At 53.2% G+C, this 57,671-nt stretch carries 51 protein-coding genes (1 of these 51 running past the window's edge); 41 read left to right on the top strand and 10 right to left on the bottom strand.

Features of this window, described 5'->3' with window-relative positions; all coding sequences use genetic code 11:
* The first annotated feature begins 351 nt into the window (after positions 1-351).
* The 5 genes from OGV89_RS00010 to OGV89_RS00030 all read left to right on the top strand — a co-directional run bounded on the left by OGV89_RS00010 (position 352) and on the right by OGV89_RS00030 (position 7,270).
* Entirely contained in the window at positions 352-1,983 is a 1,632-nt protein-coding gene (locus OGV89_RS00010; RefSeq protein ID WP_003844788.1) for a sensor histidine kinase, read from the top strand.
* Positions 1,980-2,699, top strand: a complete 720-nt coding sequence (gene dcuR / locus OGV89_RS00015; protein ID WP_003031875.1) for a two-component system response regulator DcuR — start codon at positions 1,980-1,982, stop codon at positions 2,697-2,699. Before OGV89_RS00010 ends, dcuR begins: the two co-directional genes overlap by 4 nt.
* A 716-nt stretch (positions 2,700-3,415) precedes the next feature.
* Positions 3,416-4,756: an anaerobic C4-dicarboxylate transporter DcuB gene (dcuB, locus tag OGV89_RS00020; protein ID WP_003031873.1), complete on the top strand. Its 1,341-nt coding sequence runs from the start codon at positions 3,416-3,418 to the stop codon at positions 4,754-4,756.
* A gap of 96 nt (positions 4,757-4,852) precedes the next feature.
* Positions 4,853-6,499 carry a class I fumarate hydratase FumA gene (fumA, locus tag OGV89_RS00025; protein ID WP_003031871.1) on the top strand — a complete coding sequence of 549 codons (1,647 nt, stop codon included), beginning with the start codon at positions 4,853-4,855 and terminating at the stop codon, positions 6,497-6,499.
* Between the two features lie 147 nt (positions 6,500-6,646).
* Positions 6,647-7,270, top strand: a complete 624-nt coding sequence (locus tag OGV89_RS00030) for a DUF2238 domain-containing protein (protein ID WP_003031870.1) — start codon at positions 6,647-6,649, stop codon at positions 7,268-7,270.
* Between the two features lie 20 nt (positions 7,271-7,290).
* On the opposite strand, the gene OGV89_RS00035 is transcribed toward OGV89_RS00030, so the two are convergent.
* From OGV89_RS00035 to melA, 3 genes are all read right to left on the bottom strand, one after another.
* Complete coding sequence (locus OGV89_RS00035) at positions 7,291-7,545, bottom strand: SemiSWEET transporter (protein WP_003031867.1); 255 nt, start codon at positions 7,543-7,545, stop codon at positions 7,291-7,293.
* 2 nt (positions 7,546-7,547) lie between these two features.
* On the bottom strand, positions 7,548-8,978 hold the full coding sequence (melB, locus tag OGV89_RS00040; RefSeq protein ID WP_003844787.1) for a melibiose:sodium transporter MelB: 1,431 nt from the start codon (positions 8,976-8,978) through the stop codon (positions 7,548-7,550).
* A gap of 92 nt (positions 8,979-9,070) precedes the next feature.
* Entirely contained in the window at positions 9,071-10,426 is a 1,356-nt protein-coding gene (gene melA / locus OGV89_RS00045; protein WP_003844785.1) for an alpha-galactosidase, read from the bottom strand.
* 269 nt (positions 10,427-10,695) lie between these two features.
* Between melA and melR the strand changes: the two genes are divergently transcribed.
* From melR to pmrB, 7 genes are all read left to right on the top strand, one after another.
* Positions 10,696-11,628 carry a transcriptional regulator MelR gene (gene melR, locus OGV89_RS00050; protein ID WP_003844783.1) on the top strand — a complete coding sequence of 311 codons (933 nt, stop codon included), beginning with the start codon at positions 10,696-10,698 and terminating at the stop codon, positions 11,626-11,628.
* Between the two features lie 237 nt (positions 11,629-11,865).
* Entirely contained in the window at positions 11,866-14,133 is a 2,268-nt protein-coding gene (adiA, locus tag OGV89_RS00055; protein ID WP_100244926.1) for an arginine decarboxylase, read from the top strand.
* A gap of 311 nt (positions 14,134-14,444) precedes the next feature.
* Positions 14,445-15,206, top strand: coding sequence for an AraC family transcriptional regulator (locus tag OGV89_RS00060; protein ID WP_003031855.1), 762 nt, complete (start codon positions 14,445-14,447; stop codon positions 15,204-15,206).
* A 127-nt stretch (positions 15,207-15,333) separates the two neighbouring features.
* Positions 15,334-16,671: an arginine/agmatine antiporter gene (adiC, locus tag OGV89_RS00065; protein ID WP_003031853.1), complete on the top strand. Its 1,338-nt coding sequence runs from the start codon at positions 15,334-15,336 to the stop codon at positions 16,669-16,671.
* Between the two features lie 147 nt (positions 16,672-16,818).
* A complete protein-coding gene (eptA, locus tag OGV89_RS00070; protein WP_286557956.1) occupies positions 16,819-18,456 on the top strand; it encodes a phosphoethanolamine transferase EptA in 1,638 nt (545 codons plus the stop codon).
* 4 nt (positions 18,457-18,460) lie between these two features.
* The gene (gene pmrA / locus OGV89_RS00075; RefSeq protein ID WP_003031849.1) at positions 18,461-19,129 is read left to right on the top strand and encodes a two-component system response regulator PmrA; all 669 of its coding nucleotides are present in this window, start codon (positions 18,461-18,463) and stop codon (positions 19,127-19,129) included.
* A complete protein-coding gene (pmrB, locus tag OGV89_RS00080) occupies positions 19,130-20,212 on the top strand; it encodes a two-component system sensor histidine kinase PmrB (RefSeq protein ID WP_003844779.1) in 1,083 nt (360 codons plus the stop codon). It begins immediately after the preceding gene.
* On the opposite strand, the gene pmrR is transcribed toward pmrB, so the two are convergent.
* Positions 20,206-20,295, bottom strand: coding sequence for an LpxT activity modulator PmrR (gene pmrR, locus OGV89_RS00085; RefSeq protein ID WP_008321468.1), 90 nt, complete (start codon positions 20,293-20,295; stop codon positions 20,206-20,208). The genes pmrB and pmrR overlap by 7 nt on opposite strands.
* Before the next feature lie 157 nt (positions 20,296-20,452).
* Entirely contained in the window at positions 20,453-21,955 is a 1,503-nt protein-coding gene (gene proP, locus OGV89_RS00090; RefSeq protein WP_044702152.1) for a glycine betaine/L-proline transporter ProP, read from the bottom strand.
* Positions 21,956-22,654: 699 nt separating this feature from the next.
* Here proP and kdgT point away from each other — a divergent pair.
* Complete coding sequence (gene kdgT, locus OGV89_RS00095; protein ID WP_003841132.1) at positions 22,655-23,653, top strand: 2-keto-3-deoxygluconate transporter; 999 nt, start codon at positions 22,655-22,657, stop codon at positions 23,651-23,653.
* A gap of 30 nt (positions 23,654-23,683) precedes the next feature.
* Here the strand turns inward: kdgT and OGV89_RS00100 are convergent, their stop codons facing one another.
* Both OGV89_RS00100 and crfC read right to left on the bottom strand, forming a co-directional pair.
* On the bottom strand, positions 23,684-24,577 hold the full coding sequence (locus OGV89_RS00100) for a diguanylate cyclase regulator RdcB family protein (protein WP_199999149.1): 894 nt from the start codon (positions 24,575-24,577) through the stop codon (positions 23,684-23,686).
* Positions 24,574-26,931, bottom strand: coding sequence for a clamp-binding protein CrfC (gene crfC / locus OGV89_RS00105; RefSeq protein WP_286557957.1), 2,358 nt, complete (start codon positions 26,929-26,931; stop codon positions 24,574-24,576). The genes OGV89_RS00100 and crfC overlap by 4 nt, the downstream gene beginning before the upstream one ends.
* A gap of 539 nt (positions 26,932-27,470) precedes the next feature.
* Here crfC and OGV89_RS00110 point away from each other — a divergent pair.
* From OGV89_RS00110 to phnP, 16 genes are all read left to right on the top strand, one after another.
* Positions 27,471-27,806: a zinc ribbon domain-containing protein YjdM gene (locus OGV89_RS00110; RefSeq protein ID WP_003031835.1), complete on the top strand. Its 336-nt coding sequence runs from the start codon at positions 27,471-27,473 to the stop codon at positions 27,804-27,806.
* A 139-nt stretch (positions 27,807-27,945) separates the two neighbouring features.
* Positions 27,946-28,395 (top strand): VOC family metalloprotein YjdN, encoded by a 450-nt coding sequence (yjdN, locus tag OGV89_RS00115; RefSeq protein ID WP_003031832.1) that lies wholly within the window; start codon positions 27,946-27,948, stop codon positions 28,393-28,395.
* Between the two features lie 132 nt (positions 28,396-28,527).
* On the top strand, positions 28,528-29,316 hold the full coding sequence (gene phnC / locus OGV89_RS00120; RefSeq protein ID WP_003841124.1) for a phosphonate ABC transporter ATP-binding protein: 789 nt from the start codon (positions 28,528-28,530) through the stop codon (positions 29,314-29,316).
* Positions 29,317-29,471: 155 nt separating this feature from the next.
* Positions 29,472-30,488 carry a phosphonate ABC transporter substrate-binding protein gene (gene phnD / locus OGV89_RS00125; protein WP_003841122.1) on the top strand — a complete coding sequence of 339 codons (1,017 nt, stop codon included), beginning with the start codon at positions 29,472-29,474 and terminating at the stop codon, positions 30,486-30,488.
* A gap of 104 nt (positions 30,489-30,592) precedes the next feature.
* The gene (phnE, locus tag OGV89_RS00130) at positions 30,593-31,372 is read left to right on the top strand and encodes a phosphonate ABC transporter, permease protein PhnE (RefSeq protein ID WP_003841119.1); all 780 of its coding nucleotides are present in this window, start codon (positions 30,593-30,595) and stop codon (positions 31,370-31,372) included.
* Positions 31,373-31,392: 20 nt separating this feature from the next.
* A complete protein-coding gene (gene phnF / locus OGV89_RS00135; RefSeq protein ID WP_044702161.1) occupies positions 31,393-32,118 on the top strand; it encodes a phosphonate metabolism transcriptional regulator PhnF in 726 nt (241 codons plus the stop codon).
* Positions 32,119-32,571 (top strand): phosphonate C-P lyase system protein PhnG, encoded by a 453-nt coding sequence (phnG, locus tag OGV89_RS00140; RefSeq protein ID WP_048241771.1) that lies wholly within the window; start codon positions 32,119-32,121, stop codon positions 32,569-32,571. It begins immediately after the preceding gene.
* Entirely contained in the window at positions 32,568-33,152 is a 585-nt protein-coding gene (gene phnH, locus OGV89_RS00145) for a phosphonate C-P lyase system protein PhnH (protein WP_003031824.1), read from the top strand. Before phnG ends, phnH begins: the two co-directional genes overlap by 4 nt.
* On the top strand, positions 33,152-34,219 hold the full coding sequence (locus tag OGV89_RS00150) for a carbon-phosphorus lyase complex subunit (protein WP_061549240.1): 1,068 nt from the start codon (positions 33,152-33,154) through the stop codon (positions 34,217-34,219). Before phnH ends, OGV89_RS00150 begins: the two co-directional genes overlap by 1 nt.
* Before the next feature lie 46 nt (positions 34,220-34,265).
* Positions 34,266-35,057, top strand: coding sequence for an alpha-D-ribose 1-methylphosphonate 5-phosphate C-P-lyase PhnJ (gene phnJ / locus OGV89_RS00155; RefSeq protein WP_231040655.1), 792 nt, complete (start codon positions 34,266-34,268; stop codon positions 35,055-35,057).
* On the top strand, positions 35,054-35,812 hold the full coding sequence (gene phnK / locus OGV89_RS00160) for a phosphonate C-P lyase system protein PhnK (RefSeq protein ID WP_286557959.1): 759 nt from the start codon (positions 35,054-35,056) through the stop codon (positions 35,810-35,812). The genes phnJ and phnK overlap by 4 nt, the downstream gene beginning before the upstream one ends.
* An 89-nt stretch (positions 35,813-35,901) precedes the next feature.
* The gene (phnL, locus tag OGV89_RS00165) at positions 35,902-36,582 is read left to right on the top strand and encodes a phosphonate C-P lyase system protein PhnL (RefSeq protein WP_003841104.1); all 681 of its coding nucleotides are present in this window, start codon (positions 35,902-35,904) and stop codon (positions 36,580-36,582) included.
* A complete protein-coding gene (phnM, locus tag OGV89_RS00170; protein WP_003031811.1) occupies positions 36,579-37,715 on the top strand; it encodes an alpha-D-ribose 1-methylphosphonate 5-triphosphate diphosphatase in 1,137 nt (378 codons plus the stop codon). The genes phnL and phnM overlap by 4 nt, the downstream gene beginning before the upstream one ends.
* Before the next feature lie 2 nt (positions 37,716-37,717).
* A complete protein-coding gene (gene phnN, locus OGV89_RS00175) occupies positions 37,718-38,272 on the top strand; it encodes a ribose 1,5-bisphosphokinase (RefSeq protein WP_003841102.1) in 555 nt (184 codons plus the stop codon).
* Positions 38,259-38,693: an aminoalkylphosphonate N-acetyltransferase gene (gene phnO, locus OGV89_RS00180; RefSeq protein ID WP_003031809.1), complete on the top strand. Its 435-nt coding sequence runs from the start codon at positions 38,259-38,261 to the stop codon at positions 38,691-38,693. The genes phnN and phnO overlap by 14 nt, the downstream gene beginning before the upstream one ends.
* A gap of 8 nt (positions 38,694-38,701) precedes the next feature.
* Positions 38,702-39,460 carry a phosphonate metabolism protein PhnP gene (gene phnP / locus OGV89_RS00185; protein WP_003841100.1) on the top strand — a complete coding sequence of 253 codons (759 nt, stop codon included), beginning with the start codon at positions 38,702-38,704 and terminating at the stop codon, positions 39,458-39,460.
* A gap of 201 nt (positions 39,461-39,661) precedes the next feature.
* Here phnP and yjdP read toward each other — a convergent pair whose 3' ends face one another.
* Both yjdP and OGV89_RS00195 read right to left on the bottom strand, forming a co-directional pair.
* A complete protein-coding gene (gene yjdP, locus OGV89_RS00190; RefSeq protein ID WP_003031807.1) occupies positions 39,662-39,991 on the bottom strand; it encodes a DDRRRQL repeat protein YjdP in 330 nt (109 codons plus the stop codon).
* 69 nt (positions 39,992-40,060) lie between these two features.
* Positions 40,061-42,325 carry a hybrid sensor histidine kinase/response regulator gene (locus tag OGV89_RS00195; RefSeq protein WP_200022713.1) on the bottom strand — a complete coding sequence of 755 codons (2,265 nt, stop codon included), beginning with the start codon at positions 42,323-42,325 and terminating at the stop codon, positions 40,061-40,063.
* A 114-nt stretch (positions 42,326-42,439) separates the two neighbouring features.
* Between OGV89_RS00195 and OGV89_RS00200 the strand changes: the two genes are divergently transcribed.
* The 6 genes from OGV89_RS00200 to OGV89_RS00225 all read left to right on the top strand — a co-directional run bounded on the left by OGV89_RS00200 (position 42,440) and on the right by OGV89_RS00225 (position 48,661).
* The gene (locus OGV89_RS00200; protein ID WP_003844755.1) at positions 42,440-43,963 is read left to right on the top strand and encodes a sugar ABC transporter ATP-binding protein; all 1,524 of its coding nucleotides are present in this window, start codon (positions 42,440-42,442) and stop codon (positions 43,961-43,963) included.
* Positions 43,956-44,951: an ABC transporter permease subunit gene (locus OGV89_RS00205; RefSeq protein WP_003031803.1), complete on the top strand. Its 996-nt coding sequence runs from the start codon at positions 43,956-43,958 to the stop codon at positions 44,949-44,951. Before OGV89_RS00200 ends, OGV89_RS00205 begins: the two co-directional genes overlap by 8 nt.
* Positions 44,952-45,039: 88 nt before the next feature.
* Complete coding sequence (locus OGV89_RS00210) at positions 45,040-45,981, top strand: ABC transporter substrate-binding protein (RefSeq protein ID WP_096878838.1); 942 nt, start codon at positions 45,040-45,042, stop codon at positions 45,979-45,981.
* Between the two features lie 120 nt (positions 45,982-46,101).
* Complete coding sequence (locus OGV89_RS00215) at positions 46,102-46,785, top strand: D-lyxose/D-mannose isomerase (protein WP_048216941.1); 684 nt, start codon at positions 46,102-46,104, stop codon at positions 46,783-46,785.
* Between the two features lie 14 nt (positions 46,786-46,799).
* Entirely contained in the window at positions 46,800-47,660 is an 861-nt protein-coding gene (locus OGV89_RS00220; protein WP_286557963.1) for a ketose 1,6-bisphosphate aldolase, read from the top strand.
* Positions 47,657-48,661, top strand: coding sequence for a carbohydrate kinase family protein (locus OGV89_RS00225; protein WP_086529675.1), 1,005 nt, complete (start codon positions 47,657-47,659; stop codon positions 48,659-48,661). Before OGV89_RS00220 ends, OGV89_RS00225 begins: the two co-directional genes overlap by 4 nt.
* Before the next feature lie 87 nt (positions 48,662-48,748).
* Here the strand turns inward: OGV89_RS00225 and OGV89_RS00230 are convergent, their stop codons facing one another.
* Positions 48,749-49,480: a response regulator gene (locus OGV89_RS00230; RefSeq protein ID WP_071687593.1), complete on the bottom strand. Its 732-nt coding sequence runs from the start codon at positions 49,478-49,480 to the stop codon at positions 48,749-48,751.
* A gap of 292 nt (positions 49,481-49,772) precedes the next feature.
* On the opposite strand from OGV89_RS00230, the gene OGV89_RS00235 reads away from it, so the two are divergent.
* From OGV89_RS00235 to fdhF, 6 genes are all read left to right on the top strand, one after another.
* Complete coding sequence (locus OGV89_RS00235; protein WP_286557965.1) at positions 49,773-51,758, top strand: alkyl/aryl-sulfatase; 1,986 nt, start codon at positions 49,773-49,775, stop codon at positions 51,756-51,758.
* 216 nt (positions 51,759-51,974) lie between these two features.
* Entirely contained in the window at positions 51,975-52,250 is a 276-nt protein-coding gene (locus OGV89_RS00240) for a YtcA family lipoprotein (protein ID WP_003844749.1), read from the top strand.
* Between the two features lie 19 nt (positions 52,251-52,269).
* Positions 52,270-53,304 carry a multidrug transporter subunit MdtN gene (mdtN, locus tag OGV89_RS00245; RefSeq protein WP_286557967.1) on the top strand — a complete coding sequence of 345 codons (1,035 nt, stop codon included), beginning with the start codon at positions 52,270-52,272 and terminating at the stop codon, positions 53,302-53,304.
* Positions 53,301-55,340 carry a multidrug efflux transporter permease subunit MdtO gene (mdtO, locus tag OGV89_RS00250; RefSeq protein ID WP_286557970.1) on the top strand — a complete coding sequence of 680 codons (2,040 nt, stop codon included), beginning with the start codon at positions 53,301-53,303 and terminating at the stop codon, positions 55,338-55,340. Before mdtN ends, mdtO begins: the two co-directional genes overlap by 4 nt.
* Positions 55,337-56,797 (top strand): MdtP family multidrug efflux transporter outer membrane subunit, encoded by a 1,461-nt coding sequence (locus tag OGV89_RS00255; protein WP_032939200.1) that lies wholly within the window; start codon positions 55,337-55,339, stop codon positions 56,795-56,797. Before mdtO ends, OGV89_RS00255 begins: the two co-directional genes overlap by 4 nt.
* A gap of 204 nt (positions 56,798-57,001) precedes the next feature.
* Positions 57,002-57,671, top strand: the start of a protein-coding gene (fdhF, locus tag OGV89_RS00260; protein ID WP_080602221.1) for a formate dehydrogenase subunit alpha. The gene runs 1,478 nt beyond the window's last position; the window shows 670 of its 2,148 coding nt (coding positions 1-670); it begins with the start codon at positions 57,002-57,004; its stop codon lies beyond the right edge, outside the window.

Consider the following 57,671-nt stretch of genomic DNA (forward strand, 5'->3'; position numbering starts at 1 on the left):
GTTTGTGTGAAGTGATTCACATCCGCCGTGTCGATGGAGGCGCATTATAGGGAGTTTCCTGTGGCCCGCAACCCTTAAATGACAGAAAAATGACTGACTGCTGCATTCCACAGCAAAACCCCGCCTTATACCCATTTACGCACAGAGTTATCCACAATCGTAAGCAAATTATCTGTCAGCGTCCCTGAAAAGGGAGAGAATCGGTATGAAAACCTCTATATAGAAAGAAATTCACTCTACGCTATATAAAGAAGAAAAGCTGACAACTTAAGCTCCATAATCCCTACCACCTTTGAATTACGCCCCCCATCAGGCGATAATACCCGCACAAACCGTGATTCCAGGACCGTGATGAGACACTCACTGCAACGTACTGCTATACGCAAACGCCCGATGAAGCTTGGCACCACCGTGATCCTCATGGTTAGTGCAGTTCTCTTCTCCGTGCTGCTTGTCGTTCATCTGATTTATTTCTCGCAAATTAGCAACATGACGCGCGATGCGTTAGCGAGTAAAGCGCTTGCCGTCGCGCGAACGCTAGCCAACTCTCCGGAGATCCGCCAGGGACTAATGAAAAAGCCCGAGGAAAGCGGTATTCAGGCGATTGCCCAGGCGGTGAATAAGAGCAACGACTTTTTGTTCATCGTCGTCACCGATATGCACAGCATTCGTTACTCCCATCCCGAAGCACAGCGAATCGGCCAGCCATTTAAAGGCGATGACATTTTGCTGGCCCTGCAAGGTAAAGAGAATGTCGCCATTAATCGCGGGTTTCTGGCTAAAGCCCTGCGGGTATTCACCCCTATATACGACGAACATCACCAGCAAATTGGCGTGGTGGCGATCGGTCTTGAGCTAAGCAGAGTTGCTGAACAGATCAATAACAGCCGCGGCAGCATCATCTGGTCAATCTTATTTGGCGTGCTGGTTGGGCTGCTCGGTACATGGATATTCGTTAAGGTCCTCAAGCGCATTCTGTTTGGTCTGGAACCTTATGAAATCTCCAATCTGTTCGAACAACGCCAGGCGATGCTGCACTCTATAAAGGAAGGAGTCATTGCCGTTGACGAGTGCGGTGAAGTGACGTTGATTAACCAAGCTGCGCAGGAGCTGCTGGATTATCACAAATCACAAGATGATGCCCAGCTCTCCACGCTCAGCCATGCGTGGTCACAAGTGGTCGATTTTTCACAGGTACTACATGACGGAACGCCGCGCCGCGATGAAGAGATCATGGTGAAGGATCGGCTACTCTTAATTAACACGGTCCCGGTACTCAGCAACGGTAAAATCATCGGCGCCATTTCAACCTTCAGAGATAAGACTGAAGTCCGAAAGTTAATGCAACGCCTGGACGGTATGGTCAACTATGCCGATGCACTTCGTGAACGATCCCACGAATTCATGAATAAATTGCACGTGATTCTGGGATTATTGCATCTGAAAAGTTATAAGCAGCTTGAAAATTACATCCTAAAGACCGCGAACAATTATCAGGAAGAAATTGGCTCACTGTTAGGAAAAATAAAATCTCCGGTGATCGCAGGATTTTTACTCAGTAAGATTAATCGCACATCTGATTTAGGCCATAGCCTGGTCATCAGCAATGAAAGCCAGCTACCGGAAAATAACAACGAAGATCAGGTGGCGGTGCTGATTACCGTTCTGGGGAATCTGATTGAAAACGCCCTGGAGGCGCTAGGTCAAGAACCTGGTGGTGAAATCAGCATATCCTTGCATTATCGACACGGCTGGTTGCATTGCGAAGTGAATGACGATGGTCCGGGGATCGCCCCCGAAAACATTGAGCACATCTTTGAGAAGGGCGTTTCGTCAAAAGGAACCGAACGGGGCGTAGGTTTAGCGCTTGTTAAACAACAGGTTGAAAACGTTGGCGGCAATATATCCGTCGAGTCTGAACCTGGGATCTTCACCCAATTTTTTGTACAGTTACCGTGGAATGGTGAGAGGGCCAGCAGATGATCAATGTCTTAATTGTCGATGACGATGCAATGGTAGCGGAATTAAACCGTCGTTATGTCGCGCAACTCTCCGGTTTTCACTGCTGCGGCACAGCCTCCACGCTGGAGAAAGCAAAAGAGATAATCTTCCATAGCGGTCATCATATCGATCTGATTTTGCTAGATATTTATATGCAAAAAGAAAACGGTCTGGACCTGCTACCGGTTCTGCACAGTGAAGGTTGCAAGTGCGATGTCATCGTCATCTCTTCTGCAGCCGATGCCACCACCATTAAAGATTCACTTCACTACGGCGTCGTTGACTACTTGATCAAACCTTTCCAGGCGTCCCGGTTTGAAGAGGCGCTCACCGGCTGGCTACAGAAAAAAACTGAGATGGAAAAGCATCAGTACTATGAACAGTCTGAGCTTGACCAGTTGATTCACGGCAGCTCCTCCAATGAACAAGAAACGCGGCGCTTACCCAAAGGATTAACGCCACAAACGTTGCGCACGTTGTGCCAGTGGATTGATGAGCACCAGGATCAGGAGTTCTCCACGGATGAGCTGGCTAACGAGGTCAATATCTCGCGCGTCTCTTGCCGTAAATACCTTATCTGGCTCGTCAATTGTCACATCTTATTTACCAGCATCCATTATGGCGTGACCGGCAGACCTGTTTATCGTTATCGCGTGCAGGCTGAACACTATTCATTGCTTAAACAATATTGCCAATAAATACACTTGGGATTATTTGTTATTTGAAAGTAACAATTATTAAAATAATGAAAAATCCCTATTTCACCAACTGACACTGCAAAATTATAAATTTGCGTTAGATCAAATATATTTGTATCCGGCATGTTAAATGTATTATTTTAATATTGACAAATATCACACTGTTTTTAATTTCAAAATCGCTAACAAAAGTTAATTAAGTATTATCTAACTCGCAGAGTGTGTATTTTTACCCATAAAGGATTAGTCTGAAATTAACCAGACATACAAAATCTAGACTGGTAGCAATGGAGACCATGCTACGTACCATGGACACCGTACATTTTTGTGAGCAAATAAAAGTATCCGCACGCCGACTTCATCACATCATGAAATGGCGTGACCGTGATCACATAAATAACCCACTCACTCATTCTGTCGGTGGTTCATGTAATAGCGGAAAACGCAAAATAGATAAATTACAGCGTCAACCGCGGCTCTCCATGTTCAGCTCTGCTTCCCATCGCCTGAGGATTCTCTCCTCTGATCAAAGCCACAGAAAAAACCAAATATCGCCATAACTTTAAAAAAAAATTCTAGCAAGACATTTGAACATTAATCGCAAATACGGACATATCGAATACTGACCATTTTTTGATGCTTATTCTGGCAAAAAAGAATGTGGCACAGATCCATTTTTCAAAAAATTGACTGGGTTTTTCGCGAGGGTAAATAAAATGTTATTTAGTATACAACTTCTCATAATATTAATATGTTTGTTTTATGGTGCCAGAAAGGGCGGTATCGCGCTGGGTTTATTAGGCGGTATCGGACTGGTCATTCTGGTTTTCGTTTTCCATCTCCAGCCGGGTAAACCACCTGTAGATGTCATGCTGGTTATTATTGCCGTGGTGGCCGCATCGGCAACCTTACAAGCCTCCGGCGGTCTTGACGTTATGCTGCAAATCGCTGAAAAGCTGCTGCGCCGTAACCCAAAATATGTTTCCATCGTCGCACCTTTCGTTACCTGCACCCTGACGATTCTCTGCGGTACAGGGCACGTGGTATACACCATCCTGCCAATCATTTATGACGTTGCCATTAAGAACAATATTCGCCCGGAACGTCCGATGGCGGCGAGTTCCATCGGTGCGCAGATGGGTATTATCGCCAGCCCGGTTTCTGTAGCCGTTGTGTCACTGGTGGCAATGCTGGGTAACGTAACGTTTGAAGGCAAGCATCTCGAATTCCTCGACCTGCTCAGCATCACCATCCCGTCTACCCTGTTGGGTATCCTGGCGATCGGTATCTTCAGCTGGTTCCGTGGTAAAGATCTGGATAAAGATGAAGAGTTCCAGAAGTTCATTTCTGTACCTGAAAACCACAACTATGTGTATGGCGATACCGCCACGCTGTTAGACAAAAAGCTGCCGAAAAGCAACTGGCTGGCCATGTGGATCTTCCTTGCCGCTATCGCCGTTGTTGCCGTACTCGGCGCGTTCTCTGAGCTGCGCCCTACCTTTAGCGGCAAACCACTGTCAATGGTGCTGGTTATCCAGATGTTCATGCTGCTGACCGGTGCGCTGATTATTATCCTGACGAAGACCAATCCCGCTTCAATATCTAAAAACGAAGTCTTCCGTTCCGGTATGATCGCGATTGTGGCGGTGTACGGTATTGCCTGGATGGCCGAAACAATGTTCGGCGCGCACATGACAGAAATCGAAGGTGTGCTGGGCAATATGGTGAAAGAGTATCCGTGGGCCTATGCAATTGTTCTGCTGCTGGTATCCAAATTTGTAAACTCCCAGGCAGCAGCGCTGGCAGCGATTGTTCCGGTCGCACTGGCAATTGGGGTTGATCCAGCGTACATCGTGGCTTCCGCTCCGGCATGTTACGGTTACTACATTCTGCCGACCTACCCGAGTGACCTGGCGGCTATTCAGTTTGACCGCTCTGGCACCACCCACATCGGCCGCTTCGTTATCAACCACAGCTTCATTCTGCCTGGTTTGATCGGCGTAAGCGTATCCTGTGTCTTTGGTTGGATCTTCGCCGCAATGTACGGTTTCCTGTAATCACAGTTCGCGTGCCGTCCGCGTTGGTACGGCACGCCACCATTAAGACACAGAGAATTTTAAAATTCCTGAGAAAAATGAAAAGGCTGGAAGCAAATGTCAAAAGTTGAATTCACTTACCAGGCGGCTTTCCCACTGGGGGAAGACAAAACTGAGTACTACCTGCTGACATCCGATCACGTCAGTGTCGGCGAGTTTGAAGGCGAAACAATCCTGAAAGTAGCTCCTGAAGCACTTACGCTACTGGCCCAACAAGCCTTCCACGATGCCTCCTTCATGCTCCGCCCAGAACACCAGCAGCAAGTCGCCTCAATTCTCCATGATCCCGAAGCCAGCGAAAACGATAAGTACGTAGCGCTGCAGTTCCTGAGAAACTCCGAAATCGCCGCCAAAGGCGTGTTGCCAACCTGCCAGGACACCGGTACGGCAATTATCATGGGTAAAAAAGGTCAGCGCGTTTGGACCGGCGGCGGCGATGAAGCGGCCCTCTCCAAAGGCGTATTTAATACCTATATTGAAGATAACCTGCGCTACTCGCAAAACGCGGCGCTGGATATGTACAAAGAAGTGAATACTGGCACCAACCTGCCCGCACAAATCGATCTGTACAGCGTGGACGGTGACGAATACAAATTCCTGTGCGTGGCCAAAGGCGGCGGCTCAGCCAACAAAACCTATCTGTATCAGGAAACCAAAGCGCTGCTGACTCCCGGCAAACTGAAAAACTTCCTGGTTGAGAAAATGCGCACGCTGGGTACTGCAGCTTGCCCGCCGTACCACATCGCATTCGTCATTGGCGGGACGTCAGCGGAAAGTACCCTTAAAACGGTGAAATTGGCCAGCACACACTACTATGACGCGCTGCCGACTGAAGGTAATGCTCACGGCCAGGCGTTCCGCGATCTCCAACTGGAACAGGAACTGCTGATCGAGGCACAGAAACTCGGCCTTGGCGCTCAGTTTGGCGGGAAATACTTCGCACATGATATCCGCGTGATCCGCCTGCCTCGCCACGGCGCATCCTGCCCGGTTGGTATGGGCGTTTCTTGCTCCGCAGACCGTAATATTAAAGCCAAGATTAACCGCGAAGGGATCTGGATTGAAAAACTGGAACATAACCCAGGTCAGTACATTCCGGAATCTCTGCGCCAGGCGGGTGAAGGTGAAGTAGTTAAAGTTGACCTTAACCGCCCGATGAAAGAGATCCTCGCTCAGCTCTCTCAGTACCCGGTTTCTACTCGTCTGTCACTGAGCGGTACTATCATTGTCGGTCGTGACATTGCCCACGCGAAGTTAAAAGAACGTATTGAGTCCGGCGAAGGTTTACCGCAGTACGTGAAAGATCATCCGATCTACTACGCGGGTCCGGCCAAAACGCCTGCAGGCTATCCGTCCGGTTCTTTAGGCCCAACCACCGCGGGTCGTATGGACTCCTACGTTGACCTGTTGCAGTCTCACGGCGGCAGCATGATCATGTTGGCGAAAGGTAACCGCAGTCAGCAAGTGACTGACGCCTGCCACAAACACGGCGGCTTCTACTTAGGCAGCATCGGTGGTCCGGCAGCGGTACTGGCGCAGCAGAGCATTAAGCATCTGGAATGCGTGGAATACCCGGAGCTGGGAATGGAAGCTATCTGGAAAATCGAAGTAGAAGATTTCCCTGCTTTCATCCTGGTCGATGACAAAGGCAACGATTTCTTCCAGCAAATCGTCAGCAAACAATGCGCTAACTGCGCGAAGTAACCCATTCGGCCCGGCACTGGACTGGCACTAAATTTTTGGCGTCAGTCCAGCGATCCCCCCGGGCCAACTTTATCCCCCCATTTACTGGTATTGAATTTTTGCCGTTCACAGGGAATAGTGACCTTTTCCATTACGTGTGAATTCGCAATGCTCCGCACTCTGAACCCCACAATCTTGCACACTGGCGCAGTATTCCTGGCGCTGATCCTTATCTACACCGGTATCTCTGCCTCGGAGAAAATCACCTGGCTGATGGAAGTCACGCCGGTCATTATTGTCGTCCCGCTGTTGCTGGCTACCATGAAGCAGTACCCATTGACGCCGCTGCTTTATACGTTGATTTTCTTGCACGCCATCATTCTGATGGTAGGCGGGATGTATACCTACGCCAAAGTTCCCGTCGGTTTTCAGGTTCAGGAATGGCTGGATCTCAGTCGTAACCCCTATGACAAGTTGGGTCACTTCTTCCAGGGGCTGGTACCAGCCCTGACGGCAAGAGAGATTTTAGTGCGCGGCAATATTGTCCGTGGTCGTAAGATGCTGGCATTTTTAGTCTGCTGCGTAGCACTGGCGATTAGCGCAATGTATGAACTGATCGAGTGGTGGGCAGCGCTGGCAATGGGACAAGGTGCGGAAGACTTCCTTGGCACGCAGGGTGACCCGTGGGATACCCAGTCGGACATGTTCTGCGCCCTGCTCGGCGCGTTAACAACGATCCTCGCGTTGGCGGGCTGGCACAATCGGCAGTTGAAAACGGCCGGAGAGCGCTAACGCTTCTCCGGCAATCTGCGCTACCTACTGCGATACTTGATAACCAGAATCGGCAAGGCGAACAACAGTGTCAGAAAGTTCGCCATGCTGACAGCGGTATCTTCAATCAATAACCCATAAGCCAGCCACAACACCAGCCCGCACACAAACATCACATACATTAAACCGGAGATACCCTGGGTGTTGCGGGTGGTAATAACCTTAATCGCCTGCGGCAAAAAAGAGAGCGTCGTCAGCGTTGCCGCCAGATAGCCAATCCAGGAATGCCACTCCATAGCTAGGCCTTCACATCGCTGGCCACTACCACCGGAATCTCCGGAGTATTCGACTGTTTGACGGGCGACGGCACTTTTCGGTACTTATCCAGCAGGTGGATCTGAATCTTACGCAGCATATCGCCATTCAACCGGTAGTAACGGAAATAGAGCACCAGTGTCACAACGAAAAAAAGCGTGGGCAGCGCGATCATGATGAACTGCATGCCGAGGATGGTCTCAGCAGATTGCGTCGCATTCGGAACATAACCAATCAATCCCAGCACCACCGCAATAAAGAAAGCGGAAAACGCCGAGCCACCTTTGACCACCATTGTCTGCACGGCATAGGCAATACTCTCGCAGCGGACGTTAAACTTGTATTCACCGTAATCTACGGTGTCCGCCACCATAATCACCTGCAGTACCCAGAACAGCGCCGTACCAATGTTCAGAAGGATCCCTGCGGTAACAATCAGGAAAGTATTGTGGAATGCCCCCAGAGCCATAATCAGCAATACGCCTGCGCTGAGAACTGGCATAACCGAAGCGCCAGCCCACAGTACCCGGCGAGAAAGCGCCTTTGACAGACGGGGAAAGAGAATCAATGTCAGCAAGTTAGCTGCTCCGGCATAGGAGAGGTAGTATGGGAAAAGGTCAGCATCACCCACCACGTAGGTGAAGTAGTAAATCGCAAAACCTGTAATGATATTGGACGCCACGTTGTAAGCCAGCGCCATCCCCAGCAGGCAGGAAAGCTGATCGTTTTTGTAGATAAGCGCAAGGATTGATTTCAGCGTCAGCCGGGTGCTGTCTGCGGTAGCTTCGCTGTCAGAGGAATACACTTCATGCACATTGCGCAAGGTTACGAGGGTAGAAACAATAAAAAATGCGATCAGCACCAGCGTAAACATCTGAAAACCGAACCCGCGATCCGCGCCGCCAACATAGTTTACAAAGGGTAGCGTCACGCCCGCGGTGACAAACCCTGCAAGGCTGGCAAAAAAACGAGGGAACGGCACCAGTTGTTCACGTTCGCGTTTATCCAGCGTAATCGTGGGGACCAGCGACCAGAATGGAATATCCATAATGGTGTAGGTCATCCCCCACAATATGTACGTCACACAAACAAAAACGATTTGCGCCGTCCCCTCAAACAGATGTGCGCTAAAGAGCAAAAACAGCACCAACGAGTTCGCCAGCGTACCGAGTAAGATCCAGGGTTTAAATTTTCCCCAACGCGACCGGGTGGCATTCACTATCCACCCCATCACCGGATCGTTAAACGCGTTCCATATTTTTGCCACCAGGAACAAGGTTCCGACGACGCCCACCGATAATCCCACCACGTCGGTGTAGTAATACATCAGGTACATGTACACGATACCGATAGCGAAATCCTTACCGAACGCTCCAAATCCGTAACTGAGTTTTGTTGTCAGAGAGATGCTCATAGGGTATCGGGTCGCTGTTACCAGCGCCCGCCTTCTGTAAGAGGAAACGTCAGAGGTTAAACGCCGGATGCTCTGCCCGGCGTGATTGTGTATTAACGGTGCAGCCAGGCCGGCAGCCAGTCGCCGTGAGACGCGATCAGGTCGTCCACCAGCGCATAAATCTCTTCAATCCCCAGTACCGCGGCGGTATGCGGATCCATCATCGTCGCGTGATAAACACGATCGCGGTTCTCCGTCAGGATGGCTTCCGTTAGCAGAGTCTGAACATTGATATTGGTTTGCATCATCGCCGCCAAATGTGACGGGAGAGCACCGACTTTCGTTGGCTGAATACCATTCGCATCAACCAAACAAGCGACTTCAACACAGCAACCTTGCGGCAGGTTATCGATCAGACTGTCATTGCGAACATTGCCATACACGACGCTCGGTTCACCGGTCCAGATAGCGTTCATGATAGTGCTGGCATATTCGCGCGACGGTTTAATGTCGATCCGCTCAGCCGTTTTGTACTCTTCCAGCTCTTTTTTCCAGTTCGCCAACTGTTCCACACAACGTTTCGGATATTCATCCAATGGCACCTTATAGCGCTCAATCAGATCTTCACGCCCCGGTTTGATAAACCACGGCGTATATTCGGCGAAGTGCTCCGACGATTCGGTGACGAAGTACCCCAGTTTTTTGAACATTTCATAGCGCACAATGTTCTGGCAACGGGTATTTCCGTGAATATTCGGTTTCGGTGCCTGACCGGATTCATAGGCCGCCAGCAGCTCCGGGTAGAGATTCACATAGGCGCCGTCCGCCGTTTTGCGCTCCAGCTCCAGATAAAATGCCATATGGTTGATCCCGGCACTGCGATAGCGCAAAGAGGCAGGGTCAATGTTCAGATCGCGGGCCAACTCCTCCGCCGTCCCCTGCACCGAATGACACAGCCCAACCTGCTTAATATGCGGATAGCGCGCATACATTGCCCAGGTGTTCATCGCCATCGGGTTAACGTAGTTAAGCATTGTGGCCTGCGGACAGACTTCGGTCATATCCTCACAAATCTGCCATAAATGCGGAATGGTGCGCAGCGCGCGCATAATGCCGCCCGGCCCCAGCGTGTCGGCAATCGTCTGCTCCAGACCATGGCGTTTACACACCGTAAAATCGGTGACGGTACAGGGTTCATAGCCGCCGATCTGGAAAGCGACCACCACAAAATCAGCATCCTGTAATGCTGCTTTTTGATCGGTATAGCAGGTGATTCGTCCAGACGCGCCCGCAGAATCCATCAACTTGCGCACAACAACGTGTGACTCTTCCAGACGCGTAGGATCGAGATCCATCAAGGCGATATGCGCAGATTTAAGCGCATCGCGGTGAAAGACGTCCCCAAGAATATTTTTGACGAAAATCGTGGAACCGGCGCCGATAAAGGTAATTTTGGGTGCAGACATCATGACTCTCCAGAACATTAGTGAACACAGTCATGGTGGCACAGCGTATAGCTGAAAACTTCCGACTTCTCTGCTGAGCATTCCCATAAACTCAGATCATCACTCTGCACCCTATTGGATCTGAGTTTATGGGACAAAATTACCCAAAAAGCAGAGTATGTGGCCGCAAAATGTCGCTATGCTCAATGGTAACGGTCCAATTTGTGTCCTGATTCTCAGCCTTAATACGTGTTAAATGACATGATTCTGATAATTCAGGAAATGGAGCAACCATGAGTACATTACCGACATCGCCTCTTCCTCCCGATCCGCACATGTGCAGTAGCGATGAAGAACAAACCCGCAGCCCGCTATCGCTGTACTCAGAATATCAACGGATGGATATCGAGTTGCGCTCACCGCATGCTATGCCAGCCAGCCATTGGCATGGGCAGGTGGAGATCAATGTGCCGTTTGATGGTGACGTCGAGTATCTGATCAACAACGAAGTCGTACAGATAAAACAGGGACACATCACGCTATTCTGGGCCTGCACACCGCATCAACTCACGCGTCCGGGCAGTTGCCAAAGTATGGCTATCTTCAATTTACCGATGCACCTTTTCCTCTCCTGGCCGCTGGATCGCGAGTTGATCAACCATGTTACCCATGGAATGGTCATCAAATCGCTGGCGTCGCAGCAGTTGAGCACCTTTGAAGTTCAGCGCTGGCAACAGGAACTGAACAACCCGAACGAACAAATTCGCCAGCTCGCCATTGATGAAATTGGTCTGATGCTCAAGCGGTTTAGCCTTTCCGGCTGGCAGCCTATGCTCGTCAATAAAACCTCGCGGACCCACAAAAACAGCGTGTCTCGGCACGCCCAGTTTTACGTCAGCCAAATGCTGAGCTTTATTGCCGATAACTACGATCAGGCGCTCACCATCAACGACGTCGCGGAACACGTGAAGCTCAACGCCAACTACGCGATGGGGATTTTCCAACGCGTAATGCAACTCACCCTGAAGCAGTACATCACGGCAATGCGGATCAATCACGTCCGCGCATTGCTAAGCGATACCGATAAAACCATTCTCGACGTTGCGTTGACCGCCGGATTCCGTTCCAGCAGCCGTTTTTATGACACCTTCAGCAAGTTTGTCGGCATGTCGCCACAGCAGTACCGCAAACTAAGCCAGCAGCATCGGCAAACAATGGCTGGTTGATATCATTCGGCCATATCAGTATCAGCCAAAAAAATATTCCCCCTGTCGATAAACGGTGGTGAAAAACCGCCAACAAGCAAACGTAACCATATGTTTAAAAACAAATTAAACATAAATCAGACTATTTTTCACCCGCTTTACAGCCCGTTTTGACAGGATAATACTTGCCTGCGTCACATTCATACGGTGTGTCTGCAATTCATAGATTGCAACCTTTCCACAACCGGGTAAAAGATGATGAAAGTATTAATTGTTGAAAGTGAGTTTCTGCATCAGGACACCTGGGTCGGTAGCGCTGTCGAACGTCTGGCTGACGCATTAAGCCGCCAAAATGTTACCGTCATTAAGTCCACCTCATTCGACGATGGCTACGCAATCCTCGCCGCCAATGAAGCCATTGATTGCCTTATGTTCAGCTATCAAATGGAACAACAAGACGAACACCTGAACGTCAGGCAATTGATCGGCAAGCTCCACGAGCGCCAGCAAAACGTTCCCGTATTCCTGCTGGGCGATCGCGAAAAAGCCACCGCATCGCTGGATCGCGACCTGCTGGAGCTTGTCGATGAATTCGCCTGGATTCTGGAGGACAGCGCTGACTTTATCGCTGGCCGTGCCATCGCAGCGATGACTCGCTATCGTCAGCAGTTGTTACCACCGCTGTTCAACGCCCTAATGAAATACAGCAATGTCCATGAGTATTCCTGGGCTGCACCGGGTCACCAGGGCGGTGTCGGTTTCACCAAAACACCTGCCGGTCGACTGTACCATGACTACTACGGTGAGAATCTCTTTCGTACCGACATGGGGATTGAACGTACCAATCTCGGTTCTTTACTCGACCATACAGGCGCATTTGGGGAAAGTGAAAAAAATGCTGCCCGCGTGTTCGGTGCCGACCGTTCCTGGTCCGTAGTGGTCGGGACCTCCGGCTCTAACCGCACCATCATGCAGGCTTGTATGACCGACAACGACATCGTGGTGCTGGATCGTAACTGCCATAAATCCATCGAACAGGGGCTGATCCTCACCGGGGCAAAACCGGTGTACATGGTGCCAAGCCGCAACCGGTACGGCATTATCGGGCCTATCTACCCGCAAGAAATGCAGCCTGAAACTTTACAGAAAAAAATCAGCGAAAGCCCGCTGACCAAAGGCAAAGCTGGGCAAAAACCGTCTTACAGCGTTGTGACCAACTGTACCTACGACGGTGTTTGCTACAACGCCAAAGAGGCGCAGGATCTGCTCGCACAAACCAGCGATCGCATCCACTTCGATGAAGCCTGGTACGGCTATGCTCGCTTCAACCCAATTTATGCCGATCACTACGCCATGCGTGGCGCGCCGGGCGATCATAACGGTCCTACCGTTTTTGCCACCCACTCGACCCACAAACTGCTGAATGCGCTCTCTCAGGCATCTTACATTCACGTTCGTGAAGGGCGTGGGGCCGTGAACTTCTCCCGCTTTAACCAGGCGTACATGATGCACGCCACCACCTCTCCGCTGTATGCTATCTGCGCCTCAAACGACGTGGCGGTCTCCATGATGGACGGTAACAGCGGCCTGTCGCTCACTCAGGAAGTGATCGACGAAGCAGTCGATTTCCGTCAGGCCATGGCACGGTTGTACAAAGAGTTCACCGCCGAAGGCGACTGGTTCTTCAAACCGTGGAACAAAGAAGTGGTAACCGATCCGCAGACCGGTAAAACCTATGACTTTGCCGACGCGCCAGCCACATTGCTGGCTACCGATCAGAACTGCTGGGTGATGCGTCCGGGTGAATCCTGGCACGGCTTTAAAGACCTGCCGGATAACTGGAGCATGCTGGACCCGATCAAAGTCAGCATTCTGGCACCGGGGATGGGCGACGATGGCGAACTGGAAGAGAACGGCGTACCGGCCGCACTGGTTACCGCCTGGCTTGGCCGCCACGGCATCGTGCCGACCCGAACCACCGATTTCCAGATTATGTTCCTGTTCTCCATGGGGATTACCCGCGGGAAATGGGGCACACTGATCAACACGCTGTGCTCTTTCAAACACCATTACGATGCCAATACCCCGCTGGCACAGGTGATGCCAGAACTGGTTGAGGAACATCCTGACACTTATGCCAACATGGGTATTCACGATCTGGGCGACACCATGTTCGCCTGGCTGAAAGAAAACAACCCAGGCAGCCGTCTCAATGCAGCCTACTCCGGTCTGCCGGATGCGGATATTACTCCGCGTGACGCTTACAACGCGATAGTCAGTGACAACGTTGAGATGGTGGCGATTGAAAATCTGGCGGGACGTATTGCGGCAAACTCCGTGATCCCTTACCCACCGGGAATTCCGATGCTGCTGTCCGGTGAAAACTTTGGCGATGCCAACAGCCCGCAAATTGGGTACCTGCGTTCGTTGCAGTCCTGGGACCACCACTTCCCTGGATTTGAACATGAAACCGAAGGAACGGAAATTATTGACGGTGTTTATCACGTTATGTGCGTGAAAGCATAAGGTCTCTTTTTAGATAGTCCGATGTTTAAGGTAGACATGTCATTCTTGAGTAATTCCTGAGTATTGCTGCAAAACAATAACACTGTCATACCTTTTTGCGCGGGACCACCCCGCGCTTTTTTTATACGCAAATAGCATCTTTCCACTTGCGTAAAAAAATGTGTACATAAGAAAAATCCCACCAAACATTGTAATTAATTTCAGACACGTTATTTTATTGCGGTCCTGGTTTCATCATACAATTTCAATTTAGCCGATTTGGCTCATCTGATGTTGAGCTACGGTGTTTTTTCATATTCCTGGAGTTGGGTATGAAGCTTTGCAGCAAAGAAGCTTGTGTTGTTGTATTAACGGAGAAGGATGTTTGGTTAAGGATTAACGGTAAAGAAGCCATCAGTTTAAAAGCTAATCATATGGCACTGGTGGCATGCGATAATAATATTATCGATTTTTCATCACTTAATAACGCATTGGTCGTACATATTAGCCGCGATATCATTAAAGACTATCTGCGCTTTTTAAATAAAGACCTTTCACAGATCCCACTCTGGCAACGCAGTGCCAGCCCAGTAATGACCTCAGCGTGTCTGACGCCGGATGTCTTCAGGGTGGCTGCCCAACATAGCGTAATGGACACAGTGAACGAAGCTGAAAGAGAGCGTACGCGCTCGCTACTGTTCACGGTGTTATCACGCTTTCTCGACAGCAAAAAGTTTATCTCTTTGCTCATGTATATGCTGCGCAACTGTATCAGCGACAGCGTTTATCACATTATTGAGAGCGATATACATAAAGACTGGAATTTAAGCATGGTTGCCAGTTGCTTATGCCTGAGTCCCAGTTTGTTAAAGAAAAAGCTCAAAAGTGAAAATACAAGTTACAGCCAAATAATTACCACCTGTCGCATGCGATATGCCGTCAATCAATTACTGATGGACGGCAAAAACATTTCCCAGGTCTCTCAACTATGTGGATATAACAGTACCTCATACTTTATCTCCGTATTCAAAGAGTTCTATGGGATGACGCCTCTGCATTATGTTAGTCAACATAGGGAGCCATCCGCCGCCTGATTTTTAATCAGTTAGCGATAAGCCATAATAATATCAGCATTAGCGATACCCCAGCTCCGTCATCATTAAACAGACTTTTGACGAGGTATGATAAGGCGTCATTTATCCTTATCAGGAGTTAGAAAATATGTCGACGGATGCTGATGCTCACAAAGTGGGCTTAATCCCCGTCACCCTTATGGTGTCGGGGAATATTATGGGTTCCGGTGTATTCCTGCTACCCGCAAACCTTGCGTCAACTGGCGGGATTGCAATCTACGGATGGTTGGTCACGATTATCGGTGCTCTGGCACTGTCGATGGTGTACGCCAAAATGTCGTCCTTAGACTCCAGTCCCGGTGGTTCTTATGCTTATGCCCGCCGCTGCTTCGGTCCTTTTTTGGGCTACCAGACCAACGTGCTGTACTGGCTGGCCTGCTGGATTGGTAACATCGCCATGGTGGTCATTGGCGTCGGTTACCTGAGCTACTTCTTCCCCATCTTAAAAGATCCGCTGGTCCTGACGCTGACCTGTGTCGTAGTACTGTGGATCTTCGTATTACTGAACATTGTCGGACCGAAAATGATCACCCGCGTGCAGGCCGTCGCAACGGTACTGGCACTGGTACCAATTGTCGGGATTGCCGTCTTCGGCTGGTTCTGGTTCCGCGGTGAAACCTATATGGCGGCCTGGAACGTCAGCGGCATGAACACCTTCGGCGCGATTCAAAGCACTCTGAATGTTACCTTGTGGTCATTTATCGGGGTAGAAAGCGCCTCCGTCGCGGCTGGCGTGGTTAAAAACCCCAAACGTAACGTACCTATCGCCACCATGGGCGGCGTGCTGATTGCCGCTGTTTGCTACGTGCTCTCCACCACCGCGATCATGGGTATGATCCCTAACGCGGCGCTACGTGTTTCAGCCTCTCCGTTCGGTGATGCCGCACGCATGGCGCTGGGTGACACCGCAGGGGCAATTGTCTCCTTCTGTGCTGCGGCCGGGTGTCTTGGTTCTCTGGGCGGCTGGACGCTGCTTGCCGGGCAAACCGCCAAAGCCGCAGCCGATGACGGCCTGTTCCCACCGATTTTTGCCCGCGTGAACAAAGCCGGTACGCCAGTGGCCGGGTTAATTATCGTCGGCATTCTGATGACCATCTTCCAGTTCAGCAGCATGTCGCCGAACGCAGCGAAAGAGTTTGGTCTGGTCTCTTCGGTCTCCGTTATCTTCACCCTGGTGCCGTATCTGTACACCTGCGCCGCGCTGCTGCTGCTCGGCCATGGTCACTTTGGTAAAGCACGCCCGATGTACTTACTGGTGACCTTTATCGCCTTTGTCTACTGCATCTGGGCGGTTGTCGGTTCCGGAGCCAAAGAAGTGATGTGGTCGTTCGTCACGTTGATGATCATCACCGCTCTGTACGCACTGAACTACAACCGGATCCATAAAAACCCGTATCCACTGGATGCCCCGGTAAACAATAACTAACACCAACAATCGTCGTGGCCCGATGGCGTAAGTTCATCGGGCCAACGTTCTCCCACCGCTCTTCGAAAAATCAACATTAAGAACTTAAGGTTGGCTTAATTTTACTTTGAGAGGATTTGCGCCACATAGTCGATGGAACCCCCCTTAATGTTAAAGCTCTTGTTTAAAAGGCCCACTCTCGGGCTAATCAGCTGGCTTCTGCTGATCTCATTTTATCTTGCGACCTTCCTGAACATTGCGTTCTATAAACAAGTGCTGCAAGACCTGCCTCTGGACTCTGTGCGTAACGTGCTGGTGTTTTTATCAATGCCGGTGGTCGCGTTCAGCGTCATGAACATTGTGCTGACACTGGCCTCATTCCTGTGGCTTAATCGCCTGGTGGCGTGCATTTTCATTCTGGTTGGCGCATCGGCCCAATATTTCATCATGACCTACGGCATCATCATCGACCGCTCAATGATCGCCAATATGATGGACACCACCCCCGCCGAAACCTTTGCTTTGCTGACGCCACAACTGCTCATCACGCTCGGGGTGAGCGGCATTCTGGCCGCACTTATTGCCTGCTGGGTAAAAATCAAACCGATCACGTCTGTCATGCGCAGCATACTGTTCCGTGGCGCGAACATTCTGATCTCCGCACTGCTGATCGTGCTGGTCGCTGCGTTCTTCTATAAAGATTACGCTTCACTGTTTCGCAACAACAAAGAACTGGTGAAATCCCTCAGTCCATCCAACAGCATTGTGGCGACGTCATCCTGGTATTCACACCAGAGGCTGGCCCACCTGCCGCTGGTACGCATTGGCGAAGATGCACACCGCAATCCGTTGATGGTGAAAGAAAAGCGTAAGAACCTGACGATTGTGGTTCTCGGCGAGACTTCACGTGGCGATAACTTCTCGCTGTCAGGCTATTCGCGCCAGACCAATCCGCTGCTGGAAAAAGATAATGTGGTCTATTTCCCCCGCACAACGTCCTGCGGAACGGCAACGGCAGTATCAGTACCCTGCATGTTCTCGGATATGCCACGCGCGCACTACGACGAAGAACTGGCGCAGCATCAGGAAGGCGTGCTCGACATTATTCAACGGGCGGGAATTAACGTTCTGTGGAACGATAACGACGGCGGCTGCAAAGGGGCTTGTGACCGGGTTCCACACCAGAATATGACTAAGCTGAACCTGCCGGGGCAGTGTATTGACGGTGAATGCTACGATGAAGTCCTGTTCCACGGGCTGGAAGAGTACATTAATAACCTGAAAGGCGACGGCGTGATTGTGTTGCATACCATCGGCAGCCACGGTCCGACCTATTACAACCGCTATCCTGCGCAGTTTAAGAAATTTACGCCAACCTGCGATACCAACGAAATCCATACCTGTTCACAGCAACAGTTGGTCAATACTTACGACAACACTATTCTTTACGTTGACTATATTGTTGATAAAGCAATCAATATACTGAAAGAGCACCAGGATAATTTCACCACCAGCCTGGTCTATCTTTCCGATCACGGCGAATCCTTAGGGGAAAATGGCGTCTATTTGCACGGCCTGCCGTATTCGATTGCACCTGATACGCAAAAACATGTGCCGATGCTGCTGTGGCTCTCCGAGGATTATCAGCAACGCTATCAGGTCTCTCAGACATGTTTGCAAAAACGGGCAAGCTCAGAAGATTTCTCACAGGATAATCTCTTCTCGACCTTGCTGGGATTAACGGGTGTACAAACACAGAAATATCAGGCGGCGGATGATATTCTGCAACCCTGCCGGGGAGGCTAAACGAATGAAAATCCTGATTGTTGAAGATGATACGTTGTTATTACAGGGACTGATACTCGCCGCGCAAACAGAAGGCTACGCCTGCGACGGCGTATCCACGGCCCGCGCAGCGGAGCAGTGTCTGGAGAGCGGACATTACAGTCTGGTGGTCCTCGACCTAGGCTTACCGGATGAAGACGGCCTGCACTTTCTGAACAGAATCAGACAGAAAAAATACACCGTGCCGGTACTTATCCTCACCGCCCGCGATACGGTGAAGGACCGGGTCAGTGGGCTGGACGTGGGGGCAGATGACTACCTGGTCAAACCGTTCGCACTGGAAGAACTGCACGCCCGCATCCGGGCACTGCTGCGTCGTCACAACAATCAGGGTGAAAGTGAACTCATTGTCAGCAATCTGACGCTGAATATCGGTCGTCGCCAGGTGTGGATGGACGGGCAAGAGGTTATCTTAACGCCGAAAGAATACGCACTCCTGTCGCGCCTGATGCTCAAAGCGGGCAGCCCGGTACACCGGGAAATTTTGTATAACGACATCTACAGCTGGGATAACGAACCGTCGACCAATACGCTGGAAGTGCACATTCACAACCTGCGCGACAAAGTCGGAAAATCTCGCATCCGCACGGTCAGGGGATTTGGCTATATGCTGGTTGCCACTGAGGAAAGCTAAGTGAAGCTGCTGCAATATCTAAAACAACCGCTCCCGCTTCGTCATCGTCTGATGCTAACGATTGGTCTTATTCTGCTGGTCTTTCAGCTGATTAGCACTTTCTGGTTGTGGCATGAAAGTACCGAGCAAATACAGTTATTCGAACAGGCATTGCGCGAAAATCGCAACAACGATCGCCACATCATGCATGAGATCCGCGAGGCCATCGCCAGTCTGATCGTCCCCGGCATCTTTATGGTCAGCCTGGCGCTGCTGATTTGCTACCAGGCAGTGCGACGTATTACTCGTCCGCTGGCAGATCTGCAAAAAGAGCTGGAGGCGCGGGCAGCCGATAACCTGACCCCGATTGAAATTCACAGCTCAACCATTGAGATCCAGGCGGTTGTCTCCGCGCTCAACGACCTGGTAACGCGGCTAACCAGCACGATTGAAAACGAACGCTTATTTACCGCCGATGTCGCTCACGAACTGCGCACACCGCTGTCAGGCGTGCGCCTGCATCTGGAATTATTATCCAAAACCCATAAGGTCGACGTTTCGCCGCTAATTGCCCGGCTAGATCAAATGATGGACAGCGTATCGCAACTGCTGCAACTCGCCCGCGTCGGACAGTCGTTTTCGGCCGGGAGCTACCAGCATGTCAAGCTGCTGGAGGATGTTATTCTGCCCTCCTACGATGAACTCAGCACCATGCTGGACCAACGTAAACAGACGCTGCTCCTGCCACAAAGCGCGGCGGACGTTGTCGTGCCTGGTGATGTTACGCTGTTGCGGATGCTACTACGAAATCTGGTGGAAAACGCGCATCGTTACAGCCCGGAAGGCACCCATATTACGATTAGCCTGAACACAGAGCAGGATGCCGTCCTTGCCGTTGAAGATGAAGGGCCGGGCATTGATGAAAGTAAATGCGGGGAGTTGAGTAAAGCGTTTGTGCGTATGGACAGCCGCTTTGGCGGAATTGGACTGGGGCTGAGCATTGTCAGTCGCATCACCCAGTTACATCAAGGGCATTTCTATTTGCAAAATCGCCAGGGAGCCAACGGCACTCGCGCATGGGTGGAATTGGCGAAAATTCAGTAAGAGCTCACCCATACATACAAAAAGCTGCTGACGATCAGCAAACTGCACACGGTGGTCAAACTTTCATAAATACGGGTTTTCATGACACTCTCCTCCGAAACTATGGAGGAGAGTTTGCCTGAAGGATATTAAGCCAACCTTAAGGCCACGCGCCGGATGGCGGCTGACGCCTTATCCGGCCTACAAAGTACAATGCTACCCGTAGGCCTAAAAGCTGCGTGCCATCAGGCAATGACACGATTACTCATCAATACGCGGATGCTGCTGCACCAGACGCGTGCGCTTAACCTGTAGTTCAGCAATTTCCTGATCGATATCTTCGATTTTCTGTTCAATGTTATCGTAGTGTTCGCCGAGGATCTCTTTCGCTTCCTGAATATCCGAAGCGGCAGGCGTGGCCCCTTTCAGCGGCTGATTGGCGGTCTCTTTCATGGTCACGCCGGTAATTAAACCAACCACCGCAATCACCATCAGATAATAAGCAGGCATCATCAGATTCTGCGAGCTTTCCACCAGCCATGCGGCCAATGTCGGAGTCAAACCAGCAATCAATACCGAGATATTAAACGCGGCGGCCAGTGCACTGTAGCGAATATGCGTCGGGAACATTGCCGGTAACGTGGACGCCATCACCCCGGTAAAGCAGTTGAGGATCACCGCCAACATCAGCAACCCGGCGAAAATCAGACCGATAACATTACTGTTAATCAGGATAAATGCCGGAATCGCCAGCACAAACAGCGCAATACTGCCCATGATCACAAACGGACGACGCCCGAAGCGGTCGCTGAGCAACCCCATAATCGGCTGCACAAACAGCATACCAATCATGATGGCGATAATAATCAACACACCGTGGTCTTCGGAGTAATGCAGGTTATGCGACAGGTAGCTCGGCATATAGGTGAGCAGCATGTAGTAGGTGACGTTGGTAGCAATCACCAGACCAACACATGCCAACAAGCTGCGCCAGTGCTTAGTCGCAATCTCTTTAAACGAAACCTTCGGACCTTCCTGTAGACCCTGACGATCGCCCTGCTCCAGTTTATCCACGTGCTGCTGGAACGCCGGCGTCTCTTCCAGCGCATGACGCAGGTACAGACCAATCAGCCCTAACGGTAGCGCCAGGAAGAACGGAATACGCCAGCCCCAGTCAAGGAAATTTTCCTCGCCGACGACGGTTGAAATCAGAACCACCACGCCCGCACCCAGCACAAACCCGGCAATCGAGCCGAAGTCCAGCCAACTGCCCATAAATCCACGCTTACGGTCCGGCGAATATTCCGCGACAAAAATCGACGCCCCGGTGTACTCTCCGCCGACCGAGAATCCCTGTGCCATCTTACACAGCAGCAGCAGAATCGGCGCCCAGATACCAATTGAGGCATACGAGGGAATAAGACCGATACAGAAGGTACTTATCGACATAATCACAATGGTGATAGCCAGTATCTTCTGACGACCGTATTTATCGCCGAGCATACCGAAGAACAATCCGCCAAGCGGTCGAATCAGAAAGGGAACAGAGAAGGTAGCGAGTGCAGCAACCATCTGCACGCTGGGGTCAGCCCCCGGGAAGAACACTTTACCTAATGCGTAAGCAACAAATCCATAAACACCAAAATCGAACCATTCCATCGCATTACCTAACGACGCTGCGGTAATGGCTTTTCGCAATTTACCGTCATCAATGATGGTAACGTCGCGCAGCGTTATCGGTTTTATTTTTTTCCTTTTTAGCATACTCGTCCTCATAGACTTAGCCCTGTCACGCTCCAGTTCGAGTCCCCCAACGCCCATGCGTCAAGGTCATCACCGAGCGGGGAACGCACAGGCGCATTCCCTGTAACAAGCGTAGCAGGTTTACTTACACTGACGAGAAACGCACAGTACAACCGAACCTGTTGACGCCTGATTGGGCGGTTAATGACCTCTTTACCCTAACAGCGTTTAAATTTGTGATCAACTTCACATATAGTTTTTCATTTCGTCAACATGCGTAAATTAGGTCATTCTTAGTCATCTTTTTTACATGTAACGCTTGTGATTTACTGACAATTAAATACAAGAATAAATCGCTTTATTGCACCAACAATCACAGCGGTCATTATTATTCTGCTAGCAAAAAAAACACCTAATCCCTTCACAAAAAGATCACAGCTTTTTTAATAATCAGAGCGACCGGGAACTTTTGCTCGGAATATGTGATGAAGATAACTAAAACATCGTTTTATTTTGATTGAATCAACGTTCCCATGAATGCAAAATAATTCCAGACGCAATATCCCTGGGAGCAGCAACACGCTCAACGTATGCCGCGTTAGATTTTATAAAACAAAGAGATAGCGAGTTTCTTTGTTAAGAAAAACCAGTAACCAGTTGAATTTATTAATTTTTACTCTCTTGCGCTAGTATTAGCGGCGACAAGACATGAGGACGTTTATGAAAATTAAAGCCACGATTGAACGCATCCCCGGTGGAATGATGTTGATTCCTCTGTTATTAGGCGCAGTGTTAAATACGTTAGCTCCGGATACCGGTGCGTATTTCGGTTCGTTTACCAAAGGAATGATCAGCGGAACGGTACCGATTCTGGCAGTGTGGTTTTTTTGTATCGGCGCATCTATTGATTTACGGGCAACCGGCACGGTATTACGCAAGTCCGGTACGCTGGTAATAACCAAAATAGCCGTGGCGTGGGTAGTGGCAATGATTGCGGCTTCATTTATTCCTGATACCGGTATTCAAACCGGGTTCTTTGCAGGCCTCTCAGTTTTGGCAATTGTCTCCGCAATGGACATGACCAACGGTGGTTTGTACGCCAGCCTGATGAACCAGTACGGCACCAAAGAAGAGTCCGGCGCATTTGTGTTGATGTCTCTGGAATCCGGCCCGTTGATGACCATGGTGATCCTCGGCTCCGCGGGTCTGGCCTCCTTCGAGCCACACCATTTTATCGGCGCGGTATTACCGTTCCTGATTGGCTTTACATTAGGCAACCTGGATCATGACCTGCGTTCTTTCTTCAGCAAAGCCACACCGGTGCTGATCCCGTTCTTCGGCTTCGCATTGGGTAACACCATTAACCTGAGCGTAATCGTTGATACCGGTCTGCTGGGTATCTTGCTGGGTGTCGCGGTTATCGTCATCACCGGTATCCCGCTGATTATTGCAGACCGTGTTATTGGTGGCGGGAACGGTACGGCAGGCGTGGCAGCCTCTTCAGCAGCAGGCGCTGCGGTGGCAAACCCGGTGATTATCGCCCAGATTAACCCGGCGTTCGAACCGGTTGCCGCATCCGCTACGGCGCTGGTTGCCGCCAGCGTAATTGTCACCGCCATTCTGGTGCCGATTATCACCGCGCTGTACGCCAAACGTTTTAATAAAAACCTGGTCGCCAACGAGACGGTGGCCACCCCGGCAGACTCTCTGCACCACTAACTCTGTCTTAGCCCCACTGACCGTCCCTGCTCAATTGATGAGTAGGGACGGTGCAAAAATCTCCTCAACCATCGCATCAGCCAGTCGTTTCGCCGAACACAATCGCGGCATTCCTAACGCCACATTTTGCCAACGCTGCGTCACCGACCAGCTCACCGGATGACGCTGCGCATCGCACCAGCCGCCTAACCAGCTCAGCATATCGTTATACTCGCCCGATCCGCCGACAACTGGCGTGCTGAGCCAATGATGATAGTAATGACGCGTAGCAGGCGCCGCATTCACGCTGTCCGCCAACGCCTGAGCGGCCATGGTTCGCAGGTTGTCTTTTAGCATTAACACCACATCGGCATTCGCTAACCGGCAGGCGTCACCGAAGGCTCCCCAGCGCAACTCCTCCAGCGCAACAAAACAGCGTCCAGGTAACGACCAACCGTCATATGTGCCAGCCCGCCAGCGGGTAAAAATTTGTTCGCTGTGTTCGCCCGCCTGAACCGTCAGGCCACGCTGGGTCAGCGCCTTCTCTTTATACGCAGCGCGTTGGGTAAACCAGTCAGTCAGTGAATTTATTTGTTGTAAAAGACCGGGGGTTGAAAGCCCACGCGGGTGTTCGGTTTGTTGTAAAAACCTCAGCCCTTCGGCAATACGCACCAGCGCCAGATGGCCTGGGTCGATCATGCCCGCCAACTTCTCTACCAGCTTAAGACGCATCACCAGATGCTCGCTGGATACTCCCGCCATCACCCACGCCCGTAGTTGTGTCTGGGATAACACCTCCTGCGTCAGACGCGCGCGAAGCCGCTGCTGCTGTTGCAGAAAACCGCCGGAACGTTTGGTTTCATCTCCCTGAACCAGATCGACCATAAACTTCGGGTAGACACACTCCAGCGTCCTCCCGGGGCCTTCCAGTAAAACGTTAGTCATGTGTGCTCGGTTGCAAAAAGGGTATTGATATCGTCACGCAGCAAACGGGAATCTTCATAAAGCCATGCCGCAATCGTAATGCGCTGCTGCAATTGCTCATTCATTGCATTCACCGCGGATTCATTTTGTTGGCGTAGCGTCAGACTCTCACTCAGGCTCGCCTGCAATTGCGCCAGACACAGTGAAAAATCTGCAAAAAACGTGGCCATGCCTGCCGTAACGGAAATATCGACCTGAGCAACTAAAGCTTTACGAATTTGTTGGCAAAACTGGGAGACATACTGCACAAGGTTCTTATGCAAAGCGCCCATATCAATGAGATAACGCGTTTTTGTTTCGACGTAATCATTCCATCCCCAGTTGGGTTGATTTAGCCAACGAGAGAAAGTGTCACGTACCGCACCACCAGTAGACGGCGCATTTTCTGCCGGAATATCCTGCTCAATGGCCTCGTTAAACAATTGGCGGGTATTGAAATTAAACATCGCTGTATGGAACGCTGGAAAACGGATCCGCGCACGAAAACCGGCGTGGTTTAGCTCCTCTTTCACCCTTTGCTCAATTGGCCGCATCGCGTCATTTAGCGCCCGGGAGAGTGTCGACTCAAGCTGTTCAAAACGCAGGGCTAAGTCACGGCTGATGCTTTCCTGCGCCGCCAGCAATACCCCCTCACAGGACGAGCGAATTTTATCTAACACAATTTTCGCCTGGCCTTCATCGTGCAGCACCAGCATTTCTCCGGCCATTTCTGCCGAGGAGACGCCAGTTCCCAGACTATGTTGTGACATCATCAGGACGTTTTCTTTGACAAAGAACGTGTTGATACCGCAAAGAATCTCGGTTTGTTGCTCTATGAGATAGGCTGCAGCAGCTTCCAGCGCCAGTTCTACTTCATGGCTGACTTCATCGCTCACCCGCCCCTGGCTCACTTCTAACTGCTGCATATCCTCTTCAATATGCGTGATGTTCAGCCGTAGTTCGTCATAGGCGACCGTTAACCCGTGGGCACGAAACTCCAGATATTCGTGCACGCTTTGCGCATAGTTCAATAACTTATGTGACGCTGAGCGTAGCGCATACAGCGATGCATTGGCGTAAGCGGCGTGAATCACTTTCTGGATAGGCTGTTCAAACAGCGAGTCTTCCCACAACAGGTCGGCGGCATGACGGATATGCTCCGTATCTTCAAGATCGGTGGTGCGCCAGCGTCTGCCAAGCGCCGCTTCGGCAAAATCCTGCACCCAACGTTGCACCTGATGATCCGGCAGTCGCCCACGGGCCGTCAGCTCATGACGCGCCCTGTTTGCCAGATAGCCCCACATAGAGGAAACCGGATAGATTCTCTCAGGGGCAATACCACCTTGCATCAACGTGCCAGAAATCAACGCCCGCACCTGCTCTTCATCGTCACTGTTGCGGTCTTTCTGATCGAACTTGTTCACCAGCGCATACAGCGGTACTGACTTGCCAACCGCCATAATCGCCTGACGCACTTCCTCATCAGAAATCGATTTCAATTGGGTGTAATCCAACACTGCCAGCACCGCAGAGGCCCGTACCAGCTGTTCATTAAGCATTTTTTGTAAGTGCGGTTGTCCCGCCTCGTTCGGCCCCGGCGTATCCAGCAACGTTAATTGCCCTGGGTAGCTTGCTTGTCCGGCCAAATGGACAAACTCAACCTCAATAACCGGAATATGCTCAATCGCGGCATAGGCAGCAAAAGGAAAATCAACATCCAATGCTTTTGACAGGCGCACCAGGTCGTTCAGGCTTTTAAGGCAATGGAAAATAGGCTGTGCGCCAAGATAATACCGTTCAAATGCCACGCCGGTTTCAATATGCTGCAGCAGGACATTCATATCCTTGTCAATTTCCAGGGTCTGCGTAAGACGCTGGCGATCGCACTCGCGCACACGCTGCTGTAAAACCTTCATTAAGGCATCAATCGGCGCGACATGTGAAAAATGCAGGACTGGCTCTTTCTGCCCCGGCGTATGACGAATTAGCGTTGGTAACGCCGTCATGGGGCGATTACGATTAGGTAAAACTTCTGTCCCTACAATCGCGTTAATCGTCGTCGATTTTCCCGCTTTCATCGTGCCAACAATCGCCAGCACCATTTCCAGACGCGTAATCTTGCGCAACTCATTATTGAGCGTTGCTTGCTGGACATCCATGCCACGCGCGCTGAAGTGCAGGGGCTGAACAACCTGACTGCTATGCTCTCCTTGTTTTAGCGCGACATCATCCAACGACGTCATGGGCAATTTTTGCAATTGCCTGAGATGTTCAAGCGAGAGCATCAGCAAGCGTTCCGCTTCCTGACTTAATTCATATATTGTCTGTGTGTGCATGGAAAATCTTTCCTTAACGCAAATAGCATTGCTTTTATTTAGCCCAATCGTTTTATTTATAGATTTTTTGGCTTTTATAATTACGTGTGGAAATAATTAAAATCAAAACAACCAATTGATATTATTAAAATAAGTTTGGCGTACAACCGCTGGCCTGAAACCTCTCACTTATCTAATAAGTAAGAAAGATAAACAGCGTAGTTCAGTTTTAAAAAATGCCAGCTTAATCCCCCTACTAAAATTAAGGGGGATTGAGATATTCAATCACAATGACTTAGACATCCGCAGGCGATGTTACCTATGAATATCAGATATTTCGCCTCACCTTATCTTAAATAACCTGACGTAGCAATTTCCCTTAAAAAATATTACCCCATACTTTCATTGAGGTAAAAGCAAAGGGTCTTTACAGCAGATCATTTGCGTAATCACGCAGTAGTCCCGACAAAAGCAGGGATTTTATGTATAATTGCGGCCTTTTTCGGCAATCTGCCATTTTTTGGGCGCATTTGCCCCTGCTGACTTTTGAGGAAATCCACATGTCATTACCACACTGCCCACAATGCAACTCCGAATACACTTACGAAGATAACGGCATGTTCATCTGCCCGGAATGCGCGCACGAATGGAACGATGCTGAACCGGCACAGGACAGCGACGAACTGATCGTTAAAGATGCCAACGGCAACCTGCTGGCCGACGGCGACAGCGTTACCGTCGTGAAAGACCTGAAGGTAAAAGGTAGCTCTTCCATGCTGAAGATCGGTACCAAAGTGAAAAACATTCGGCTGGTTGAAGGTGACCACAACATCGATTGCAAAATCGATGGCTTTGGCCCAATGAAGCTGAAATCTGAGTTTGTGAAAAAGAACTGATGCAAATTGCCTGATGGCACTACGCTCATCAGGTCTACACCAGCTCATCTGCCAGGCGGGAAGCTCATACTTCCCGCCTGGTTTATTTATGCAGACGATAACTACACTTAACTGGTTTCTTTTACCTGAGGTAAAGATTATGCCGTTAAGTCCCTATATCTCCTTTGCAGGCAACTGCGCTGACGCTATCGCCTACTATCAAAAAACGTTAGGCGCTGAACTGCTCTACAAAATCAACTTCGGTGAAATGCCCAAATCGGCGCAGGATAGTGAAGATGGTTGCCCTTCAGGCATGAAATTCCCCGACACCGCCATCGCCCACGCCAACCTGCGCGTTGCGGGCAGCGACATCATGATGAGCGATAGCGCCCCGGACGGAAATGCTCACTACTCTGGCTTTACGCTGGTGCTCGACACGCAAAACGTCGATGAAGGCAAACGCTGGTTTGATAACCTGGCAGCAAACGGAAAAATCGAAATGGACTGGCAGGAAACCTTCTGGGCCCACGGTTTCGGTAAAGTGAGCGACCAGTATGGCGTGCCGTGGATGATCAACGTCGTCAAACAACAGCAACCCCCTACAGAGTAATCCAACGGGAGGCCAGCCCTCCCGTACTGTCATCAAATAGCGCTCAACTCTTCATCATCGAGTAACTATCCCTTAACGAAAACGTCACATTGATCCGCCACGATGGGGCCACTTTTTTAGGGAGGCCGCAGCATGCAAACGATTATTCGCGTCGAAAAACTCTCCAAGTCCTTCAATCAACATCAGGCGCTCAATGCGGTTGATCTGAACATCTGTTCCGGTGAGATGGTGGCTCTGCTTGGGCCGTCCGGCTCCGGCAAATCCACCCTTTTACGTCATTTAAGCGGTTTGATCGTCGGTGATAAATCACCCGGTAGCCGCGTCGAGCTGCTGGGCCGCACCGTTCAACATGAAGGCCGCCTGGCGCGCGATATCCGCAAAAGCCGCGCCCACACCGGCTACATCTTCCAGCAGTTCAATCTGGTGAACCGCCTGACAGTGCTGGAGAACGTCCTGATTGGCGCGCTCGGCAGCACGCCGTTCTGGCGTACCTGTTTTAGCTGGTTTACCGCCGAGCAGAAACAGCGTGCATTACAGGCGCTGACCCGCGTGGGCATGGCGCATTTTGCATACCAGCGTGTTTCCACGCTTTCGGGCGGACAACAGCAGCGCGTCGCAATCGCCCGCGCGCTGATGCAGCAGGCCAAAGTGATCCTTGCCGATGAGCCGATTGCCTCACTGGACCCGGAATCCGCCCGCATCGTGATGGACACCCTACGCGACATCAACCAGACCGACGGCATCACCGTGGTCGTCACGCTGCATCAGGTAGATTACGCCCTGCGCTACTGCGAACGCATCGTCGCGCTGCGCCAGGGCAACGTCTTCTTTGATGGCAGCAGCCAGCATTTTGATAACGATCGTTTTGACCATCTTTACCGCAGCATGAACCGCGTCGAACAGAACGCGCAGGCTGCATAGTTCTAAAAAACCAGGCGTTATTGGCGCAGCCAGGCTGGAGACGGCCAGCGCGGAAAAACCGGAGCGTACACGCAGTACGTGAGGATTTTGAGCACTGCCCGGATTCAGGCTGGCAAGTGAAATAGCCTGGAACAATGACTAATTAAGGAAACGACATGAGCTATAAGACAGTTGCCGCGCTGGCTTTCACCAGCATGTTTAGCGTCAGTACCTTGTTAAGCCCGGCGCATGCCGAAGAGCAAGAAAAAGCGCTGAACTTTGGCATTATTTCGACCGAGTCACAGCAAAACCTGAAGCCGCAGTGGGAACCGTTCCTGAAGGACATGGAAAAATCACTGGGCGTGAAAGTGAACGCCTTCTTCGCCCCGGACTACGCCGGGATCATCCAGGGCATGCGCTTTAACAAAGTGGATATCGCCTGGTACGGCAACCTCTCGGCAATGGAAGCGGTGGATCGCGCTAACGGGCAAGTGTTTGCCCAGACCGTCGCCGCCGACGGATCCCCGGGTTACTGGAGTGTGTTGATCGTTAACAAAGACAGTCCGATCAATAACCTGAACGATCTGATCGCCAAACGTAAGGATCTGACCTTCGGCAACGGCGATCCCAACTCAACGTCAGGCTTCCTTGTTCCCGGCTACTACGTCTTTGCCAAAAACAACATCTCCGCGAGCGATTTCAAACGCACCGTTAACGCCGGACACGAAACCAACGCCCTGGCAGTCGCCAACAAGCAGGTCGATGTCGCCACCAACAACACCGAAAACCTCGACAAGCTGAAAACTTCCGCGCCGGAAAAGCTGAAAGAGCTGAAGGTGATCTGGAAGTCACCGCTGATCCCGGGCGATCCGATCGTCTGGCGTAAAAACCTCTCCGAAACCACCAAGGACAAGGTGTACGACTTCTTTATGAATTACGGCAAAACGCCGGAGCAGAAAATCGTACTGGAACGCCTTGGATGGGCACCGTTCCGCGCCTCCAGCGATCTGCAACTGGTACCGATTCGCCAGCTGGCACTGTTTAAAGAGATGCAGGGTGTGAAGGACAACAAAGGGCTGAACGAGGAAGAGAAAACCAGCAAAACCTCGGCGTTGAAAGCGCAGCTCGATGACCTTGACCGTCTGACAGCCGCACTGGGCGCCATGACCAGCGTCACCAAAGCGGTGCAGTAACCCTGGTGCCCGGTGGCGCTTCGCTTACCGGGCCTACGGTGTTTTGTAGGCCGGATAAGACGCCTGCGCCGCCATCCGGCGATAACCTATGCACGGAGCTAAACATGCAAACCATCACCGTCGCCCCGCCCAAACGTAGCTGGTTCTCGCTGCTGAGCTGGGCCATTCTGCTCGCCGTACTGGTGGTCTCGTGGAAAGGTGCCGAAATGGCTCCGCTCACGCTGATCGAAGATTCCGGCAATATGGCAACCTTCGCCGCCGACTTCTTCCCACCGGACTTCAGCCAGTGGCAAGACTATCTCGGTGAAATGGCCGTCACCCTGCAAATTGCCGTCTGGGGGACTGCCCTCGCCGTGGTGCTATCGATTCCCTTCGGCCTGATGTGCGCCGATAACCTGGTGCCGTGGTGGATTTACCAGCCGATGCGCCGCCTGATGGACGCCTGCCGCGCCATCAATGAAATGGTCTTCGCGATGCTGTTCGTGGTCGCCGTCGGGTTAGGGCCATTCGCCGGGGTGATGGCGCTGTTTATCCACACTACCGGGGTACTCTCCAAGCTGCTTTCCGAGGCGGTAGAAGCCATTGAGCCGGGTCCGGTAGAAGGTATTCGCGCCACCGGAGCCAACAAAATTGAAGAGATTCTGTACGGCGTTCTGCCACAGGTCATGCCGCTACTTATCTCCTACTCGCTGTATCGCTTTGAATCCAATGTTCGCTCGGCCACGGTAGTCGGCATGGTGGGCGCAGGTGGTATTGGCGTGACCTTATGGGAAGCGATTCGCGGCTTTCAGTTCCAGCAAACCTGCGCCCTGATGGTGTTAATCATCGTCACCGTCAGCCTGTTGGATTTCCTTTCCCAGCGTTTGCGTAAGCACTTTATCTGATTAGCGAGGCATTGATTGCTATGCACTTGTCTACACATCCGACCAGCTATCCAACGCGTTATCAGGAAATTGCCGCGAGACTTGAGCAGGAGCTACGTCAACATTATCGCTGCGGTGACTATCTGCCCGCCGAGCATCAGCTTGCCGCGCGCTTTGACGTAAACCGCCACACCCTGCGCCGCGCCATTGACCAGTTGGTTGAACGCGGTTGGGTTCAGCGTCGCCAGGGAGTCGGCGTGCTGGTGCTGATGCGCCCGTTCGATTACCCGCTTAATGCCCAGGCACGCTTTAGTCAGAACCTGCTGGACCAGGGCAGCCACCCCACCAGCGAAAAACTGCTGGCGGTGCTGCGTCCGGCCTCCAGCCACATTGCCGATGCGCTCAGCATAAACGAGGGCGATAACGTGATTCACCTGCGCACCCTGCGTCGGGTTAACGGGATCGCACTGTGCCAGATCGACCACTATTTTTCCGACCTCACGCTGTGGCCGCTGCTGCAAGGCTTTAACAGCGGCTCACTGCACGACTATCTGCGCCAACAATCAGGTCTGACGCTGCTGCGCACGCAAACGCGCATCAGCGCCCGCCGCGCGCAGGCCAAAGAGAGCAAGGTGCTGGAAATCCCCAATATGGCGCCGCTGCTGTGCGTGCGCACCCTGAACCACCGTGAAGGCGAAGAACACGCGGCGGAATACTCCGTCAGCCTGACCCGCGCCGACATGATCGAATTCACTATGGAGCACTGAATGCATTTCGATACCGCCACCCGCCAGCGCTGGATGCGCGCCCTGGCTTACAGCAATGCCGATGCCCTGAACGCCCGCATCAACGAGCTCAAACTGACGCCGGACTATGAACTTATCCGCGCACCGGAAAGCGGACTGATGCAGATCCAGGCCCGTATGGGCGGTACCGGTAACCGCTTCTTTGCCGGTGACACCACGCTTACCCGCGCAGTGGTACGCCTGAAGAGCGGCACGCTGGGTTACAGCTACCTGCTGGGACGCAACAAACAACATGCCGAGCAGTGCGCGGTGATTGACGCGCTACTGCAGGAACAAACGCATTTCCAGAACCTAATGGAAACCTTAATTGCCCCGCTGGAAGCGGAACGCGATGCGCTGATTAACGCACGCTGTGCCGAAGTTAACGCCAGCCGGGTCGACTTCTTCACGCTGGTACGCGGAGATAACGCATGACCTTACAGACCGCATTTAATTTACCCGTTCAGGATGCTCAGCAGAGCTTTCGTCGCCTGCTGAAAGCCATGAGCGAACCGGGCGTAATCGTCGCCCTGCATCAGCTGAAACACGGCTGGCAGCCGCTGGGTCTGGCGACCACCAGCGTGCTGCTGACCCTGGTCGATGGCGACACGCCGGTCTGGCTGGCGCCGTCGATGGATAACGATATCGCCCGGCAGAACCTGCGTTTTCACACCAACGCGCCGCTGGTGGATCAACCACAGTTGGCGGCCTTTGCCGTCGCCGACGAACGTATCAGCAGCGAACAGCTTAACGCCCTCTCCGCCGGTTCAGCCGTCGCACCAGAAACCAGCGCCACGCTGATTGTGCAGGTCTCTGGCTTAAGCGGCGGACGCATGCTGCGTCTGACCGGCGCGGGCATCGCCGAAGAGCGCATGATCGCGCCACAGCTGCCGGAATGCCTGATTCACGAACTCACCGAACGCCCGCACCCGTTCCCACTGGGGGTCGATCTGATCCTCACCTGTGGCGAACGCCTGCTGGCTATTCCGCGAACCACCCATGTGGAGGTGTGCTGATGTACGTCGCCGTCAAAGGGGGCGAAAAGGCGATAGCCAACGCCCACGCCCTGCAGGAAAACCGACGCCGGGGCGATGAGACCATTGCTGAACTGAGCGTGGCGCAAATCGAACAGCAGATGAACCTGGCCGTTGATCGGGTGATGACCGAAGGCGGCATCGCCGACCGCGAACTGGCTGCGCTGGCGCTCAAACAGGCCAGCGGCGATAACGTCGAGGCCATCTTTTTGCTCCGCGCCTACCGCACTACGCTGGCAAAGGTCGCTGTCAGCGAACCGGTTAACAGCGCAGAAATGCGCCTTGAGCGCAGAATCTCCGCGGTCTACAAGGATATTCCCGGCGGGCAGCTGTTGGGTCCAACCTATGACTATACCCATCGTCTGCTGGATTTTACCCTGCTGGCGAACGGTGAAGCGCCGCCGCTGCGCACCGCTGAGAGCGAACAAGATGCCTCCCCGCACGTCTTTTCCCTGCTGGCGAACCAGGGCCTGGCTAAACGTGAAGAGGATGATGGCGCAACACCCGACGACATCACCCGCACGCCGCCGGTTTACCCCTGCTCACGCGCTTCACGTCTGCAACAGCTGATGCGTGGTGACGAGGGATATTTGCTGGCGCTGGCCTACTCCACCCAGCGCGGCTACGGGCGCAACCACCCGTTTGCCGCCGAAATCCGTAGCGGCTATGTGGCACTGGAAACCGTACCGGAAGAGCTGGGATTTGCGGTGAACGTCGGCGAACTGCTGATGACGGAATGTGAAATGGTCAACGGATTTGTCGCGCCAGAAAATGAATCCCCCCATTTTACCCGCGGCTACGGGCTGGTGTTCGGTATGAGCGAACGTAAAGCGATGGCGATGGCGCTGGTGGACCGCGCCCTACAGGCAGCCGAATACGATGAAACGGTCACAGGACCGGCGCAGGACGAAGAGTTCGTGCTGGCGCATGCGGATAACGTCGAGGCGGCGGGTTTTGTTTCGCACCTCAAACTTCCCCATTACGTCGATTTCCAGGCCGAACTGGAACTGCTCAAACGCCTGCAACAGGAGGCCACCCGTGACCACTAACCTCTCCGGCTACAACTTTGCCTATCTTGATGAGCAGACCAAACGCATGATCCGCCGCGCAATTCTGAAAGCGGTAGCGATCCCTGGTTACCAGGTACCGTTTGGCGGACGTGAAATGCCGATGCCATACGGATGGGGAACCGGCGGCATTCAACTTACCGCCAGCGTGATTGGCGAGCCGGACGTGCTGAAAGTGATTGACCAGGGCGCGGACGACACCACTAACGCCGTATCGATTCGAAATTTCTTCAAGCGTGTGACCGGAGTGAATACCACTGAGCGTACGGAAGATGCGACGCTGATCCAGACCCGCCACCGCATCCCGGAGACGCCGCTGGTGGAAGGTCAAATAATCATCTTCCAGGTACCGATCCCCGAGCCGCTACGCTTTATCGAACCGCGTGAAACGGAAACTCGCACCATGCACGCGCTGGAAGAGTACGGCATCATGCAGGTGAAACTGTATGAAGATATCGCCCGCTTTGGTCATATCGCCACCACTTACGCCTATCCGGTGAAGGTCAACGACCGCTACGTCATGGACCCGTCGCCCATCCCGAAATTCGACAATCCGAAGATGGACATGATGCCGGCCCTGCAACTGTTTGGCGCAGGCCGCGAAAAACGTATCTATGCCGTTCCACCTTACACTCGCGTGGAAAGCCTCGATTTCGACGATCACCCGTTTACCGTGCAGAGCTGGGATGAACCTTGTGCCATCTGCGGCTCAACCCACAGCTATCTCGATGAAGTGGTGCTCGATGACAGCGGCAAACGCATGTTTGTCTGCTCCGACACCGATTACTGCCGCCAACAGAGCGAGGCCCTCAGCAAATGACGCAACCGCTGCTTTCAGTCAACAACCTGACCCATCTCTACGCGCCGGGCAAGGGCTTCAGCGATGTCTCTTTTGACCTGTGGCCAGGCGAAGTGCTGGGTATCGTCGGCGAGTCCGGTTCTGGCAAAACCACGCTGCTGAAATCGATCTCTTCACGGCTGACGCCGCAGAGCGGTGAGATTTTGTATCAGAACCGTTCGCTGTACGGCATGAACGAAGCCGACCGTCGCCGTCTGCTGCGCACCGAATGGGGCGTGGTGCATCAGCATCCGCTGGATGGCCTGCGCCGTCAGGTCTCCGCCGGCGGCAATATCGGCGAACGCCTGATGGCCACTGGCGCGCGTCACTACGGCGACATCCGCGCCACCGCGCAGCGCTGGCTGGAGGAGGTGGAGATCCCCGCCTCGCGTATCGACGACCTGCCAACCACTTTTTCCGGCGGTATGCAGCAGCGCCTGCAGATCGCCCGCAACCTCGTCACTCATCCCAAACTGATGTTTATGGACGAACCCACCGGCGGGCTGGACGTTTCGGTACAGGCCAAACTGCTGGACCTGCTGCGCGGCCTGGTGGTGGAACTGGATCTTGCAGTGGTCATTGTCACCCACGATTTGGGTGTGGCGCGTCTGCTGGCAGACCGTTTGCTGGTGATGAAGCAGGGTCAGGTGGTGGAAAGTGGGTTAACCGACCGCGTGCTCGACGACCCGCACCATCCGTACACCCAGTTGTTGGTGTCGTCCGTTTTGCAAAATTAAACATCGGATGCCGGATGGCAGCTTACGGGGCGCTTTTTGTAGGCCGGATAAGCACAGCACCATCCGGCAATAAGAACCATGAGGCTCAAATGATCCGCGTTGAAAATGTCAGTAAAACCTTTGTCCTGCATCAGCAAAACGGCGTGCGTCTGCCGGTGCTGCAAAACGCCACGCTGGAAGTGAAAAATGGCGAATGCGTGGTGCTGCACGGTCACTCGGGTAGCGGCAAGTCCACGCTGCTGCGATCGCTGTACGCCAACTATCTGCCGGATGAAGGACACATCCACATTCGCCACAGCGATGAGTGGGTCGATCTGGTGCAGGCCCCGGCGCGCAAAGTGTTGGAAGTTCGCCGTTCAACCATCGGCTGGGTAAGCCAGTTCCTGCGCGTAATCCCGAGGATTTCCGCGCTGGATGTGGTGATGCAACCGCTGCTGGATCTGGGTGTCTCCCGTGAGGAGTGTGCAGCCAAAGCGGCTAACCTGCTTACCCGCCTGAACGTGCCGGAGCGGCTGTGGCATTTGGCACCGTCGACCTTCTCCGGCGGCGAACAGCAGCGCGTCAACATCGCCCGCGGGTTTATCGTCGATTACCCGATTCTGCTGCTCGATGAACCCACCGCCTCGCTGGACGCCAAAAATAGCGCCGCCGTCGTCGCATTGATTGAAGAAGCAAAAGCCCGCGGCGCAGCAATTGTCGGTATTTTTCACGATCAAACCGTGCGCGACCGCGTAGCGGATCGTCTGCATCTGATGGGAACAACAGCATGATTATCAATAATGTAAAGCTGGTACTGGAAGATGACGTGGTGCAAGGATCGCTGGAAATCGAGGGCGGGGTCATTCGCGCCTTTGCTGAAAGTCCGAGCAGCCTACCTGAGGCGCTGGACGGCGAAGGCGGCTGGCTGCTGCCAGGGCTTATCGAGCTGCATACCGATAATCTCGACAAATTTTTTACCCCGCGCCCGAAGGTAGACTGGCCTGCCCACTCGGCAATGAGCAGCCACGACGCGCTAATGGTCGCCAGCGGCATTACCACCGTGCTGGACGCAGTGGCGATTGGCGATGTGCGCGACGGTGGTGACCGTCTGGAAAATCTGGAGAAGATGATCAACGCGGTGGAAGAGACGCAAAAGCGTGGGGTCAATCGCGCCGAGCACCGCCTGCACCTGCGCTGCGAGCTGCCGCATCACACTACCCTGCCGCTGTTTGAAAAACTGGTTGGTCGTGAGCCGGTGACGCTGGTGTCGCTGATGGATCATTCCCCCGGCCAGCGTCAGTTCGCCAATCGTGAGAAGTACCGCGAGTATTATCAGGGCAAGTATTCGCTCACCGACGAGCAGATGGCCCGTTATGAAGAAGAACAGTTAGCGCTGGCTGCGCGTTGGTCACAGCCCAACCGCACGGCGATTGCCCAGATGTGCCGTGAGCGCCAGATTGCGCTGGCGAGCCATGACGATGCCACCTGCGATCATGTGCTCGAATCGCATCAACTTGGCAGCGTGATCGCCGAATTTCCCACAACTTTCGAAGCCGCCGATGCCTCACGCCAGCATGGCATGAACGTGCTGATGGGCGCACCTAACATCGTGCGCGGCGGTTCTCACTCCGGCAACGTGGCGGCACATAGGCTGGCTGAGCTGGGGCTGCTGGATATTCTCTCCTCCGACTACTACCCCGCCAGCCTGCTCGATGCGGCATTTCGCGTAGCGGATGACGACGCTAACCGCTTTACGCTGTCGCAGGCTATTCGTCTGGTGACCCGCAATCCGGCGCGGGCCTTAAATCTCGACGATCGCGGCGTTATTGCCGAAGGTAAACGCGCGGATCTGGTGCTGGCGCATCGCAAAGGCGGCAACATCCATATCGACCACGTCTGGCGTCAGGGCAAAAGGGTATTCTGACTATGGGTAAACTGATCTGGCTGATGGGGCCGTCCGGCTCCGGTAAGGACAGTCTGCTGGCAGAATTGCGCCAGCAGGAACCGGCGCAACTGCTGGTGGCGCATCGCTACATCACCCGTGCCGCCAACGCCGGGAATGAAAATCATATTGCGCTAAGTGAACCAGAGTTTTTTACCCGCGCCGGGCAGAATCTGCTGGCGCTGAGCTGGCACGCCAACGGCTTCTACTACGGCGTCGGCGTGGAGATAGACCTCTGGCTGCACGCTGGTTTTGATGTGGTGGTCAACGGCTCGCGTGCGCATCTGCCCCAGGCGCAGGCCCGTTATGGCGCTTCTTTGCTTCCCATTTGCTTACAGGTTTCTCCGGCAATTCTCCGCCAGCGCCTGCAGGCTCGTGGGCGGGAGAGCGAAACGGAAATCGCCGCCCGTCTTGAACGCGCAGCCCGCTACGCCCCGTATGACTGCCACGTCCTGAATAACGATGGTAGTTTGCTACAGTCTGTCGATACACTGCTCGCACTGATGGGACGCAAGGAGAAGAAACATGTCTGTCTGTGAATTACGCCGCGCCACGCTCTACGATACCGATGCGGTTTACGCGCTCATCTGCGAGTTGAAACAGGGTCAATTTGACCTGCAGGCTTTTAGCGCGGGTTACGCCGCTAATCTGCAAGATGCCAATATGCACTACCAGTTGGCACTGATCGACGGACAGGTCGTCGGCTTGATCGGTCTACACCTGCAGTTTCATCTGCACCACGCCAACTGGATTGGCGAAATCCAGGAACTGGTGGTGATGCCGCAGGCGCGAGGGTTAAGGGTTGGCAGCCAGCTACTGGCCTGGGCCGAAGCCGCCGCACGCGAAGCGGGCGCAGAAGTCACCGAGCTTTCCACCAGCACCCAACGCCTTGACGCACACCGTTTTTACCAGCGCGAAGGCTATACCATGAGCCATTTTCGCTTCACCAAACCGCTGTAGGGGGAGCCATGAGTCTGACCATTACGCTAACGGGAACGGGCGGCGCACAGCTGGTGCCGACATTTGGCTGCGACTGTGCGGCCTGCCAACGAGCACGCTTACAGGCGCAATATCGTCGACGCCCTTGTAGCGGGGTGGTCAAATTCAACAATGCGGTGACGCTGCTGGACGCGGGGATCCCGCATCTGATGGACGACTGGCCAGCGGGCAGCTTCCAGCAGTTTCTGCTGACCCACTATCATATGGATCACGTGCAGGGGCTGTTTCCGCTGCGCTGGGGCGTGGGGGCGACTATCCCGGTGTACGGACCGCCGGATGAACAGGGTTGCGACGATCTGTTTAAGCATCCCGGCATCCTCGATTTTAGCCATACCGTCGCGCCATTCGTAGTGTTTGACCTGCAAGGATTGCAGGTCACGCCGCTACCGCTCAACCATTCAAAGCTGACGTTTGGTTATCTGCTGGAGACCGCACATAGCCGCGTGGCGTGGCTCTCCGATACCGCCGGACTTCCCGACAAGACGCTGAAGTTTCTCCACAATAACCAACCCCAGGTGATTATCATCGACTGCAGCCATGCCCCGCGCGCCGAGCCACCGCGCAATCACTGTGATTTAAATACCGTTATCGCGTTGAACGACATTATCCGCTGTCCACGGGTGATCCTGACGCATATCAGCCATCAGTTCGACCTGTGGATGATGGAAAACCAGCTTCCCGCAGGGTTTGAGGCAGGATATGACGGTATGGAGATTATGCTGGAGTAAGGAAATTTGCCGGATGCGATGAAAACATCTTATCCGGCCGACAAGACGACAGTCAGGCGACTTTTCCATAAGCATAGAGAGATTGCAATGCATACATGCACTGTGCTCAAGTGCATGCATTAACATAAAATGGCGAGATGTTGAGCTGACAGCGAAATCCCTTACAGGGGATAAAATATTCTTACATTTAGATAGTTACAGTTAACGATCGTAATCTTCTTCCATTCTGCGTTCTTCGTCTTCTAACTGACGCCGTTCTTGATCAAGCTGGCGCTGACGGTCATCCAGTTGGCGACGTCGATCTTCAAACTGGCGGCGGCGATTATCATATTGCCTGCGCCGGTCGTCACTCATCTGGCGCTGCCAGCTTTCATCACGGGAATCATCATAATCCCGCCCGTTGTCCGGTTTGTATGCGTCGTTTATCGCCTGCTGAATATTACCAATGGCGTCATCGATAATATCCGCCTGCGCCGATACGGTGGTCAGCATCAGCAAACTAAAAAGAAGGAATGTCGCGGAGCGTTGCATAAAACCAGCCTCATCAAGAAACTCGCCCCACGGTAACCAAAGCGTATTTGCGCGGGTAGCGGAGGAATCTCAATTACGCGAATGCCGCAGCGCCTGCGCCAGTTCTCCCCGGGTAAAAGGCTTACGCAATAGTGCCACATCCGGCAGCGCCGGGTTATGCGCCGGGCGTAAATCCTGACCGCTCATCAGCAGGATGGACAACTGCGGATAATGTGCCTGGGCATGGTTAACCACATCCACGCCGCTTAAACCACCTGGCAGCATTAAGTCGCTGATAAAAATATCAATCTCGGATGAAGCCGCCAGCATATGCATCGCCTGTTCGCCGTTGGCGGCCTCTAACGTCAGGTAGCCCAGCAGGTGTAATTGCTCGCACAACGTCTGGCGTACATCGTCCTCATCCTCGAGCACCAACACCAGTTTTTCATCGTTAGTCGTTGTGTGTTGCGCTACCGCTTCCACTTGAGCCTGCACCGGAACAACGGCGCGAGGCAGTTGCAGCCGGACAGTCGTTCCCTGCCCGGGGGCGCTTTCAATCTCCACCCGGCCACCGGACTGGCGCACAAAACCGTAAACCATCGACAGCCCCAGCCCACTGCCGCTGCCGGTCTGTTTGGTGGTGAAAAAGGGCTCGAAGACCTGCGCTTTCACTGCCTGCGACATCCCACTTCCCTGGTCGGCTACCTCCAGCATCACCATGTCCTGCTTACGCCCATCGCTGCGCGTAACCCGTTGATTCCAGGTACGGATTTTTATCGTGCCCGCCTGCCCGTCCATGGCGTCACGGGCGTTCATCACCAGATTGATAATGGCGTTTTCCAGTTGGCTGACGTCAATCCACGCGGGCCAGGCAGGCGACTGGGCTTCAATCTCCAGCGTCAACGTGGCCGGAAGAGAGTGGCGCATCAGTTCGCCCAGGTTTTCCAGCAAGGTTTTCAGCTCCACCGCATGAGGGTGCAATGACTGTTTGCGCGAAAAGGCCAGCAGCCGTTGGGTAAGCAGCGCCCCGCGCTCGGCGGCTTTTAGCGCCCGATTGACCCGTGGCGCATCGGGCGACTCCGGATTCACCAAATCCAGACTGCCAATAATCACTGCCAGCAGGTTATTGAAATCATGCGCTAATCCACCCGTCAGTTGCCCCACCGCCTTCAGCTTTTGGCTGTGCAACAGCGCTTCTTCCAGCCCCTGACGCTCGGTACGATCGATTTCCATCTGGCTGGTTTTTTCTTTTAGCAGTCGGGTGGTGTGCTCCAGCGATGCCGTATTGCGGGCAAAGACGCTAAAGGCGCGGGCCAGCTCGCCCAGCTCATCGCGCCGCTGCAGGGCCGGGACACTGACGTCTGATTCACCGTGCGCCAGCCGGGTCATCGCCCGCGAAATGGCCGTTAGGTTGGAGCCGAGATTACGGTAGATATACCACCCGGCAAAACCGGTGATCACCACCGCCAGCAGCGCAAACACTAAAATAAACAACGCGCCGGATTGCAGTTCCTGATGGCTTTGCGCCACCCGCTGCTCTGAGATCAGCGCCACCTGCGAGGCATACTGGTTGATATCGCTGTTGAGGATCGCCACCAACGCTTTGATGTGGAACATATACCAATTGATGGCCAAATCGCTTTGCTCCAGCGCGGAGGAGAGCGGCTCCAGCTTATGCAGCTCCTGGTTGAAGTCGTTGAGGATACCACTAATCAGCGGATTGGCATGCTGCAAGGGAAGAGCGGGCATCACCGCATCCAGTTGTTTCACCACCGAACGCGGCGTGGGCGTGTCGATGGCGGCAACAATTAAGCGGTCCATCTGCCCCAGCAGCACATCGTCCTGCGCGCCGGTGAGCTTTTGCAGATGACGTAAATAGCTTTGATTCTGATACAGCGAACTGAGCAGCGCGTTACGTTCCAGGTGCCGCCGCTGACCGCGCTGCAACATCCCTTCCACGCTGCTTTGTAGTTCATTACTGCGCTGGATAATTCGCTCGACCAGCACCGGCTCCTGCTGCGCCAGCGGTGCGGTAGCCAGTTGTTCCAGCGACTGCTTCAGCGCCCTTTGCGTCTCCTGCAGCCGCTCCGCTTCCCCTTTGTATTCCAGCGCCCCGACTACCTGCGACAGCCGCACCGCCGCTGTCGCGACGTTCGCCGTATCCCGTGCCAGGTTCATGCTGCCGGTCATGTCGTCAACGGTTTGCTGCTGCACCTGCTCCTGGATCTGGCTTGCGTGCTGAAACCCCAGCACCGCCACGCCGCTCACCATCAGCGTGACCGCCACCACCAGCAGATTGAAGAACAGCAATCGTCCACGCGCACTGGCGAAAAAGTGACGTCCCGGTTGCGGCATATCACGCTCCGTGAAGAAAAATCGCAATATGACAAATATGAACGGCTTCTGACATTTTGCATTTACATTCCTGTGATGGACTGCTGATATCGGCCACCCCACAGGAGATCCGCCATGAGCAGGACACCGGTTCTGGAGATGCGCAACATTGCTAAAGCGTTTGGCAAATTTTACGCGCTGAAAGGGGTCGATTTAACGGTCTGGCCGGGCGAGATTCATGCCCTGATGGGCGAGAACGGTGCGGGGAAAAGCACCCTGATGAAGATCCTCGCGGGCGCCTATACCGCCACCAGCGGTGAAATCCTGATTGACGGTCAGCCGTTTCACATTCGCGGTCCCAAAGATGCACTCAGCGCAGGCATCACGCTGATTTATCAGGAGATGCAGCTCGCGCCGAACCTGACGGTGGCAGAAAATATCTTTCTTGGCAGCGAGCTGTCGCGCGGCGGTCTGGTCCAGCGTAAAGAGATGGTCATGCAGTCACAGAAAGTCATCGATCGACTCGGCGCCCAGTTTAAGGCCAGCGACCGTGTGATGACGTTGACCATCGCCGAACAGCAGCAGGTTGAAATTGCCCGTGCCCTGCACCGTAACAGCCGCATTCTGGTGATGGATGAACCCACCGCCGCCCTCTCCTCACGTGAAACCCACCGCCTGTTTGAACTGATCATGCGCCTGCGCGATGAGGGGATGGCGATTATCTACATCAGCCACCGCATGGCGGAAGTGTACGAACTCTCCGATCGCGTCAGCGTCCTGCGCGACGGGCAATATGTTGGCAGCCTGACCCGCGACAAGCTCAACGCCTCGGAGCTGGTGCGCATGATGGTGGGCCGTCCGTTGAGCGATCTGTTCAACAAAGAGCGCGATATTCCCTTAGGTAAAGCACGCCTCAACGTCCATCACCTTACCGACGGCCATAAAGTCCAGCCGTGCAGCTTGCTGGTGCGCTCCGGGGAGATCGTCGGCCTGGCCGGGTTAGTCGGCGCAGGGCGTTCTGAACTGGCGCAGCTGATTTTTGGCGTGCGCAAAGCCATCGGCGGCATGATTGAAGTGGACGGTGAACCGGTGGTGATCCACTCCCCGCGCGAAGCAATTGACCACGGCATTGGCTTTCTGACGGAAAACCGCAAAGAGCAGGGATTATTTTTAGAGCTGGCAGCGGCAGAAAACATCACCATGGCAACGCTGGAACGTGACGCGAACTGGGGCATGCTCGATCGCAAAAAGGCGCAGGCGATTTCTGATGACGCCATCAAATTGCTCAATATTCGCGTCCCGCATGCCCAGGTCCGCGCAGGCGGCTTGTCCGGCGGCAACCAGCAAAAGCTGCTGATTTCGCGCTGGGTGGCGATCGGGCCACGCATTTTGATCCTCGATGAACCCACGCGCGGTGTGGACGTCGGCGCCAAAAGCGAGATCTACCGGATCATGAACGATATGGCGCGCAAAGGCGTGGCGATCCTAATGATCTCCAGCGAACTGCCGGAAGTGGTCGGGATGAGCGACCGCGTGTACGTCATGCGCGAAGGCAGTATTGCCGGCGAGCTGAACGGACAAAGTATTACCCAGGAAAATATTATGACGCTGGCAACCGGCGTGAACGACTCCCATCATCAGGCGGTACCCCATGAATAATCCAACCACTCCCCAGCAGGTGGCGAAATCCGCCTCCGCAAAAAAAATGCTGATGAGCGATCTGATGCAAACGGTCGGTATCTTACCGATTCTCATCCTGATAGTGGCGGTGTTTGGCTTTATCGCGCCTAACTTTTTTACCGAGAGTAACCTGCTGAATATTACCCGTCAGGCGTCGATCAACATCGTGCTGGCCGCTGGCATGACCTTCATTATTTTAACCGGCGGCATCGATCTTTCGGTTGGTTCGATTCTCGGCACCACCGCCGTCGCAGCCATGGTGGTTTCTCTCATTCCTGAGTTTGCCATGCTGTCAGTCCCTGCTGCACTGTTGCTCGGCATGGTGCTGGGGTTGTTTAACGGCGCGCTGGTCGCTTTTGCCGGCCTGCCGCCGTTTATCGTCACGCTTGGAACCTATACGGCGCTGCGCGGCGCAGCTTACCTGCTGGCCGACGGCACGACGGTGATTAACTCCAACATCAGCTTTGAGTGGATCGGTAACAACTATCTCGGTCCGGTTCCGTGGCTGGTGGTCATTGCGCTGGCGGTGGTGGTGGTGTGCTGGTTCATTCTTAGGCGCACCACACTCGGCGTTCATATCTATGCGGTTGGCGGCAATATGCAGGCCGCGCGCTTAACCGGGATCAAAGTGTGGCTGGTGCTGCTGTTCGTCTACGGCATGAGCGGTTTGCTCTCAGGTCTTGGCGGGGTGATGAGCGCCTCGCGGCTGTACAGCGCCAACGGCAACTTAGGCATGGGTTACGAGCTGGACGCCATCGCGGCGGTGATCCTCGGCGGCACCAGCTTTGTTGGCGGGATCGGCACCATCACCGGCACGCTGGTGGGGGCGTTGATCATCGCCACGCTCAATAACGGCATGACGCTGATGGGCGTCTCCTATTTCTGGCAATTGGTGATCAAAGGGGCGGTGATCATCATAGCGGTGCTGATCGACAAATACCGTACCCGACACCATCAAAGTGCATAGACAAGCTTACTGGCCTACTCATTCGTAGGCCTGATAAGCGCAGCGCCATCAGGCGTATAACAACAATACCCTACGTGAGGAAACGAGTATGCGTTTGAAGCCATTAGTGACCGCGCTCTGTGCTGGCGCCCTGCTTGCTGCAGCTCCATTTGTGCAGGCAAAAGAACTGAAATCCATCGGCGTTACGGTGGGCGATCTGGCCAACCCGTTCTTCGTGCAGATCACCAAAGGCGCGGAGCTGGAAGCACGCAAACTGGCAGGTGATAGCGTTAAAGTCACGCTGGTTTCCAGCGGCTACGATCTGGGGCAACAGGTGTCGCAAATCGACAACTTTATTGCCGCCAAAGTCGACATGATTATCCTTAACGCCGCCGACTCCAAAGGCATTGGCCCGGCGGTTAAACGCGCGAAAGACGCCGGGATCGTGGTGGTTGCCGTTGACGTAGCGGCGGAAGGCGCAGACGCGACCATTACTTCCGATAACACTCAGGCAGGTGAAATGGCCTGTAAATACATTACCGACCGTCTGAAAGGGAAAGGCAACGTCGTCATCATCAACGGGCCGCCGGTTTCCGCCGTCCAGAACCGTGTGGAAGGCTGCCAGACTGAGTTTAAACGCCACCCGGACATTAAGGTGCTGTCGCATAACCAAAACGCCAAAGGCAGTCGCGAAGGCGGGTTGGAGATCATGACCGCGTTGCTGGCGGCGAATCCGAAGATCGACGGCGTATTCGCCATTAACGATCCCACGGCGATCGGCGCCGATCTGGCGGCAAAACAGGCGCAGCGTAGCGAATTCTTTATTGTCGGCGTAGATGGATCCCCAGACGGTGAAGAAGCGCTGAAGCGCGAAAACTCACTATTTGTGGCGACTCCGGCACAAGATCCGCAGGTGATGGCTGCCAAAGCGGTTGAAATCGGCTATGACATATTGCAGGGGAAATCCGCCCCGAAAGAACCCGTGCTGATCCCAGTGACGATGATCGATAAAAACAACGTCGGCAGTTATAAGGGTTGGACGGTTAAATAGCCCGCCACAACAACGCCGGTTGGCGGCAAAGATGCCTTATCCGGTCTACAAGATCGCTATGAATTTGTAGGCCGGATAAGCGCGGCACCATCCGGCATTATATTAAGGAGGATTCAGCCGATGAAACGCTCCGCAATAAACGAGATCCTTGGCCACACGCGCCAGTTTTTCTCTCAGCACGACGTGCATCTCCCCCCTTTTGCCAGCTTCCCCCCGACCCAATGGCGCAAGCTTGATGCCAGTGCCTGGAGCGAAGTGTTCGACCTTAAGCTCGGTTGGGATGTCACCGCGTTTGGCGGCAACAATTTCGCCGCGCAAGGATTAACGCTGTTCACCCTGCGTAATGGTTCGCCGAAAGGCATGCCTTACGAGAAATGCTACGCCGAGAAAATCATGCATGTTCGTGATGCACAGGTCACGCCGATGCATTTTCACTGGCGCAAACGCGAAGACATTATCAATCGCGGCGGCGGCAATCTCATTGTAGAACTGTGGAATGCAGGGATCCGCGAGCAAACGGAAGACAGCGACGTTAGCGTGGTAATTGACGGCTGTCGGCAAACCCATGCCGCAGGCAGTCAACTGCGCCTGACGCCGGGTGAAAGCATCTGCCTGCCGCCGGGCCTGTATCACAGCTTCTGGGCGGAAGAAGGTTTTGGCGACGTGCTGGTTGGCGAGGTCTCTTCTGTTAATGACGACGACCACGACAACCATTTTCTGCAACCGATTTCCCGCTACAACGACATTGAAGAAGACGAACCGGCGCTGCTGGTGCTGTGTAACGAATATCGCCTGTTCCGCTAACCAAGGAGCACATTATGCCGTTGATCTCACTCGCTGATGGCCTTGCCCATGCCCGCGAGCACCGCTATGCCTTAGGGGCGTTTAACGTTCTGGATTCACATTTCCTGCGCGCGTTGTTTGCCGCAGCAAAGCAAGAACGTTCGCCGTTTATTATCAACATTGCCGAGGTGCATTTTAAATATATCTCGCTAGATTCTCTGGTCGAAGCGGTCAAGTTCGAAGCCGCCAGACATGACATTCCCGTAGTGCTGAATCTTGACCACGGCCTGCACTTTGAGTCGGTGGTGCGAGCGTTAAGCTTAGGTTTCAGCTCAGTGATGTTCGATGGCTCCACGCTGGAGTACGAAGAAAATATCCGTCAGACCCGCGAAGTGGTGAAGATGTGCCACGCCGTCGGCGTGTCGGTGGAAGCTGAGTTGGGCGCAGTCGGTGGCGATGAAGGCGGTGCGCTGTACGGTCATGCCGACGAATCACTGTTTACCGACCCAATGCTGGCGCGTGATTTCGTTGACAGAACCGGGATTGACGCGCTGGCGGTCGCCATTGGCAATGCCCACGGCAAATATAAAGGCGAACCGCTGCTCGACTTCCCGCGTCTGGACACCATTCGCCAGCAGGCGGCAATCCCGCTGGTACTGCACGGTGGCTCCGGCATCAGCGACGACGATTTCAAGCGCGCTATTGAACTCGGCATTCACAAAATCAACTTCTATACCGGCATGTCGCAGGCGGCGCTGTCGGCAGTGGAGACGCGGATGGCGAATCGTCAGCCCTTATATGACGAATTCGCCGAACTGCTGCTCGGCATTGAGGAAGCCATTACCGATACCGTTTCAGAACAGATGCGCATTTTTGGCAGCGCGGGGCGGGTCTGATGGAACGCAAAGGCGTTATCGCCGCAGGCAACATGCTGGTCGATCATGTGCATCAAATTGTGCAGTGGCCGGAACGCGGCTGGTTGGCGGAAATCACCCGTAGCGAACGCGCCACGGGTGGTGCGCCGCTTAATGTGCTGCTGACGCTGGCAAAAATGCACACTGGGCTGCCGTTGCAGGCGGTGGGGTTAATCGGTCAGGATAGCGATGGCGACTACATCATGGCGATGCTGGAGCAGTATCACGTTAATCGCCAACACGTGCAGCGCACGACATTCGCGCCCACGTCAATGTCGCAGGTGATGACCGATCCCAGCGGTCAGCGCACCTTTTTCCACTCGCCGGGTGCCAACAGACTGCTGGATTTGCCCGCTTTTGAGCAACTGGATACCTCGATGAAAATCTTCCATCTGGGATATCTGTTACTGCTCGACAGTCTGGACATGCCGGATAAGGAGTACGGGACGCGTAGCGCAAGGCTGCTGGCGCAAATGCGCGACAACGGCTTTGAAACATCGCTGGATCTGGTCTCACGCAAGGGCGACCCGCGCTACCAGCCACTGGTGATGCCAGCCTTGCGCCATCTCGATTATCTGGTGATTAACGAGCTGGAAGCCGGAGAATTTAGCGGGCTGGAGATCCGCCAGCCCAACGGCGAGCTGCATATCCCGCATATCGCTACCGCCGCGCGCGAATTATTGGATGCAGGGGTACGCCAGCGGGTGGTTATTCACTGTCCGGAAGGTGCCTGGGGTGAAGCGCCGGATCTGCCGGGCGTCTGGATCCCGTCGCAGTACCTGGCGCAGGAAGAGATCGTTGGCAGCGTCGGGGCGGGTGATGCGTTTTGCGCCGGATTCTTGTATGGCTGTCATGAGCGCTGGTCGCTGACGGACAGCGTCAGGTTGGCACACGCCTGTGCGCGGGCAAGCTTGCTGTGCGCCAATGCGATAGACGGCGCGAAGACGCTGGCAGAGTTAAAAGCAGAAATGGTTGACGCCTGATGCGCTGCGCTTATCAGGCCTACGGGATCGTTGTCGCTTTTGTCGGCCGGATAAGACGTTTACGCCGCATCCGGCAAGTGCACACGATCACGCCGCCTTATCGTGATGCTGCACGTCGGCGGCGAATACATAGCCCAACCCGCGCAGGGTTTTGATCAACATCGGTTGATGCGGGTTAATCTCTATTTTTCGCCGCAAGCGCATGATTAACACGTCAATAGTGCGGTCAAACACCTCAACACTGTCGCTACGCGTCAGCTCCAGCAGTTGTTCCCGGCTCAGCACCCGGCGGGCATTTTGAGCCAGCGCCAACAGCAGGCTGTATTCCCCCTGCGTCAACTCCACCTTCAACTGCTGGGGATTACGAAGCTGGCAACCGGCGGTATCGAGATGCCAGCCATTGAAAGAAAGCCCCGTGGTCTGTGGGCCGCCGCTTTCTGCCGTTAACACGCCAACGCGTCTGAGCACCGCCTTTACCCGAGCCACCAGCACCCGCGCATTGAACGGTTTACCGATATAGTCGTCAGCGCCCATTTCCAGCCCGACCACCACATCCGACTCGCTGCCAAGCCCGGTCAGCATCACCACCGGTAATCCGGGCCTCATCTTTTGCACCTGCTGCAGCACCATCAGACCGTTGATATCGGGCAACATCATATCCAGCAATACCAGCGCGATCTCCGGCTGAGTCTCAATGCAGCGCAACGCCTCCTGCCCGGTGTGACAAGCGGTCACCGCAAAGACGTGTTCGTTCAGCACATCCTGTAAAAGCGAGCAGACTGCCACGTCATCATCCACAACCAGAACAACGGGTTTCATCATTCGACTCCGTCCACTTCGTTATCATCTTATTGTGAGTAATATCAGGCGAAGTGAAAGAGCACACATGATCTATCTGATAAAAATATAATCCTTGTCACACTATTCAGTAAACATAATAGGTTTTCCTCTGCTCAGCACTTTGGGCACAAATACCTAATAAGAATAACTACGCAGATCACACTTCCTTTCTTTAAAATAAACCATTCGAACTTATGATAATGACAAAATTAAAGCAGCGACATTTACTATTTTAATAAATTCACAGTACATATGATAAATGGAGATTCATATGAATAAATCTCAGCCGTTCCGCCTGAGCAGGATTTTTATTGCATTGGTCGCGACTACCGGAATATTAGTTAATCCTGTATTTGCCAGTGAATCATCTCAACCAGCGTCACAATATACAAAGCAACAGAATCAACATTATTTAACATCATTACCTTTTGCCGATCGCCAGGATTTTGACGATGCGCAGCGTGGTTTTATCGCACCACTGCCTAACCAAGGTATTCTTAAAAATGCCGACGGAAAACCCTTTTATCGCGCAGAAGATTATAAGTTTGATATCAATGCCCCTGCACCAGAAACAGTAAACCCCAGCTTATGGCGACAGTCGCAGATCAACGGTATTTCGGGCTTGTTTAAAGTCACTGAACGGATGTATCAGGTACGCGGCCAGGATATTTCCAATATCACTTTTATCGAAGGTGATACAGGTATTATCGTTATCGACCCATTGGTTACCGCTGGGGCAGCAAAAGCCAGCCTGGACCTCTACTATCAACATCGTCCGCAAAAACCGATTGTTGCCGTTATTTATACCCATAGCCATACCGATCACTATGGCGGTGTGAAAGGCATTGTCTCTGAAAATGACGTGATATCTGGCAAAGTGCAGATTCTCGCCCCGGCAGGCTTTATGGAAGAAGCCATCAGCGAAAACGTATTGCTGGGCAATATTATGAGTCGCCGTGCTCTGTTCTCCTACGGCCTGCTTCTGCCTCGTAACCCACAAGGAAATATCGGCAACGGTCTGGGCGTCACGCTGACAACAGGTCTACCGACCATCATTGCCCCAACCCAATCAATCATCAAAACCGGTGAGAAAAAAGTCATCGACGGCCTGGAGTTCGATTTCCTGATGGCGCCAGGCAGCGAGGCGCCTTCCGAAATGCACTTATATATTCCGGCGCTCAAAGCGCTCTGTACGGCAGAAAATACGACGCACACGCTGCATAACTTCTATACGCTACGCGGTGCAAAAACACGCGATACCAGCAAATGGACCGAGTATCTGAACGAAACACTTGATATGTGGGGCAGCCAGGCAGAAGTGTTGTTTATGCCGCATACCTGGCCCGTCTGGGGTAATCAGCATATTAACGACTATATCGGTAAATATCGCGACACCATCAAGTATATCCACGATCAAACTCTGAATATGGCTAACCAAGGCTATACGATGAATGAGATTGGCAACATGATTCAACTACCACCAACGCTCGCCAATAACTGGGCCAGTCGTGGCTACTACGGTTCGGTCAGCCATGACGCGCGTGCGGTCTACAACTTCTACCTCGGCTACTTCGACGGCAACCCGGCAAATCTGGATCCTTACGGACAGACAGATATGGGTAAACGCTACGTCAAAGCGTTGGGTGGTGCAAAACAGACCATTGAGCTGGCTCAGGAAGCCTATGACAAGGGTGATTATCGCTGGACGTCAGAACTGCTCAAGCACGTGATTTCCGCTGAACCAGACAACCAGGCGGCTAAGAATCTGCAAGCGAATGCGTTTGAACAGCTGGGCTATCAGGCCGAGTCCGCCACCTGGCGCGGTTTCTACCTCACCGGCGCGAAAGAACTGCGTGAAGGCGTGCGTAAATTTACACACGGCACCACCAATTCCCCGGACACCATCAACGGCATGAGCGTAGAAATGCTGCTCGATTACATGGCCGTTCGTCTGGACAGTGAGAAAGCATCAGGTAAACACATCAGCCTGAACTTCAACCTGGACAAAGGCGAGAACCTGAATCTGACGCTCAACAACAGCGTGCTCAATCATCGTCAGACCCTGCAACCAGATGCCGACACTTCATTCTATATCAGCCGTACAGATCTACACGACGTGCTGACAGGCCAGGTGAAAATGAGCGATCTGGTACACGCGAAGAAAGTCAAAGTGATTGGCAAAGCCGCGAAGTTGGATGAAGTGATAGCGATGCTGGATCAATTTGATTTATGGGTTAATGTCGTTACACCCAATTAATAACAAGCCGCTTCCAGAGATATTTTCAATCTCTGGAAGCATATTTATTCACACAACAATGTGCAATCGCAAAAACAATAGAATAAATAAATGAATTATGAACTCGGTGGGCATGCAGAGATATTTTATCTCGTTAAAAAATTGCCATACTGCTGACGCTTTATATTTTTATATTCACTCATGATATTGTTCGCGATAAACAGGATGTATTTTGTTATGCAAACGGTTAACTCCAGCATTGTGATACCGCTGAGAATAATAGGCTGGTTCCTCTCGCTGCCATTATTAACAGGATGCAACTTCTCTCCCGCCATTCCGGTCATCGGTGCTTACTATCCCGACTGGCTGTTCTGCCTTATTGGCGGCGTCATCCTGACACTCATAACCCGAAAATTCATTCTGCATAAATATAGCGGATTGGCCTTTATCGGGATTATTTATACCGCCCTTTTTGCCCTCTACTCCATGCTGTTCTGGCTGGTATTTTTCTAACTTATTTTGAGACGCCCCTATGGAAAGCTCGTCGAAAAAAGCTCCGCGTAACAAACTTCCCGCGCTGATGCTGTTGGTACTTGCGCTGGTTATTTTGGTCTTCGTCATCTGGAAACTGGATAGCTCACCCGCGACCAATGACGCCTACGCCTCAGCCGACACCATCGATGTCGTGCCAGAAGTCAGTGGTCGCATTGTCGAACTGGCTGTTTCCGATAACCAGCAGGTCAAGCAAGGTGATGTGCTGTTTCGTATCGATCCCCGTATCTATGAAGCGAATCTGGCAAAAGCACAAGCGTCCCTCGCCGCTCTGGATAAACAGATCATGCTGACCCAGCGCAGCGTAGATGCACAACAATATGGTGCTGACTCCGTACGGGCTACGGTAGAAAAAGCGCGAGCAGCCGCTAAGCAAGCCAGCGATACTCTGCGCCGTACCGAACCACTACTGACGGAAGGTTTTGTCTCCGCGGAAGATGTTGATCGCGCCAGAACGGCACAACGCGCCTCAGCGGCAGATCTTAATGCGGTGTTATTACAGGCGCAGCAGGCTGCCAGCGCGGTGAGTGGCGTTGATGCCCTGGTAGCTCAGCGCATCGCCGTAGAAGCCGATATCGCCCTGACCAAACTGCATCTTGAAATGGCAACAGTACGCGCACCCTTCGATGGCCGCGTGGTGGCATTAAAAACCTCCGTCGGGCAGTTTGCTTCCGCCATGCGACCCATTTTTACCCTGATTGACACCCGTCACTGGTACGTAATCGCCAATTTTCGCGAAACAGAGCTGAAAAATATCCATGCAGGCACACCAGCCAATGTTCGCCTGATGAGCGACAGCGGCAAAGTGTTTGTCGGTAAAGTGGATTCAATCGGCTACGGTGTATTACCTGATGATGGCGGTATGGTGCTGGGCGGTTTGCCGCGTGTTTCCCGCTCTATCAACTGGGTTCGCGTTGCCCAACGCTTCCCGGTAAAAATCGTGGTAGATAAACCGGATGAAGAGATATTTCGCATCGGCGCATCGGCGGTTGCTACCCTTGAGCCACAGAAATGAAAGCACTTAACTGTTTGCCTCTGCCACTGGTCAGGCTATTGGCGTTTTTTCACGAAGAATTAAGCGAACAACGTCCCGGAAGACTCCCACAAATCATGCAGCTCTGGGCGGGTTGCCTGCTGGTGGTACTGATCTCGATGACCTATGAGATCCCCTTCCTGGCGCTTTCGCTTGCCGTACTCTTTTATGGTATCCAGTCCAATGCTTTCTATACCAAATTCGTGGCGATTCTCTTCGTCGTCGCCACAGCATTAGAGATAGGTAGTTTATTTCTGATCTACAAATGGTCTTATAGCTACCCTCTGGTCCGTCTGATCATTGCCAGCCTGATCGTTCTGGCCTGCATGTTCCTGATGCGAACCCATCGTCTGGGGCTGGTTTTCTTTGCCGTGTCGATTGTTGCAATATACGGGCAATCTTTCCCCGGCATGCTCGACTACCCCGAGGTCGTCGTTCGCCTGACGTTATGGTGCATCGTCGTTGGTCTGTACCCCACGCTACTGATGACGCTGACCGCCGTTTTGTGGTTTCCCAGCCGCGCTGTCAACCAAATGCGCGAAGCCCTGCGTGCCAGGCTGGGTGATGCCCTCAATCGCCTGACGGCACCGACAACACCGCTTGCGGAAAAATACATCGAACGAGAAGTGCTGGCGCTGCAAAAGCTGAACATCTTTTGTCTGGCAGATGACGCAGACTGGCGAGAAAAAAGTGCCTGGTGGCAGGCTTGCGTTGCCACAACCACCTATCTGTACACTACGCTCAATCGCTACAATTTCACGGCACATAACCCGGCAACCCGCGATCTCCAGCAGAAACTGTGCCGTGAAATAACCGCACTGCAAGATGCGGTTGCTCGAGGTATGCCCTGGCAAAGTGAATGGGAACTCAGTCAGGCAGAAGCCGCAACGGCCCGCGAATGCGGCCTGGAACCCCTGTGCCAAACCCTGCTACAGCTTGGTCACATGGACCCTAATACGCCGCCAGCTCCTGTCGCTAAACCGCCCTCAATGGTATCTGACGCGTTCACCAACCCAGGCTATATTCGCTACGCGTTAAAAACACTGCTGGCATGTCTGATTTGCTATGTCTTTTATTCCGGTACCGACTGGGAAGGCATCCACACCTGCATGCTGACCTGCATTATTGTCGCGAACCCCAGTATCGGCTCGTCATACCAGAAGATGGCACTGCGCTTCGGCGGCGCATTTTTCGGCGCAATTCTGGCCCTGCTGATGACGATTTTTGTCATGCCCTGGCTGGACAATATCGTCGAACTTCTCCTGGTGCTGGCACCACTTTTCCTGATGGGTGCCTGGATTGCCACCGGCTCAGAACGTTCCTCTTATATCGGAACCCAAATGGTCGTCACCTTCGCGCTGGCAACGCTTGAAAACGTCTTTGGCCCAACCTACGACCTGGTGGAAATCCGCGATCGCGCCTTCGGCATTTTGATCGGCACTCTTGTTTCTGCGGTGATCTACACCTTTGTCTGGCCGGAAAGCGAAGCCAAAGCGCTGCCACAAAAACTGGCAAGCTCGCTGGGACTGCTCAGCAAATTACTGCGGATCCCGCGTCAGCAGGATGCTGTTCTCATGCGCACTTATCTTCAGATGCGTATTGGTCTCCATGCGACGTTTAACGCCTGTGATGAAATGTGCGAGAGGGTCGCGCTGGAACGCCAACTCCCCGGCGATGAACGCATAGCGCTTATTCAACGTAGTCAGCGCGTTATTCACCTGGGCCGTGACATTCTCTATACCTGGGATACCACCCGAAATGACGCCCCGACGCTGGATAACGCGGTATTGCTGGAGAGCGCAACACACCTGGCCGATGCGCTGGAAAAATACGCAGCCGACCTGGCGACACCATCCAGCCTTCCGCCGTCGATTGAAAACCTGTCCCCATCTCAAGACATTTTACCAACGTTACCCAAACAGGAGCGCTGCATCATACAGCAGATAACCTGTTTACCCGACTGGACTCACCCGACGCTAATACCAGCAAGCGAGCAGGAGCAAGGAACCTCCCAATAATGAACCGATATCTCCCTCGATTACTCCTCTGCGGCATACTCAGCGGCGCAACGGTCCTTTCCGGCTGTGCACTGATCCGCAAAGATTCTGCACCACATCCGCAATTACAGCCTGAGCAGATCTCACTGGCTAAAGACATTCATCTGGCAAGCTCAGGATGGCCACAGGCACAGTGGTGGCGGCAGTTTAACGACCCACAGCTAAACTCGCTTATTGAAGCAACGCTGTCTGGCTCCCATAACCTCGCCGAAGTGAAGCTGCGTGAAGAGAAAGCGCAGTCGCAGACTGAACTGCTGGAAGGGCGTTCTCAGCTCCAGATGGCAGCGCTGGGCATGATTAACCGCCAGCGAGCGTCTGCCAACGGCTTCCTCGGCCCCTACGCGCTGGATGCGCCACGATTAGGGATGGACGGCCCCTACTACACTGAAGCGACGATTGGTCTGGTCGCCGGACTGGATCTCGACCTGTGGGGCGAGCATCGTTCCGCTGTCGCGGCAGCTATTGGCGCACAAAATGCCGTGATTGCCGAAACCGCAGCAGTGGAACTCTCCCTGACGACCGGCGTCGCGCAGCTGTATTACAGTATGCAAGCCAGCTACCAGATGCTTGATTTGTTGCAGCAGACCCACGATGTTATTGATTATGCCGTGAAGGCCCACCAGAGTAAGGTCGCTCACGGGCTGGAAGCAAAAGTACCGTACCATGGCGCACGTGCGCAATTGCTGGCAGTGGACAAGCAAATCGTCGCGGTTGAAGGACAAATCAAAGAAACTCGGGAATCACTCCGGGCGCTGATCGGTGCCGGCGCAAAAGATCTGCCTGAAATCAAACCGGTCGCACTGCCAACTGTCGATACAGGAATACCCGCAACGCTCTCCTACGACCTGCTTGCCAGGCGTCCGGACTTGCAGGCTATGCGCTGGTATGTGCAGGCTTCGCTGAACCAGGTCGAGGCCGCTCGCGCCCTGTTTTATCCGAGCTTTGATATCAAAGTCTTCTTCGGTTTAGACGCTATCCATATCGATCAACTGTTCAAAAGCACCAGCAGGCAGATCAACTTCATCCCCGGCCTGCGTTTACCGCTGTTTGACGGGGGTCGTCTGAATGCCAATCTGGAAGGCGCCCGCGCAACCAGCAATATGATGATAGAGCGCTACAACCAGTCGGTGCTCAATGCAGTGCGCGATGTCGCGATTAACGGAACACGTCTGCAAACGCTCAATGAACAACGGGTAATGCAGATGGAACGCGTAGATGCCACGCATTACACGCAAGCAGCAGCAGACGCAGCTTACCAGCGAGGCCTGAGCAGTCGCCTGCTGGCAACAGAGGCCAAATTACCCGTGATCGCAGAAGATATGTCGCTCCTGGTCATAGATACCCAACGACTCATGCAGAATATTCAACTCATCAAAGCGCTTGGCGGAGGTTATCAAGCCCCTGCTAACAAGAAGTAGCGTTCTCCGGCCTCGCCGCGTGATATCCGTCACGCGGCATTTTCTTTCGTCACGTCAAATATGACGACAGCCTGTTTTTCGTCAGGGTTTTGCGCAAAATTCGCCCGTAATATCGATGAATGCCCCTGATAAAAACATGGCATAAAAGATGCATAACTAAAGCGACAGCGCGTATGCGCGATTTGATTAACTGGAGCGAGACCGATGAAAAAAGTCGTCACGGTTTGCCCATATTGCGCATCAGGTTGCAAAATCAACCTGGTGGTCGATAACGGCAAAATCGTCCGGGCTGAAGCGGCGCAGGGGAAAACCAACCAGGGTACTCTGTGTCTGAAGGGCTACTATGGCTGGGATTTTATCAACGATACCCAGATCCTGACCCCTCGTCTGAAAACCCCAATGATCCGTCGCCAGCGTGGCGGCAAACTGGAATCTGTTTCCTGGGATGAAGCGCTTGATTACGTCGCCACTCGTCTGAGCGCCATCAAAGCGAAGTATGGCCCGGACGCTATTCAGACGACCGGTTCATCTCGCGGTACGGGTAATGAAACCAACTATGTAATGCAAAAATTCGCGCGCGCCGTTATTGGTACCAATAACGTTGACTGCTGCGCTCGCGTCTGACACGGCCCATCGGTTGCAGGTCTGCACCAATCGGTCGGTAACGGCGCAATGAGTAATGCTATCAATGAAATTGATAACACAGATTTAGTGTTCATCTTCGGGTATAACCCGGCGGATTCCCACCCGATCGTGGCGAATCACGTGATTAACGCTAAACGTAACGGGGCGAAAATCATCGTCTGCGATCCGCGCAAAATTGAAACCGCGCGTATTGCCGACATGCACATCGCGTTGAAAAACGGCTCGAACA

This window comes from Citrobacter sp. Cf125 (assembly GCF_030333935.1).
GTDB lineage: Bacteria > Pseudomonadota > Gammaproteobacteria > Enterobacterales > Enterobacteriaceae > Citrobacter > Citrobacter freundii.

What these genes read in the sequence shown, in the direction of transcription:
- OGV89_RS00010 (WP_003844788.1), top strand. Translation starts at nt 352, where the DNA reads ATGAGACACTCACTGCAACGTACTGCTATACGCAAACGCCCGATGAAG.
- dcuR (WP_003031875.1), top strand. Translation starts at nt 1,980, where the DNA reads ATGATCAATGTCTTAATTGTCGATGACGATGCAATGGTAGCGGAATTA.
- dcuB (WP_003031873.1), top strand. Translation starts at nt 3,416, where the DNA reads ATGTTATTTAGTATACAACTTCTCATAATATTAATATGTTTGTTTTAT.
- fumA (WP_003031871.1), top strand. Translation starts at nt 4,853, where the DNA reads ATGTCAAAAGTTGAATTCACTTACCAGGCGGCTTTCCCACTGGGGGAA.
- OGV89_RS00030 (WP_003031870.1), top strand. Translation starts at nt 6,647, where the DNA reads ATGCTCCGCACTCTGAACCCCACAATCTTGCACACTGGCGCAGTATTC.
- OGV89_RS00035 (WP_003031867.1), bottom strand. Translation starts at nt 7,545, where the DNA reads ATGGAGTGGCATTCCTGGATTGGCTATCTGGCGGCAACGCTGACGACG.
- melB (WP_003844787.1), bottom strand. Translation starts at nt 8,978, where the DNA reads ATGAGCATCTCTCTGACAACAAAACTCAGTTACGGATTTGGAGCGTTC.
- melA (WP_003844785.1), bottom strand. Translation starts at nt 10,426, where the DNA reads ATGATGTCTGCACCCAAAATTACCTTTATCGGCGCCGGTTCCACGATT.
- melR (WP_003844783.1), top strand. Translation starts at nt 10,696, where the DNA reads ATGAGTACATTACCGACATCGCCTCTTCCTCCCGATCCGCACATGTGC.
- adiA (WP_100244926.1), top strand. Translation starts at nt 11,866, where the DNA reads ATGAAAGTATTAATTGTTGAAAGTGAGTTTCTGCATCAGGACACCTGG.
- OGV89_RS00060 (WP_003031855.1), top strand. Translation starts at nt 14,445, where the DNA reads ATGAAGCTTTGCAGCAAAGAAGCTTGTGTTGTTGTATTAACGGAGAAG.
- adiC (WP_003031853.1), top strand. Translation starts at nt 15,334, where the DNA reads ATGTCGACGGATGCTGATGCTCACAAAGTGGGCTTAATCCCCGTCACC.
- eptA (WP_286557956.1), top strand. Translation starts at nt 16,819, where the DNA reads ATGTTAAAGCTCTTGTTTAAAAGGCCCACTCTCGGGCTAATCAGCTGG.
- pmrA (WP_003031849.1), top strand. Translation starts at nt 18,461, where the DNA reads ATGAAAATCCTGATTGTTGAAGATGATACGTTGTTATTACAGGGACTG.
- pmrR (WP_008321468.1), bottom strand. Translation starts at nt 20,295, where the DNA reads ATGAAAACCCGTATTTATGAAAGTTTGACCACCGTGTGCAGTTTGCTG.
- proP (WP_044702152.1), bottom strand. Translation starts at nt 21,955, where the DNA reads ATGCTAAAAAGGAAAAAAATAAAACCGATAACGCTGCGCGACGTTACC.
- kdgT (WP_003841132.1), top strand. Translation starts at nt 22,655, where the DNA reads ATGAAAATTAAAGCCACGATTGAACGCATCCCCGGTGGAATGATGTTG.
- OGV89_RS00100 (WP_199999149.1), bottom strand. Translation starts at nt 24,577, where the DNA reads ATGACTAACGTTTTACTGGAAGGCCCCGGGAGGACGCTGGAGTGTGTC.
- crfC (WP_286557957.1), bottom strand. Translation starts at nt 26,931, where the DNA reads ATGCACACACAGACAATATATGAATTAAGTCAGGAAGCGGAACGCTTG.
- OGV89_RS00110 (WP_003031835.1), top strand. Translation starts at nt 27,471, where the DNA reads ATGTCATTACCACACTGCCCACAATGCAACTCCGAATACACTTACGAA.
- yjdN (WP_003031832.1), top strand. Translation starts at nt 27,946, where the DNA reads ATGCCGTTAAGTCCCTATATCTCCTTTGCAGGCAACTGCGCTGACGCT.
- phnC (WP_003841124.1), top strand. Translation starts at nt 28,528, where the DNA reads ATGCAAACGATTATTCGCGTCGAAAAACTCTCCAAGTCCTTCAATCAA.
- phnD (WP_003841122.1), top strand. Translation starts at nt 29,472, where the DNA reads ATGAGCTATAAGACAGTTGCCGCGCTGGCTTTCACCAGCATGTTTAGC.
- phnE (WP_003841119.1), top strand. Translation starts at nt 30,593, where the DNA reads ATGCAAACCATCACCGTCGCCCCGCCCAAACGTAGCTGGTTCTCGCTG.
- phnF (WP_044702161.1), top strand. Translation starts at nt 31,393, where the DNA reads ATGCACTTGTCTACACATCCGACCAGCTATCCAACGCGTTATCAGGAA.
- phnG (WP_048241771.1), top strand. Translation starts at nt 32,119, where the DNA reads ATGCATTTCGATACCGCCACCCGCCAGCGCTGGATGCGCGCCCTGGCT.
- phnH (WP_003031824.1), top strand. Translation starts at nt 32,568, where the DNA reads ATGACCTTACAGACCGCATTTAATTTACCCGTTCAGGATGCTCAGCAG.
- OGV89_RS00150 (WP_061549240.1), top strand. Translation starts at nt 33,152, where the DNA reads ATGTACGTCGCCGTCAAAGGGGGCGAAAAGGCGATAGCCAACGCCCAC.
- phnJ (WP_231040655.1), top strand. Translation starts at nt 34,266, where the DNA reads ATGATCCGCCGCGCAATTCTGAAAGCGGTAGCGATCCCTGGTTACCAG.
- phnK (WP_286557959.1), top strand. Translation starts at nt 35,054, where the DNA reads ATGACGCAACCGCTGCTTTCAGTCAACAACCTGACCCATCTCTACGCG.
- phnL (WP_003841104.1), top strand. Translation starts at nt 35,902, where the DNA reads ATGATCCGCGTTGAAAATGTCAGTAAAACCTTTGTCCTGCATCAGCAA.
- phnM (WP_003031811.1), top strand. Translation starts at nt 36,579, where the DNA reads ATGATTATCAATAATGTAAAGCTGGTACTGGAAGATGACGTGGTGCAA.
- phnN (WP_003841102.1), top strand. Translation starts at nt 37,718, where the DNA reads ATGGGTAAACTGATCTGGCTGATGGGGCCGTCCGGCTCCGGTAAGGAC.
- phnO (WP_003031809.1), top strand. Translation starts at nt 38,259, where the DNA reads ATGTCTGTCTGTGAATTACGCCGCGCCACGCTCTACGATACCGATGCG.
- phnP (WP_003841100.1), top strand. Translation starts at nt 38,702, where the DNA reads ATGAGTCTGACCATTACGCTAACGGGAACGGGCGGCGCACAGCTGGTG.
- yjdP (WP_003031807.1), bottom strand. Translation starts at nt 39,991, where the DNA reads ATGCAACGCTCCGCGACATTCCTTCTTTTTAGTTTGCTGATGCTGACC.
- OGV89_RS00195 (WP_200022713.1), bottom strand. Translation starts at nt 42,325, where the DNA reads ATGCCGCAACCGGGACGTCACTTTTTCGCCAGTGCGCGTGGACGATTG.
- OGV89_RS00200 (WP_003844755.1), top strand. Translation starts at nt 42,440, where the DNA reads ATGAGCAGGACACCGGTTCTGGAGATGCGCAACATTGCTAAAGCGTTT.
- OGV89_RS00205 (WP_003031803.1), top strand. Translation starts at nt 43,956, where the DNA reads ATGAATAATCCAACCACTCCCCAGCAGGTGGCGAAATCCGCCTCCGCA.
- OGV89_RS00210 (WP_096878838.1), top strand. Translation starts at nt 45,040, where the DNA reads ATGCGTTTGAAGCCATTAGTGACCGCGCTCTGTGCTGGCGCCCTGCTT.
- OGV89_RS00215 (WP_048216941.1), top strand. Translation starts at nt 46,102, where the DNA reads ATGAAACGCTCCGCAATAAACGAGATCCTTGGCCACACGCGCCAGTTT.
- OGV89_RS00220 (WP_286557963.1), top strand. Translation starts at nt 46,800, where the DNA reads ATGCCGTTGATCTCACTCGCTGATGGCCTTGCCCATGCCCGCGAGCAC.
- OGV89_RS00230 (WP_071687593.1), bottom strand. Translation starts at nt 49,480, where the DNA reads ATGAAACCCGTTGTTCTGGTTGTGGATGATGACGTGGCAGTCTGCTCG.
- OGV89_RS00235 (WP_286557965.1), top strand. Translation starts at nt 49,773, where the DNA reads ATGAATAAATCTCAGCCGTTCCGCCTGAGCAGGATTTTTATTGCATTG.
- OGV89_RS00240 (WP_003844749.1), top strand. Translation starts at nt 51,975, where the DNA reads ATGCAAACGGTTAACTCCAGCATTGTGATACCGCTGAGAATAATAGGC.
- mdtN (WP_286557967.1), top strand. Translation starts at nt 52,270, where the DNA reads ATGGAAAGCTCGTCGAAAAAAGCTCCGCGTAACAAACTTCCCGCGCTG.
- mdtO (WP_286557970.1), top strand. Translation starts at nt 53,301, where the DNA reads ATGAAAGCACTTAACTGTTTGCCTCTGCCACTGGTCAGGCTATTGGCG.